Origin of the sequence: Pseudomonas sp. NPDC085632, assembly GCF_044541255.1 — a bacterium.
GTDB lineage: Bacteria > Pseudomonadota > Gammaproteobacteria > Pseudomonadales > Pseudomonadaceae > Aquipseudomonas.
On record NZ_JBITSX010000049.1, the window covers coordinates 1 to 50875 of the forward strand.

At 59.3% G+C, this 50875-nt stretch carries 50 protein-coding genes, 1 pseudogene and 1 riboswitch; of the genes and pseudogenes, 35 read left to right on the forward strand and 16 right to left on the reverse strand.

Annotated elements, in window-relative coordinates:
• From ACIF4X_RS23740 to ACIF4X_RS23755, 4 genes and pseudogenes are all read left to right on the forward strand, one after another.
• Window positions 1–296: pseudogene (locus ACIF4X_RS23740) on the forward strand (succinate--CoA ligase subunit alpha); the annotation flags it as partial.
• Between the two features lie 319 nt (window positions 297–615).
• Window positions 616–1929, forward strand: a complete 1314-nt coding sequence (gene brnQ / locus ACIF4X_RS23745; RefSeq protein ID WP_007919876.1) for a branched-chain amino acid transport system II carrier protein — start codon at window positions 616–618, stop codon at window positions 1927–1929.
• A 177-nt stretch (window positions 1930–2106) separates the two neighbouring features.
• Window positions 2107–2844 (forward strand): DUF599 domain-containing protein, encoded by a 738-nt coding sequence (locus ACIF4X_RS23750; RefSeq protein ID WP_397483975.1) that lies wholly within the window; start codon window positions 2107–2109, stop codon window positions 2842–2844.
• Window positions 2844–3245, forward strand: a complete 402-nt coding sequence (locus tag ACIF4X_RS23755; RefSeq protein WP_397483976.1) for an MAPEG family protein — start codon at window positions 2844–2846, stop codon at window positions 3243–3245. Before ACIF4X_RS23750 ends, ACIF4X_RS23755 begins: the two co-directional genes overlap by 1 nt.
• A gap of 78 nt (window positions 3246–3323) precedes the next feature.
• Here ACIF4X_RS23755 and ACIF4X_RS23760 read toward each other — a convergent pair whose 3' ends face one another.
• On the reverse strand, window positions 3324–3560 hold the full coding sequence (locus tag ACIF4X_RS23760; RefSeq protein ID WP_007959016.1) for a hypothetical protein: 237 nt from the start codon (window positions 3558–3560) through the stop codon (window positions 3324–3326).
• A gap of 158 nt (window positions 3561–3718) precedes the next feature.
• On the opposite strand from ACIF4X_RS23760, the gene ACIF4X_RS23765 reads away from it, so the two are divergent.
• The 4 genes from ACIF4X_RS23765 (at window position 3719) to ACIF4X_RS23780 (ending at window position 7428) form a co-directional block, all read left to right on the forward strand.
• Complete coding sequence (locus ACIF4X_RS23765) at window positions 3719–4195, forward strand: PaaI family thioesterase (protein WP_397483977.1); 477 nt, start codon at window positions 3719–3721, stop codon at window positions 4193–4195.
• Window positions 4192–4644 carry a PaaI family thioesterase gene (locus ACIF4X_RS23770; protein ID WP_007919863.1) on the forward strand — a complete coding sequence of 151 codons (453 nt, stop codon included), beginning with the start codon at window positions 4192–4194 and terminating at the stop codon, window positions 4642–4644. The genes ACIF4X_RS23765 and ACIF4X_RS23770 overlap by 4 nt, the downstream gene beginning before the upstream one ends.
• Window positions 4645–4726: 82 nt before the next feature.
• Window positions 4727–6631 carry a molecular chaperone HtpG gene (gene htpG / locus ACIF4X_RS23775; protein WP_397483978.1) on the forward strand — a complete coding sequence of 635 codons (1905 nt, stop codon included), beginning with the start codon at window positions 4727–4729 and terminating at the stop codon, window positions 6629–6631.
• A 68-nt stretch (window positions 6632–6699) separates the two neighbouring features.
• Window positions 6700–7428, forward strand: coding sequence for a dienelactone hydrolase family protein (locus tag ACIF4X_RS23780; RefSeq protein ID WP_397483979.1), 729 nt, complete (start codon window positions 6700–6702; stop codon window positions 7426–7428).
• A 202-nt stretch (window positions 7429–7630) separates the two neighbouring features.
• Here ACIF4X_RS23780 and ACIF4X_RS23785 read toward each other — a convergent pair whose 3' ends face one another.
• Entirely contained in the window at window positions 7631–8497 is an 867-nt protein-coding gene (locus ACIF4X_RS23785) for a pirin family protein (protein WP_397483980.1), read from the reverse strand.
• A gap of 61 nt (window positions 8498–8558) precedes the next feature.
• Window positions 8559–8975, reverse strand: a complete 417-nt coding sequence (locus tag ACIF4X_RS23790) for an OsmC family protein (protein ID WP_150794410.1) — start codon at window positions 8973–8975, stop codon at window positions 8559–8561.
• 128 nt (window positions 8976–9103) lie between these two features.
• On the opposite strand from ACIF4X_RS23790, the gene ACIF4X_RS23795 reads away from it, so the two are divergent.
• Window positions 9104–10159, forward strand: coding sequence for an amidohydrolase family protein (locus tag ACIF4X_RS23795; protein WP_397483981.1), 1056 nt, complete (start codon window positions 9104–9106; stop codon window positions 10157–10159).
• 130 nt (window positions 10160–10289) lie between these two features.
• Entirely contained in the window at window positions 10290–11915 is a 1626-nt protein-coding gene (locus tag ACIF4X_RS23800) for a methyl-accepting chemotaxis protein (protein WP_397483982.1), read from the forward strand.
• Between the two features lie 258 nt (window positions 11916–12173).
• Here the strand turns inward: ACIF4X_RS23800 and ACIF4X_RS23805 are convergent, their stop codons facing one another.
• Genes ACIF4X_RS23805 through purM form a run of 3 tightly spaced genes read right to left on the reverse strand, consistent with a single transcriptional unit; the run spans window position 12174 to window position 14604 of the window.
• The gene (locus ACIF4X_RS23805; RefSeq protein ID WP_127926356.1) at window positions 12174–12887 is read right to left on the reverse strand and encodes a DUF3108 domain-containing protein; all 714 of its coding nucleotides are present in this window, start codon (window positions 12885–12887) and stop codon (window positions 12174–12176) included.
• A gap of 8 nt (window positions 12888–12895) precedes the next feature.
• The gene (gene purN / locus ACIF4X_RS23810) at window positions 12896–13546 is read right to left on the reverse strand and encodes a phosphoribosylglycinamide formyltransferase (RefSeq protein WP_397483983.1); all 651 of its coding nucleotides are present in this window, start codon (window positions 13544–13546) and stop codon (window positions 12896–12898) included.
• Entirely contained in the window at window positions 13546–14604 is a 1059-nt protein-coding gene (gene purM / locus ACIF4X_RS23815; RefSeq protein WP_008082936.1) for a phosphoribosylformylglycinamidine cyclo-ligase, read from the reverse strand. Before purM ends, purN begins: the two co-directional genes overlap by 1 nt.
• Window positions 14605–14977: 373 nt before the next feature.
• Here purM and ACIF4X_RS23820 point away from each other — a divergent pair, with 373 nt between their 5' ends.
• From ACIF4X_RS23820 to ACIF4X_RS23840, 5 genes are all read left to right on the forward strand, one after another.
• Window positions 14978–16036, forward strand: a complete 1059-nt coding sequence (locus tag ACIF4X_RS23820; protein ID WP_397483984.1) for a DUF2066 domain-containing protein — start codon at window positions 14978–14980, stop codon at window positions 16034–16036.
• A gap of 34 nt (window positions 16037–16070) precedes the next feature.
• Complete coding sequence (locus tag ACIF4X_RS23825; RefSeq protein ID WP_397483985.1) at window positions 16071–17144, forward strand: AI-2E family transporter; 1074 nt, start codon at window positions 16071–16073, stop codon at window positions 17142–17144.
• A gap of 205 nt (window positions 17145–17349) precedes the next feature.
• On the forward strand, window positions 17350–18054 hold the full coding sequence (gene hda, locus ACIF4X_RS23830; protein ID WP_397483986.1) for a DnaA regulatory inactivator Hda: 705 nt from the start codon (window positions 17350–17352) through the stop codon (window positions 18052–18054).
• Between the two features lie 226 nt (window positions 18055–18280).
• Entirely contained in the window at window positions 18281–18898 is a 618-nt protein-coding gene (locus ACIF4X_RS23835; RefSeq protein ID WP_007919826.1) for a C40 family peptidase, read from the forward strand.
• Window positions 18899–19116: 218 nt separating this feature from the next.
• Window positions 19117–19653 (forward strand): C40 family peptidase, encoded by a 537-nt coding sequence (locus ACIF4X_RS23840; RefSeq protein WP_397483987.1) that lies wholly within the window; start codon window positions 19117–19119, stop codon window positions 19651–19653.
• Window positions 19654–19730: 77 nt separating this feature from the next.
• On the opposite strand, the gene ACIF4X_RS23845 is transcribed toward ACIF4X_RS23840, so the two are convergent.
• Together ACIF4X_RS23845 and ACIF4X_RS23850 are read right to left on the reverse strand one after the other, a co-directional pair.
• Entirely contained in the window at window positions 19731–21044 is a 1314-nt protein-coding gene (locus tag ACIF4X_RS23845) for a PQQ-dependent sugar dehydrogenase (RefSeq protein WP_397483988.1), read from the reverse strand.
• A 66-nt stretch (window positions 21045–21110) separates the two neighbouring features.
• Window positions 21111–21695, reverse strand: coding sequence for a hypothetical protein (locus tag ACIF4X_RS23850; protein WP_397483989.1), 585 nt, complete (start codon window positions 21693–21695; stop codon window positions 21111–21113).
• A gap of 163 nt (window positions 21696–21858) precedes the next feature.
• A riboswitch (cobalamin riboswitch) is annotated at window positions 21859–22083 on the forward strand.
• Between the two features lie 79 nt (window positions 22084–22162).
• Between ACIF4X_RS23850 and cobO the strand changes: the two genes are divergently transcribed.
• From cobO to ACIF4X_RS23920, 14 genes are all read left to right on the forward strand, one after another.
• On the forward strand, window positions 22163–22774 hold the full coding sequence (gene cobO / locus ACIF4X_RS23855) for a cob(I)yrinic acid a,c-diamide adenosyltransferase (protein ID WP_003223053.1): 612 nt from the start codon (window positions 22163–22165) through the stop codon (window positions 22772–22774).
• Complete coding sequence (locus ACIF4X_RS23860; protein WP_397483990.1) at window positions 22771–24171, forward strand: cobyrinate a,c-diamide synthase; 1401 nt, start codon at window positions 22771–22773, stop codon at window positions 24169–24171. Before cobO ends, ACIF4X_RS23860 begins: the two co-directional genes overlap by 4 nt.
• Window positions 24168–24818 carry a 5,6-dimethylbenzimidazole synthase gene (gene bluB, locus ACIF4X_RS23865; protein WP_397483991.1) on the forward strand — a complete coding sequence of 217 codons (651 nt, stop codon included), beginning with the start codon at window positions 24168–24170 and terminating at the stop codon, window positions 24816–24818. The genes ACIF4X_RS23860 and bluB overlap by 4 nt, the downstream gene beginning before the upstream one ends.
• On the forward strand, window positions 24815–25723 hold the full coding sequence (cbiB, locus tag ACIF4X_RS23870) for an adenosylcobinamide-phosphate synthase CbiB (protein ID WP_397483992.1): 909 nt from the start codon (window positions 24815–24817) through the stop codon (window positions 25721–25723). The genes bluB and cbiB overlap by 4 nt, the downstream gene beginning before the upstream one ends.
• The gene (gene cobD, locus ACIF4X_RS23875) at window positions 25716–26708 is read left to right on the forward strand and encodes a threonine-phosphate decarboxylase CobD (RefSeq protein ID WP_397483993.1); all 993 of its coding nucleotides are present in this window, start codon (window positions 25716–25718) and stop codon (window positions 26706–26708) included. The genes cbiB and cobD overlap by 8 nt, the downstream gene beginning before the upstream one ends.
• Window positions 26705–28156, forward strand: a complete 1452-nt coding sequence (locus ACIF4X_RS23880; RefSeq protein WP_397483994.1) for a cobyric acid synthase — start codon at window positions 26705–26707, stop codon at window positions 28154–28156. The genes cobD and ACIF4X_RS23880 overlap by 4 nt, the downstream gene beginning before the upstream one ends.
• A 68-nt stretch (window positions 28157–28224) precedes the next feature.
• Window positions 28225–28746, forward strand: coding sequence for a bifunctional adenosylcobinamide kinase/adenosylcobinamide-phosphate guanylyltransferase (gene cobU / locus ACIF4X_RS23885; RefSeq protein ID WP_397483995.1), 522 nt, complete (start codon window positions 28225–28227; stop codon window positions 28744–28746).
• Window positions 28743–29798 carry a nicotinate-nucleotide--dimethylbenzimidazole phosphoribosyltransferase gene (gene cobT, locus ACIF4X_RS23890; protein ID WP_397483996.1) on the forward strand — a complete coding sequence of 352 codons (1056 nt, stop codon included), beginning with the start codon at window positions 28743–28745 and terminating at the stop codon, window positions 29796–29798. The genes cobU and cobT overlap by 4 nt, the downstream gene beginning before the upstream one ends.
• Window positions 29795–30370: an alpha-ribazole phosphatase family protein gene (gene cobC, locus ACIF4X_RS23895; protein ID WP_397483997.1), complete on the forward strand. Its 576-nt coding sequence runs from the start codon at window positions 29795–29797 to the stop codon at window positions 30368–30370. The genes cobT and cobC overlap by 4 nt, the downstream gene beginning before the upstream one ends.
• Window position 30371: 1 nt before the next feature.
• Entirely contained in the window at window positions 30372–31103 is a 732-nt protein-coding gene (locus ACIF4X_RS23900) for an adenosylcobinamide-GDP ribazoletransferase (protein ID WP_397483998.1), read from the forward strand.
• 201 nt (window positions 31104–31304) lie between these two features.
• Window positions 31305–31709 (forward strand): MarR family winged helix-turn-helix transcriptional regulator, encoded by a 405-nt coding sequence (locus ACIF4X_RS23905; protein ID WP_397483999.1) that lies wholly within the window; start codon window positions 31305–31307, stop codon window positions 31707–31709.
• A 53-nt stretch (window positions 31710–31762) separates the two neighbouring features.
• On the forward strand, window positions 31763–32971 hold the full coding sequence (locus ACIF4X_RS23910; RefSeq protein ID WP_397484000.1) for an MFS transporter: 1209 nt from the start codon (window positions 31763–31765) through the stop codon (window positions 32969–32971).
• Window positions 32968–33090, forward strand: a complete 123-nt coding sequence (locus tag ACIF4X_RS23915) for a hypothetical protein (protein WP_301336273.1) — start codon at window positions 32968–32970, stop codon at window positions 33088–33090. The genes ACIF4X_RS23910 and ACIF4X_RS23915 overlap by 4 nt, the downstream gene beginning before the upstream one ends.
• Window positions 33091–33144: 54 nt before the next feature.
• Window positions 33145–33705 carry a glutathione peroxidase gene (locus ACIF4X_RS23920; RefSeq protein ID WP_250604158.1) on the forward strand — a complete coding sequence of 187 codons (561 nt, stop codon included), beginning with the start codon at window positions 33145–33147 and terminating at the stop codon, window positions 33703–33705.
• Window positions 33706–33887: 182 nt separating this feature from the next.
• On the opposite strand, the gene ACIF4X_RS23925 is transcribed toward ACIF4X_RS23920, so the two are convergent.
• From ACIF4X_RS23925 to ACIF4X_RS23935, 3 genes are all read right to left on the reverse strand, one after another.
• On the reverse strand, window positions 33888–35159 hold the full coding sequence (locus ACIF4X_RS23925; RefSeq protein ID WP_397484001.1) for an OmpP1/FadL family transporter: 1272 nt from the start codon (window positions 35157–35159) through the stop codon (window positions 33888–33890).
• Between the two features lie 146 nt (window positions 35160–35305).
• On the reverse strand, window positions 35306–35788 hold the full coding sequence (locus ACIF4X_RS23930) for a hypothetical protein (protein WP_397484002.1): 483 nt from the start codon (window positions 35786–35788) through the stop codon (window positions 35306–35308).
• Between the two features lie 273 nt (window positions 35789–36061).
• Window positions 36062–36286, reverse strand: coding sequence for a hypothetical protein (locus ACIF4X_RS23935; protein WP_003214941.1), 225 nt, complete (start codon window positions 36284–36286; stop codon window positions 36062–36064).
• A gap of 962 nt (window positions 36287–37248) precedes the next feature.
• Between ACIF4X_RS23935 and ACIF4X_RS23940 the strand changes: the two genes are divergently transcribed.
• Window positions 37249–37572: a hypothetical protein gene (locus tag ACIF4X_RS23940; protein ID WP_007919780.1), complete on the forward strand. Its 324-nt coding sequence runs from the start codon at window positions 37249–37251 to the stop codon at window positions 37570–37572.
• A gap of 175 nt (window positions 37573–37747) precedes the next feature.
• Window positions 37748–39112, forward strand: a complete 1365-nt coding sequence (gene rmuC, locus ACIF4X_RS23945; RefSeq protein WP_397484011.1) for a DNA recombination protein RmuC — start codon at window positions 37748–37750, stop codon at window positions 39110–39112.
• A 52-nt stretch (window positions 39113–39164) separates the two neighbouring features.
• Here rmuC and ACIF4X_RS23950 read toward each other — a convergent pair whose 3' ends face one another.
• A complete protein-coding gene (locus ACIF4X_RS23950; protein ID WP_397484003.1) occupies window positions 39165–42638 on the reverse strand; it encodes a NahK/ErcS family hybrid sensor histidine kinase/response regulator in 3474 nt (1157 codons plus the stop codon).
• Window positions 42639–42884: 246 nt separating this feature from the next.
• Window positions 42885–43427, reverse strand: a complete 543-nt coding sequence (locus ACIF4X_RS23955; RefSeq protein ID WP_397484004.1) for a TetR/AcrR family transcriptional regulator — start codon at window positions 43425–43427, stop codon at window positions 42885–42887.
• A 91-nt stretch (window positions 43428–43518) separates the two neighbouring features.
• Between ACIF4X_RS23955 and ACIF4X_RS23960 the strand changes: the two genes are divergently transcribed.
• The 4 genes from ACIF4X_RS23960 (at window position 43519) to ACIF4X_RS23975 (ending at window position 48300) form a co-directional block, all read left to right on the forward strand.
• A complete protein-coding gene (locus tag ACIF4X_RS23960; protein ID WP_397484005.1) occupies window positions 43519–44706 on the forward strand; it encodes an MFS transporter in 1188 nt (395 codons plus the stop codon).
• Between the two features lie 51 nt (window positions 44707–44757).
• Window positions 44758–45069, forward strand: coding sequence for a cupin domain-containing protein (locus ACIF4X_RS23965; RefSeq protein ID WP_397484006.1), 312 nt, complete (start codon window positions 44758–44760; stop codon window positions 45067–45069).
• Window positions 45070–45174: 105 nt separating this feature from the next.
• Window positions 45175–46326 (forward strand): TDT family transporter, encoded by a 1152-nt coding sequence (locus tag ACIF4X_RS23970; protein ID WP_397484007.1) that lies wholly within the window; start codon window positions 45175–45177, stop codon window positions 46324–46326.
• Between the two features lie 99 nt (window positions 46327–46425).
• Complete coding sequence (locus ACIF4X_RS23975; RefSeq protein WP_397484008.1) at window positions 46426–48300, forward strand: MFS transporter; 1875 nt, start codon at window positions 46426–46428, stop codon at window positions 48298–48300.
• Window positions 48301–48422: 122 nt separating this feature from the next.
• On the opposite strand, the gene sugE is transcribed toward ACIF4X_RS23975, so the two are convergent.
• The 3 genes from sugE to rdgC form a co-directional block, all read right to left on the reverse strand.
• Entirely contained in the window at window positions 48423–48737 is a 315-nt protein-coding gene (gene sugE, locus ACIF4X_RS23980) for a quaternary ammonium compound efflux SMR transporter SugE (RefSeq protein ID WP_003223093.1), read from the reverse strand.
• Window positions 48738–48856: 119 nt separating this feature from the next.
• A complete protein-coding gene (locus tag ACIF4X_RS23985; protein WP_397484009.1) occupies window positions 48857–49822 on the reverse strand; it encodes a bile acid:sodium symporter family protein in 966 nt (321 codons plus the stop codon).
• Window positions 49823–49983: 161 nt separating this feature from the next.
• Entirely contained in the window at window positions 49984–50874 is an 891-nt protein-coding gene (rdgC, locus tag ACIF4X_RS23990; RefSeq protein WP_397484010.1) for a recombination-associated protein RdgC, read from the reverse strand.
• Window position 50875 lies beyond the last annotated feature (1 nt).

Consider the following 50875-nt stretch of genomic DNA (forward strand, 5'->3'; position numbering starts at 1 on the left):
AGCCAGACCCGACGCCCGCACCGCTCGCCACGAGCGGCGAGAGCGGCGGTTCGGCTGAAGACGAACCGGCTGCCTACATCAAGGCACACGTGACCACGCCGGTTGTTTCCTACATCGCTGGTGTGACTGCTCCTCCGGGCAAGCGCATGGGCCATGCTGGCGCAATCATCTCTGGCGGCAAAGGCACTGCAGACGAGAAATTCGCTGCGCTGCAAGACGCAGGCGTAAAAACCGTGCGTTCGCTGGCAGACATCGGCAAGGCCCTGGCCGAGCTGACTGGTTGGGCTGTCAAGTAAGCCTCGCGCTTAGCTGACGCTTTACCAGACAAAGGCCACCTTCGGGTGGCCTTTGTCGTTTCTGGCATTCGCTGATTTATAGGCTTTCGCCCAATTACATGCAAAAACGCGACACGGAAACGTCGCGTATCGGATAGTTCGCCCTCTAACAGTGCGTTTGTAAGTCAAATTCGTTAGGCTAGCAGCCATTTTTGCGTCTGCCGCCCACAAGGCATGCAACGCGCTTTAAGGGTCAGTCCCATACGGATCGACAGCATTTCCCTAATTACACAGGGCAATCCCCCTCTAAATTCCGATTCAGTAGTGTGGTATTACCTTAATGAAAGTTTTGAAAGGTCAGGACATCCTGGCACTTGGTTTTATGACGTTTGCCCTGTTCGTCGGGGCTGGCAACATTATTTTCCCGCCGATCGTTGGCTTGCAGGCCGGACCTCACGTCTGGATGGCCGCGTTGGGCTTCCTGATCACCGCAGTGGGTCTGCCGGTGATTACCGTCGTTGCACTGGCCAAGGTCGGTGGGGCGATGGATGCGCTGAGCAGCCCGATCGGCAAGATCGCCGGCGGCATTCTGGCTGCGGCTTGCTATCTGGCGGTCGGCCCGTTGTTCGCCACCCCGCGTACCGCGACCGTTTCGTTTGAAGTGGGTCTGGCGCCGCTGACCGGCGAGAGCCCGTTGGCACTGTTCCTCTACAGTTCGGTGTACTTCCTGCTGGTGTTCTTCATCTCGCTCTACCCTGGGCGTTTGCTGGACACGGTTGGCCGTTTTCTCGCGCCGTTGAAGATCATCGCGCTGGCGGTGCTGGGTATCGCTGCATTCGCCTTGCCGGCGGGTGACATCGGCCACGGCACGCCAGAGTACGTCGCCGCGCCGTTCTCCCAAGGCTTCATCAATGGTTACCTGACCATGGATACCCTCGGGGCGCTGGTGTTCGGCATTGTCATCGTTAACGCGATCCGCTCCCGTGGCGTCGAGTCGCCGGCGCTGATCACCCGTTACGCGATCATCGCTGGCCTGATTGCCGGTGTCGGTCTGGCGCTGGTGTATGTCAGCCTGTTTCGCCTCGGTTCCGGTAGCCACGAAGTAGCAGCGGGCGCGACCAATGGCGCAGCGGTATTGCACGCGTATGTGCAACACACCTTCGGTTCGCTGGGTAGCGGTTTCCTTGCAGTGCTGATCTCGCTGGCGTGTCTGGTAACGGCGGTGGGTCTGACCTGCGCCTGTGCCGAATACTTCAGCCGTGTGCTGCCACTGTCCTACAAAACCCTGGTGATCATTCTCGCAGCGTTCTCGCTGCTGGTATCGAACCTGGGCCTGACCAAGCTGATTGCCTTCTCGATTCCGGTACTGACCGCGATCTATCCGCCGTGCATCGTGTTGGTGGCACTGAGCTTCTGTAAAGACTTCTGGCATGAACACGGCCGTATCCTCGGTCCGGTGATGCTGGTGTCGTTCATCTTCGGCACCATCGACGCGTTGAAAGGTGCCGGTCTGGCCGGCTGGATGCCATCGCAGTTGTCCCACCTGCCGCTGAGTGAGCAGGGTCTGGCATGGCTGGTGCCGTGCGTGATGACGCTGGTGGTTGCGGTTGTTTGTGATCGCATGCTGGGTAAACGCAGCGAAGCGGTTGCCTGATGTTGCGTGACCCGCCATAAGCGGGTCTTCAACGCTTAAACAGAAATGCCCCGTATCAATCGATACGGGGCATTTTTTATGCGCGTCAGGCAGTGTCTTTTTCCCTGAACCAACGTCGAAGCACTGCATCGCTTTTATGTCCTACAGGTCATGTATTTACATTTCACAGGAAAACGAATGTCGTTCATCCAAGCCAACCTGATCCACCTGCTCGCTGCCGTCTGGTTTGTCATCTGCTGGGGCGGGTACACCCGTTATGCTGGCTGGAAGGCCCGCGACACCGCGTGCCTGGCCAGCGTCCTGCATCTGTACCGCGAAGACTGGATGCGCCGCATGTTGCTGCGTGACAACCGCATCGCCGACGCCAGTGTGATCGGTAACCTTGAGCGCAACGCCTCGTTTTTCGCCTCCAGCACTCTGATTATTCTCGCCGGCATTCTCACCGTACTTGGCGCGTCAGAGCGCGCGGTGTCATTGTTGGCGGATATTCCGATGGTGCAACAGGCATCGCAGGGCATGTCGGAAATCAAGTTGCTGTGTCTGGCGATGGTGTTTGTTTATGCGTTTTTCACCTTCAGTTGGTGCATGCGCCAGTACAACTTTGCCGCCGTACTGGTGGGATCGGCGCCAATGATCGGTGAGCGGCAAGTTTCCGAGCAGGAGCGTAAAGCCTTCGCGTTGCGGGCGGCGCGAGTGATTTCGATGGCCGCCAACCAGTTCAACTTCGGCTTGCGTTCCTATTACTTCGGCATGAGCATGCTGGCGTGGTTCGTCAGTCCGTGGCTGTTTATGCTGATGAGCGCCGGCGTGGTCGTGGTCCTGTATCGCCGCGAGTTTCATTCCGACGTTCTCGACGTCATGGTCTATACCCCTACAGAAGCCCCCATTCCCGAGACAAATAAAGAGGTCGCTTGATGAGTATTCCGTTCTGGTGTGTGTTTATCAGTGCGCTATTGATTTATATCGCGCGTATGCCAGTGGGCAAGGCGATGAAAGAGCAGGGTGGTTACAACAATCACCTGCCGCGCCAGCAACAGGCGCAACTGACCGGGTATGGCGCGAGGGCGCTGGCGGCACATCAGAACAGTATCGAAGCATTCATTTTGTTCGCAGTCGGTGTGCTGATGGCGCACACCACGCAAACGGCGGGCTGGCTGATCGATACATTGGCGATCATCTTTGTGATCGCGCGAATCCTTTACTTGTGGTTCTACCTGGCCGATCTGCCCAAGCTGCGCAGTCTGGTCTGGCTAGTTGGCTTAGTCAGCTCGCTGTTGCTGATGATTAGTCCGACTTTTAGAACGGTCTTGCTGTAAGTCTCTTCGGCCGCTAAATGACAGGCAAAAGAAAACCCGCACTTGGCGGGTTTTCTTTTTTCTGCAGCAAAAAGCGAATTATTGCTTTTTGGCAGCTTCTTCTTGAGCAGCGGCGTTCGATTCAGCCTGAGCTTTGGCAGCTTCGGCGTTTTCTTTCGCAGCGTCGTTCACTTTATCCTGAGCTTTGTTCATGTCTTGCTGAGCTTGTTCAGCATGTTGGTTAGCATCTTGAGCTTTGTCCTCGGATTTTTTATCGCAGGCAGCGAGACCGAGGGAAGCGGTCAACATCAAGGCAATAGCTAAAGTCTTACGCATGGGGTGTTTCTCCTTATGGAAAATAACTACTGGCCTTAAGAGCTTGGCGCCGAGGGTTAAGTTCCTCATTTCTTTCAGATATATAAGTTTGTTTTCAAGCGGAACTTTTGCTGTATTGCTTACTACTGGCAAAAGGCTCTAACGAGAGTAATTATCAAATGGCCGAAAACCCCGTTTTTGAGCGCGCGACGCGGTTTCTCTCCGCGCTGCGACACTGTCAGGTACTCGGATTGCGCGTGCACAGCGCGTCCAGCGAAGGGCTGACGGTGATCCTTCCTTACAGCACCAAAATCGTCGGTAATCCACAGACCGGCGTGATCCACGGCGGCGCAATTACTTCGTTGATGGACACCGCCTGCGGAATGTCCACCCTGTGCGTTTTGCCGGAATTCGAGGTCTGCCCGACGCTCGACCTGCGCATCGACTACATGCATGCCGCCGAACCCAATAAAGATGTGTATGGCTTCGCTCAGTGCTACCGGGTGACCACCGACGTGATCTTCGCTCGCGGTTTCGCCTATCAGGACGATCCCGAGCAGCCGATCGCCCATGTGGTCGGTACGTTCATGCGCATGGGCAAGGGCCTCAAAGGCACCAAAGGCTTTGGCGGCGTAATCAAGGGAGAAGGGCAATGAGCGATGACCTCAAACAGCAATTGCTCAAGGCTCACGCGCAGGGCGATTATGCGCCGCTGCTGCAGTTGATCCCCTACGCCGGGCTGATTGGCATCGAGTGTTCGCGAGTCGGCGATGAACTGCTGTTCAAGCTGCCGGCGAACAAAGACAACATTGGTAACCCTTTATTGCCAGCGATCCACGGCGGAGTGATTGCCGGCTTCATGGAGCTGGCAGCGGCCCTGCATCTGTTGATCTTCACCGGTGCACCGGGGGTGCCGAAGATTATCGACTTCTCCCTCGATTACCTGCGCGCCGGGCAGTTTCGCGACACCTGGGCCAAATGTCAGGTGTGTCGCCAGGGTCGGCGGGTGGCCAACGTCGCCATCACCGCCTGGCAAAGTACCGAAAGTGAACCGATTGCCACCGCGCGTGCGCACTTCAAAATCGATGAGCCCTTGAAATCCTGAACAGCGCCCCAAACTCACAAGACAACCCGCCGCCGACCATTTCGGGTCGCGGCCACTGCCATCTGATTGGAGTTTGATGACCATGAGTGTGGAAACTCAAAAGGAAACCCTGGGCTTCCAGACCGAGGTAAAGCAGCTGCTGCACCTCATGATCCATTCGCTGTATTCCAACAAGGAAATTTTCCTTCGCGAATTGATCTCGAACGCCTCTGACGCTGTCGACAAGCTGCGCTTCGAAGCCCTGGCCAAGCCAGAATTGCTCGAAGGTGGCGCTGATCTGAAAATCCGTGTGAGCTTCGACAAGGACGCCAAGACCGTCACCCTCGAAGACAACGGTATCGGCATGAACCGTGACGATGTGATTGCCCATCTGGGGACCATCGCCAAATCGGGCACCGCCGATTTCATGAAAAACCTCTCGGGCGATCAGAAAAAAGATTCGCACCTGATCGGTCAATTCGGTGTGGGCTTCTACTCCGCCTTCATCGTCGCTGACCAGGTTGACGTGTACTCTCGTCGCGCCGGCACCCCAGCCAGCGAAGGCGTGCACTGGTCGTCGAAAGGCGAGGGCGAGTTCGAAGTTGCGAACATCGACAAACCAGAACGCGGCACCCGCATCGTTCTGCACCTGAAAGCTGCAGAAGACGAGTTCGCTGATGGCTGGCGTCTGCGCAACATCATCAAGAAGTACTCCGACCACATCGCTTTGCCGATCGAGCTGCCGAAAGAAGCTGCTGTAGCTGAAGGCGAAGAGGCACCAGCCGTTGAATGGGAAACCGTCAACCGCGCCAGCGCCCTGTGGACTCGCCCTCGCACTGAAGTGAAGGACGAGGAATATCAGGAGTTCTACAAGCACATCGCCCACGACTTTGAAAACCCGCTGGCCTGGAGCCACAACAAAGTCGAAGGCAAGCTCGAGTACAGCTCGCTGCTGTACGTGCCGGCCCGCGCACCGTTCGACCTGTACCAGCGTGAAGCGCCGAAAGGCCTGAAGCTGTACGTGCAACGCGTGTTCGTCATGGATCAGGCCGAGTCGTTCCTGCCGTTGTACCTGCGCTTCATCAAAGGCGTGGTCGACTCCAACGACCTGTCGCTGAACGTGTCGCGTGAAATTCTGCAGAAAGACCCGATCATCGATTCGATGAAAACCGCGCTGACCAAGCGCGTGCTCGACATGCTGGAAAAACTGGCGAAAAACGAGCCTGAGCAATACAAAGGTTTCTGGAAGAACTTCGGTCAGGTCATGAAAGAAGGCCCGGCAGAAGACTTCGCCAACAAAGAGAAAATTGCCGGTCTGCTGCGTTTTGCATCGACCAATGGCGACGACGGCGAGCAGATCGTCGGTCTGGCCGACTACCTGGCACGCGCCAAGGAAGGTCAGGACAAGATTTACTACCTCACCGGCGAAACCTACGCGCAGGTCAAGAACAGCCCGCACCTGGAAGTCTTCCGCAAGAAAGGCATCGAAGTGCTGCTGCTGACCGATCGCATCGACGAGTGGCTGATGAGCTACCTCAGCGAGTTCGACGGCAAGAGCTTTGTCGACGTGGCACGCGGTGACCTCGATCTGGGCAACCTGGACTCGGAAGAGGACAAGAAAGCCGCAGAAGAAGTCGCCAAGTCCAAAGAAGGTCTGGTTGAGCGTCTGAAAGCCGCACTGGGCGATTCCGTGGCTGAAGTCCGCGTATCGCATCGTCTGACCGACTCGCCGGCCATCCTGGCCATCGGCGAGCAGGATCTGGGTCTGCAAATGCGTCAGATCCTCGAAGCCAGCGGGCAGAAAGTGCCGGATTCGAAGCCGATCTTCGAATTCAACCCGAGCCACCCGCTGATCGAGAAACTCGACGGCGAGCAGAGCGAAGAGCGTTTTGGCGACCTGTCGCACATCCTCTTCGATCAGGCAGCCCTGGCTGCCGGCGACAGCTTGAAGGATCCGGCCGCGTATGTGCGCCGTCTGAACAAGCTGCTGGTTGAACTGTCGGTTTAACCAAGTTGCAGAAAAACCCGCTTCGGCGGGTTTTTTCATTCTGGTGTTTAACAAATCAGGAGTCAGAAATGAGCCAAGTCACTGTACGTTCCGTGGTCTATCAGATTGACGGCCAACCTTATGAAGGTCGTCTGGCGTTCGACGCCGAACACAAAGGCGCGCGTCCGGGTTTGTTGATGGCGCCGAACTGGATGGGCGTCAGCGCCGGTGCCGAAGAAATCGCCAAATCGGTGGCAGCCAAGGGCTACGTGGTGTTGATTGCTGACGTTTATGGTCAGGCCGTACGTCCACAGAATGCTGATCAGGCTGGCGCGGCGATGATGCCATTGAAGGATGATCGTGCGTTACTGCGCAAGCGTATGCAGGCGGCGTTCGAGCAGTTGCAGAAGCAGGGCGAAGCGGCGGTTGATACCTCGAAACTGGCGGTGTTCGGTTTCTGCTTTGGCGGTTGCTGTGCGCTGGATCTGGCTCGTACCGGTGCGCCAGTGAAGGCGGCGGTGTCGTTCCATGGCACGCTGGATTCGCCGAACCCGGCGGATGCGCAGAACATCAAAGGCTCGGTGTTGGTGTTGCATGGTGCTTCCGATCCTTTGGTGCCGAAAGAGCAGCTGCCGGCGTTTGAAGACGAGATGAACGCGGCGAATGTCGATTGGCAGTTGCTGAGCTACGGCGGTGCGGTGCACTCGTTTACTGATCCGCATGCGAATGTGCCGGGCAAGATGATGTATGACGCGAAGACCGCCAAGCGCGCGTTCAAGTCGATGCATGATTTGCTGGATGAAGTGTTCAAGGGCTGAAGCCTGAAAAGCAAAAGCCCCTCACCCTAGCCCTCTCCCAAAGGGAGAGGGGACTGATTGGGGGGATGCTGAAGGACTACGCCGACCTGAAAGTGTCTTGGTGAATCCATAATCGCCAAGATTTTTCAGGTCGATGTATGACGCAAGACACCTCGGTCGGCTCCCTCTCCCTCCTGGAGAGGGCTGGGGTGAGGGTAAAGGCTTAACGAGGTAATTCAATCCGCTCAACTTCCCCCGGCACCGTCGGCCAGTCCCCGGCCGTCCATTTACGCCGTGCCTCATCAATCGCCGCCGGATCGCTCGCAACAAAATTCCAGTTGATTCGCCGAGGCCCGTCCAGTGCTGCGCCACCGAACACCACCGCGTGCACATCACTTTCGGCAAACAGACTCATCTCTTCGCCAGCTGGCAATACCACCAGCGCGTGCGGCTCAATCGCTTCGCCATTCAACTGCGCATCCCCACTCAACACGTACACCGCCCGCTCTTCATGCTCGGTCGGAATCAACAGGGTGGTCGCCGTTTGCATCTTCACTTCGGCATATAACGTAGGAGAAAGCACCGGCACCGGCGATTCCAGGCAAAAGCCTGACCCGGCAATCATGCGAATCTGTACGCCAAGGTTATCGCTGACCGGTAAGGTCGCCGCCGGGTGATGGCTGTAGTGCCCCGGGCCTTGCTCATGATCCTTGGGCGACGCCAGCCAGATCTGCAAGCCGTGCATCGTAAAGCTCTGGTCCCACAACGGCTCAGGCGTGCGTTCAACGTGTGCAATCGCGCTGCCGGCGGTCATCCAGCTGACATCGCCGGCACTGACCACCTGATCGGAGCCAAGGCTGTCCTTATGCTGGATCTGTCCTTCAAACAAATACGTCAACGTAGACAGACCGATGTGCGGGTGCTGTCGGATGTTCATGCCTTTGCCTGTCGGATAAACCGTCTCGAGCATGTGATCAAAAAACACGAAAGGCCCGACGCTGCGGCATTTGGCTGACGGCAGCGGGCGCAGAATCGGCTGGCCTTCGACGTCTTCGGCGCGCGGGCGGATGATCAGAGGTTGCGTGTCCATGGTGCATTCCAGGCTGAGCGGGTGATGCCAGAAGCATAACCCGCCGCTGGCATCAGGAGGGTTACTGGCTGTCGAAGCCTTGCGGGGCGTGGGTTTCGATCGTCACGTCGCTGGTGGTCATCAATTTGTGAATCGGGCAGCGATCGGCGACACGCAGCAATTCCTCGCGCTGGGCGTCGGTCAGTACGCCTTTAAGGGTGAGCGTGACGTGCAGGACGTATTTGCCTTTCTGCTCTTCGCTGTTGTCGCGTTTGACGTCGACCCCGACGCCGGTCAGCGGGATGTCTTTCTTCTTCGCGTACATCTTCAGGGTCAGGGCCTTGCAGGCGCCGAGGGCTGCGTCGAAGTAATCGTGCGGCTCGGGTGCCGAGCCTTCGCCGCCGGCCGACTTCGGCACATCGGCAAACAGTTCGTGGTCATCAATCTGTACGGTGTGACGAAAACCTTCAGCGGAGACGGTATTGACGGTAACGGTCATGGGAACCTCACTGGCAGTAGGAAAAGTCGTTCGATCAAAAAAGACCTTGCAGTTATAGAGCATTCCCACCGGCACGCGTTCCACTTTCCTGCGGGATGAACCCTTGTCGTCAGGGCGAGGTCTAGGCTATGCCTACTTGCCGGAGATTACTTGTGTCCCTGTATCGTTTGAGTCTTGCCTGCCTTCTGCTGCTTGCCGGCAACGTCAGCGCCCGCGAATACGCCTACAGCGATGCGCACCTGCATTACGTGGATTTTTTTCAGGAAAGCGCAGGTATGGCGAAACTGCTGACGGCGATGAAGGACGGCTCCGTCGAGCATGTGATGATTTCCGGAATTCCCGTGGCGAAAAAATGGCACGAAGACGAACCCAAGCGTCCGCGTTATTACGCCGGGGATGACGCCGATGCCTATTGGTACAGCGCAACCGACGTGATCGTTGCCGATGCGGTGCAAAAGCTGTCAGCCGAGCAGCGCCCGTACTTTCATCCCTTCCTCTCGGGCTTCAACCCCAACGACAAGAACTCCGCCGCGCACATCCAGCGCATGCTCGAACTGTATCCGGGGCTGTGGCAGGGCATTGGCGAGGTGTTCACTCGGCATGATGACCTCACGGCGCTGACGTCCGGCGACACGCCGCGCGCCAACAACGAGGCGATGACCAAGATCTACCATTTGGCCGCCGAGAACGATCTACCGGTAATGCTGCATTCCAACATCACCTCCAAGCGTGAGAAAAATCCGCTGTACTTGAAGGAAATCGAAGAGCCGCTGCGTAATCACCCGCACACGCGATTCATCTGGGCGCACGCCGGGACCAGCGCTGAAATCCATCGCCATCAAACGCAGCTGAAGTTCCTGCTGCCAACCCTGACGCGCATGCTTGAGGCGTATCCGAATCTGTTCATCGATCTGTCATGGAGCATGCTCACGCCGTATTTGCTGGATGAACAGGGCAAGCCGCGCCCGGAATGGTTGGCACTGGTCGAGAAATACCCCGAGCGCTTCATGCTCGGCTCCGACGTGGTAGGGCGTTTCAACAAGCTCGGTGAGGAAATGCACAGTTTTAAACCGTTCCTTGATGCGCTGCCCGAAGGTGTTGCTAGAAAAGTCGCCAGAGATAACTTCCTAGCGATCTTGCCGCGAACGGAGCTCAAGTCCGGCAAAACCACGCTGAATCGTTAATGCCGACGGTTCGGAGTATTAAGGCCTTTTGATATCACGTTTTGGTCTTACGCAAATTTTCACCGGGCCGATACCTTCTTAAGCAACCAGCTGCAGGGTTGATGCAGCGCTTTTGGAAGGAACCAGAGCAATGAGTATCCGTAGTCTCAATATTGCCCCGCGCGCCAGCGTGGGTTTTGGGCTGTTGGCGCTGATGGTGTTTGCCCTCGGGGCGTTCGCTTTGCTGCAGATGTCGAACATGCGCGCGCAGTCCGACGAGGTCGACAACAATTGGCTGCCCAGCGTGATGGCTGTCGGCGAGATGAGTCAGGACATGCTGCGCCTGCGCGCGCTGACCATGCGCCTGTTGCTCAATCGCGATCCACAGGCGCTGGAGCAGAATGTCGTCAAACTCAATGAGCTGCGTGGGGTGCTGAGTGAGGCTCAGCAGCGTTACGACGTGCTGATCGTGCTGCCCGAAGAGCGCAAGCTGTTTGATCGCTTCAAGGTTGCCGAGCACCAGTATCTGGAGTTTCAGGCGCAGGTCATGCAGTTGTCTGCGCAGAATCGCGTGGAAGAGGCTGCGACCATCCTCAACGGCCAGATGAGTCCGCTGGCCGACGAAATCGCAGTGCTGCTGCGCGAGCTGGTCGAACTGAATAAACACAACGCCAATCTCGCCACTGAAGCGGCGCGACTGGTGTTTATCAATTCGCGGGTGTGGGTCGGGGTGATGATCGGCGTGACCGCGCTGATTACCATCGGCCTGGCCCTGCTGTTGACCCGCAGCATCGTGCTGCCCCTGGCGCAGTCATTGGGCGTGGCCGAAGTGGTCGCCGGTGGCGATCTGACGGGTGATATCAGCATCAGTGGCAAGGACGAACCGGCGCGCTTGTTACAGGCGCTCAAGAGCATGCAGCACAACCTGCGCGACACGATCCGGCAAATATCCGAGTCTTCCAGCCAATTGGCCTCGGCGTCGGAGGAGCTGAGTTGCGTCACGGAAGACGCCACGCGCGGGCTGCATCAGCAGAGTCTGGAAATCGAGCAAGCGGCTACAGCGGTTAATCAGATGACCGCAGCGGTGGAGGAGGTGGCAAGCAATGCCGTGGCCACGTCCGAGGCCTCTCGTGAATCCGACCGCATTGCCCAGCATGGCCGCGAACAGGTGCATCAAACGGTGTTGTCCATCGAATCGCTGGCCGATGACGTAACGGCCAATGCAAGCCAGGTGGAGGATCTGGCGCAAAAGGTCTACAGCATCAGCAAAGTCCTGGAGGTGATTCGTTCGATTGCCGAGCAGACCAATCTTTTGGCGCTGAATGCTGCGATTGAGGCCGCGCGAGCCGGTGATGCCGGGCGTGGGTTTGCGGTTGTAGCGGATGAGGTGCGGGCGTTGGCCCATCGCACGCAGCAGTCAACCCAGGAAATCGAGCAGATGATCGGCGGGATTCAGCAGGGCACCGATTCGGCGGTCAGTTCAATGCAGCAGAGTAATGTGCGGGCGCGTTCGACACTGGAGTTGGCCAAGGCGGCCGGGATTGCACTTGAAGAGATCGCCTCGGCGTTCACGCTGATCAATGAGCGCAATCTGGTGATCGCCAGTGCCTCGGAGGAGCAGGCAGCGGTGGCGCGGGAGGTGGATCGTAATCTGATGAATATTCGTGATCTGGCGATGCAGACCTCGGCTGGGGCCAATCAGACAAGTGCGGCGAGTCAGGAGTTGTCGCGGTTGGCGGTGGATCTGAACAGCATGGTGGCGAAGTTTTCGGTTTGAGGTTCGCCTTCAAAAGCCCCTCACCCTAACCCTCTCCCAAGGGGAGAGGGGACTGACCGTGGGAGATTATCGAGTTACGCCGACCTGATCTTGCTTTGGAGAATCCATAATCGACTCGACTTTTCAGGTCGATGCATGGCACCAGACATCTCGGTCGGCTCCCTCTCCCTCGGGTGAGGGGCGAGCCAGGCACAATCTCCAATCCGGCAGACGAAAAAAAGCCCCGCATTTCGCAGGGCTTTTTGTTGTGGCGGCGGATCAGCTGCCTTTAACGGTTTTACCGTTGACCGTGCCGTCCTGGAGCATGATGTTGTACTCCTTGCCGTCGGTTTCAACTTGTTGCAGGCGAACCAGCAAGTAATCCCAATCCTTGGCGAACCACAGCACGGTGGTGCGCTTGCTTTGCGTCGGGTCGCGTACGCGCTCGACCTTGATCGCATCGATCTTGCCAGCCTTGGTCTCGACTTTTTCCGAGCCCAGCACGCGGAAGTCATAAGTATCGACTTCGCCGTCATCGACCACTTGATAGCTCATGGTCTTTTTGCCAGCAGCCACATCATGTTGCAGCGCCAGTTGATAGGTGGACTTGTCGACCATGCCACGGTTTAACGGGATTTTCACCGCGTCGCCACGGTCGGTGCCGGTGACCATTTTGCTGTTCCAGTCGAAATCCAGATCAGCCTTTTTCGCTTTGCCCAGACCGCCACGTTCAAAGTGGTAGGACTGCGGCAGCAGGGTATCCTTGTCCAGGGTCAGGGTGCTTTCTTCCGTCAGGCTGGCGATCATCATCGAGGCCTTGAAGCTGAGCTTCCAGACGCCGTTGGCTTCCTTGACCAGGCTGCGCTCGGCGGTACCGCTCATGGGCAGTTGCTTCCAGTCGGCGGTGTAGCTGGCGGAGAACGGTTGAAGGTCCGCAGCCTGCGCGAAAGGCAGGGCGAGCAGAGCGCAAGCGAAGAGCAGGGCGCGACGCATAAAATCTCCTAGTGTCGAATCAAGTGGCCGCTGGCCGCGAGTAACTGGCCATCCAGTAAAGCACCTTGTTCACCGAGTGCCAGCCTGCCTTCGGCAAACCAGCGAACTGCCATCGGGTAAATCAGGTGTTCCTGAACGTGGACTCGCTGCGCGAGACTTTGCGGCGTGTCGTGCAACTCTACCGGTAATACTGCCTGTACGACCAGTGGTCCGCCATCGAGTTCCTCGGTGACGAAGTGGACGGAGCAGCCGTGCTCGGTGTCACCGGCTTCCAGCGCGCGCTGATGAGTGTGTAACCCTTTGTATTTGGGCAGCAGCGACGGGTGGATGTTGAGCAGGCGACCTTGGTAGTGGCGAACGAAATCAGCGCTGAGAATGCGCATGAAGCCGGCCAGCACCACCAGTTTCGGATTGAATTCGTCGATCAGTTCGATCAGGGCAGCATCGAAGGCCTCGCGGCCTTCAAATGCCTTGTGATCCAGTGAGCGGGTGGCGATACCCGCATCACTGGCGCGTTGCAGGCCGTAGGCGTCGGCGCGATTGGAAATCACTGCAGCGATGCGGACCGGGCTGTCGCCGGTCCGCGTGCTGTCGATCAGAGCCTGCAAGTTACTGCCGGTGCCGGACAACAGCACCACGACATCACAGGGTGCGGACATTAATGAGCCTTAAGGTTCTGCAGATCAACCTGAGCAGCGCCTTCGGCAGCGGCAGCGATCTGACCGATGACCCAAGGCTGTTCGCCGGCGTCACGCAGGGTGTTCAGGGCTACTTCTACGTGCTCTTGAGCCACGCAGATGACCATGCCGACGCCGCAGTTCAGCACGCGGTGCATCTCGGTTTCGTCAACGTTGCCTTTCTCTTGCAGCCAGTCGAATACGGCAGGGCGAGTCCAGCTAGCCACGTCAACCACGGCCTGAGCGCCTTTTGGCAGAACGCGCGGGATGTTGTCGAGCAGGCCACCACCGGTGATGTGGGCCATGGCTTTGACGGCGCCGGTATCTTTGATCAGCTTGAGCAGCGGCTTCACGTAGATGCGGGTCGGGGCCATCAGCAGGTCGGTCAGCGGTTTGCCGTCGAGCTGGATGTTTTCGATGTCGGCGCCGGACACTTCGATGATCTTGCGGATCAGCGAGTAGCCGTTCGAGTGTGGGCCGGACGATGGCAGTGCGATCAGCGCGTCACCGGTGGCGACTTTCGAGCCGTCGATGATTTCAGCTTTTTCCACGACGCCGACGCAAAAACCGGCCAGGTCGTAGTCTTCGCCTTCGTACATGCCTGGCATTTCAGCGGTTTCGCCGCCAACCAGCGAGCAACCCGACAGTTCGCAGCCAGCGCCGATGCCGGTCACGACCTGAGTCGCGGTCTCGACATTCAGCTTGCCGGTGGCGTAGTAGTCGAGGAAGAACAGTGGCTCGGCGCCGCAGACCACGAGGTCGTTCACGCACATCGCAACCAGGTCGATGCCGATGCTGTCGTGCTTGTTCAGGTTCAACGCCAGACGCAGCTTGGTGCCGACGCCGTCGGTGCCGGAAACCAGCACGGGCTGCTTGTAGCCGGCCGGGATTTCGCAGAGGGCGCCGAAACCGCCCAGGCCGCCCATGACTTCCGGGCGCGCAGTGCGCTTGGCGACGCTCTTGATGCGTTCGACCAATGCTTCACCGGCGTCGATGTCTACACCGGCGTCCTTGTAGCTCAGGGAGGGTTGCTTGCTCATGATCCAGGCCTTTAGGGGAGGGGATTCAGGGGTAACGACCGAGTTCAGCGGGAACTTCGAAATCGACGGGGCGATGGCCTCACGCGAGTTTCGAGGTGCCCGGCTGTTGCCGGTCTGCGAAGGCGCGCGATTTTATCAGGCTTGAGGGGCAGCGGCCATCCTCGCACCGACGGGCAGGACCATATCTCGGGAAATTTTTTGCAATTAAGGCCTGCGGGTGCCTGTATAAGGTGTGGCGATTAACCGTCTATCGTTATCACTGTGCAAAAACTTACCGCCGCCGTGTGAATGTTTTGCAACCGCCAAGTGTCACAGCCTTGCTCAACCGGTTCACGCGGCGTGTTCCAGCCGCTCCTGTCGACGGGAATTCTCCATGCGTTTTTGTAAATTGTTGTTTGTGGGTTGTTTGTCTCTGATCAGCCTGGCGAGTCACGCCGAAAATCTCAAAGGCCTTTATCAAGTGCGCGAGCCGGTCAATGGCCAGGCGCCGGAGGAGCGTGATCGCGCCACGCAAGCGGCGCTCGACACCCTGATATTGCGCCTGACTGGCGATCCGAAAGCCCCACAAAACTCGGGGTTGGCGACGATTCGCAAGGATCCGCAGCAAATTATCAGTCAGTTCGGTTTTGACGCCGGGCCGCCGGAAGTGTTGAAGGTCGATTTCGATCCGTCGACCACCGAGCAGGCGTTGCGGCGTGCCGGGTTGTCGTTGTGGGGCGCCAGTCGCCCGTCGATCCTGAGTTGGTGGCTGAATGATTCGGCCGAAGGTTCGAGTCTGGTCGGTGATGGTCAAGCCGCCGCCGCGCCTTTGCGTACGGCCGCGCAACATCGCGGCTTGCCGTTGCGCTTGCCGCTGGCGGACCTGAGCGAGCAGCTTGTTGCCACGGCGCCAGCGCTGGAAGGCACGGACCCGGCACCGTTACGCGGCGCTTCCGAACGCTACAACGCTGACGCTTTGCTGGCGGTACATGCCCGTGAAGAGGGCGGGCAGTGGCAGGCCAAGTGGCATTTGTGGCTGGGCGATCAGAAAGAGGCGGGCAGTGTGCAGGGCGCCGATCAGGCTGCGGTCGCTGACGCGGTAATGCTGGCAGTGGCTGAGCGTCTGGCGCCACGGTTTGTTGCCAAACCGGGCGCTTCGGGGCAACAGACTCTGGAAGTGCAGGGCATGACCCTTGAGCATTACGCGACGCTGTTGCGGTTACTCGAACCGTTTGGCGTGCGTCTGCAAAGTGTCGATGGCGATCGCATCGTTTATCGGGTCAATGGCAGCGCCGATCAAATGCGTGCGCAATTGTCGCTGGCGAAGTTGCAGGAGTTGCCGGCTGAAGCCCCGGTGCCGGTCGCAGCACCACAACCTGCGGTTGCGGGCGCAGCACCTGTCGTGGCTCCGGCCCCGACACTGGTAGCACCTTCGTTGCGGTTTCGCTGGTAAGTCTTTCCTTATATAGAAGCATCAGGAGTGGTACATGGCCGATACGCGGCGTTGGTTCTGGCTCGGTGGGGTAGTCCTGCTGTGCGCGTTTGTATGGTTGTTGCACCCGATCCTCACGCCGTTTCTGGTGGCGCTGTTGCTGGCTTATCTGTTCGATCCGCTGGTGGATCGCCTGGAAAAACTCGGGCTGTCGCGCACGTGGGGCGTAATCGCGGTATTTGCCTTGTTCACCCTGATCGTTACTGCGCTGATGCTTGTGTTGGTGCCGATGCTCGCCAAGCAGTTGCTGCGTTTGTACGAACTGGCGCCGCAAATGCTCGACTGGCTGCAACACACGGCGTTGCCTTGGGCGCAGGCGAAGCTGGGTCTGTCGGATGGTTTCTGGAAGTTCGACAAGGTCAAGGCGGCGATCAGCGAGCACATGGGCCAGACCACCGACATCGTCAGTGTGGTGCTGAGTCAGGCGACGGCGTCGAGTCTGGCGCTGATTGGCTGGCTGGCGAATCTGGTGCTGATCCCGGTGGTGAGTTTCTACCTGCTGCGGGACTGGGACGTGATGATGGCCAAGATCCGCAGCCTGCTGCCGCGTGATCGGGAAGAGACCATTGTATCGCTGGCCGGTGAATGTCATGAGGTACTGGGCGCGTTTGTTCGCGGTCAGTTGCTGGTGATGGTGGCGCTGGGCGTGATCTACGCAGCGGGCCTGATGATTGTCGGGCTGGAGCTGGGGCTATTGATCGGTCTGATCGCGGGCCTGGCAGCGATCGTGCCGTACATGGGGTTCGTGATTGGTATTGGCGCGGCACTGATTGCCGGGTTGTTCCAGTTCGGTGGTGATCTGTACCCGATGGTCGGGATTGTCGCGGTGTTCATGGTCGGTCAGGCGCTGGAAGGCATGGTGCTGACGCCGCTGTTGGTGGGCGACCGCATCGGTCTGCATCCGGTGGCAGTGATCTTCGCGATTCTGGCGGGCGGCGAGCTGTTCGGTTTCACCGGTGTGTTGCTGGCGTTGCCAGTGGCGGCGGTGATCATGGTGCTGGTGCGTCATGTGCACGACTTGTACAAGGATTCCGACATCTATAGTGGCGTGGACGAGCCGGAGTTGTAATGGGCAGGGCGGCCCGGCGAATAGCCGGGTTGGCCCGTGTCCTGCAGGCGTTGGCGCCAAAGAATCTGTCATAAAACCAGAGCATTAACGCAAACCTTTGATTTTGCTTGGACTCTGTCGCATTGTGCGCTCAGCTTCACGGGTATAAACTTCGCAAACTTTACACAGAGGCCACTAACGGTTCCTTGAGAACTGTTCAGTCAGCATGAAACCGATTCAGCTGCCCCTAGGTGTGCGTCTGCGTGACGACGCCACCTTCATCAACTACTACCCAGGCGCCAATGCCGCTGCACTCGGCTATGTCGAGCGTCTATGCGAAGCCGACGCCGGCTGGACAGAAAGTCTGATCTACCTGTGGGGTAAGCACGGCGTAGGGCGTACGCATCTGCTGCAGGCGGCGTGTCTGCGATTCGAGCAGATGGGGGAGCCGGCGGTGTACTTGCCGTTGGCCGAGTTGATGGATCGCGGTGTCGAAATCCTCGACAACCTCGAACAGTACGAACTGGTATGCCTGGACGACTTGCAGGTGATCGCCGGTAAGACTGACTGGGAAGAGGCGATGTTTCATCTGTTCAACCGTCTGCGTGACAGCGGTCGGCGCCTGCTGATCGCCGCCTCGACCTCTCCGCGTGAACTGCCGGTCAAACTGGCTGACTTGAAATCCCGCCTGACCCTGGCGCTGATTTTCCAGATGCGGCCGCTCTCCGATGAAGACAAATTGCGCGCCTTGCAATTGCGCGCCTCGCGTCGCGGTCTGCACCTGACCGATGAAGTCGGGCATTTTATTTTGACTCGCGGCACCCGCAGTATGAGTGCACTGTTCGACTTGCTTGAACAGCTCGATCAGGCCTCTTTGCAGGCGCAACGCAAGCTGACTATTCCCTTCCTCAAAGAAACCCTCGGCTGGTAGCCATCCCTTTGGTTCTGCGGCTTTCAGCATGTTTCGGCATATTTCAGGCGCCAGAAAATCCGCTTTCCTGCACGGTATGCAGGCCGCGTATCGATTCAAATGGGCTTAAGCGCTTAGATGTAAACGAGAAACCGAGAAGTCACAAAAAGATCGATTGAATTTGCAAATGAGGCTGATAGCGGGCATAGTCTCGGCTTCTTTACAACTATCAGCCACGGTCGTGCCCATGCTAAAGCGCTTCGCACCCCTCGTGCCTCTCGCACTCGTCACCCTGTTGTACGGTTGCGCTGCTCATTCTCCAGTTCAAGAGCAGCCTCAACAGGTTAAAAATTCTGCCACGGCTCAGTCTTCCGTTATTTACCAGGAAGAGCTGGACACCGAAAAAGAACTCAACGAATTCAATGGCAAGAAGCCCTACCAGCTTCCTGTTCTGGCCGACAGCATCCTCGAACGCGGCATGTCCCTGATCGGTACCCGTTACCGTTTCGGTGGTACCTCTGAAGCCGGTTTCGATTGCAGCGGTTTCATCGGCTATCTGTTCCGCGAAGAAGCTGGCATGAACCTGCCGCGCTCGACACGCGAAATGATCAACGTGGATGCACCACTGGTATCGCGCAGCAACCTTGAGCCGGGCGATCTGCTGTTCTTCGCCACCAATGGTCGTCGCGGTCGTGTCAGTCACGCCGGGATCTACCTCGGTGACAACCAGTTCATCCACTCCAGCAGTCGTCGCAGCGGCGGTGTTCGCATCGACAGCCTGGGTGACAGCTACTGGAGCAAGACTTTCATCGAAGCGAAACGTGCATTGGCCAACGCTCCGACGGTCGTTACCGCTCGCAAGTAATCCCCGTTGTCGCTGCGTTCGCGGCGACAATCAGGCTCCCGGCAACGGAGTAGACCTAGACTTTACAAGGTGAAGTTAAAGTCTTACTTGAAGTTTGCCGCGTAGCCGCTAGAATCCTGTATCTAGTTTGATGGCAAACCGCCTGCGTGCTCACGCAGGCGGTTTTGTTTTCTGTCCATCGGCAGAAAAAGCCGCAGCCAGATCAGGATGTTCTGCTTATGACGATGTCGGCCCGCCTCACGTTGATCTTCTTCGCAGCGCTGCTCAGCGCCTGCGCCAGTCGCACGCCGCCACCTGCGCCGGTGGTTCGCGCACCGGTTGTGTTCGGTCCCTCCGAAGCTTTTTCGCCCGCTGCTGAAGACGTGCTGTTTCGTGCGCTCGGCCTGGTCGGCACGCCTTATCGTTGGGGCGGGAACACGCCGGATTCGGGTTTTGATTGCAGCGGTCTGATCGGTTTTGTCTACCGCGACGCGGCGGGCATCTCGTTGCCACGTTCGACGCGCGAGATGATCGTCATGCAGGCGCCGAATGTCGGCAAGGAAGGTTTGCAAACCGGTGACCTGATTTTCTTCGCCACCAATGGCGGCTCGCAGGTCAGTCATGCGGGGATTTACGTTGGCGAAGGGCGCTTTGTGCATGCACCGGCCACGGGCGGGACGGTCAAGCTCGACAGCCTCTCGAAGGCGTATTGGCAGAAGGCTTATCTGAGTGCCAAGCGGGTGTTGCAGCCGGAGCATCTGGCGCATAACCCTTAATAAAGACAACGCAAAACCTAATGTGGGAGCGACGTTGCGACCGTCGCTCCCACATGTGTTATGTGTCAGGCGGTAAGTTATTTGGCAGAAGACACTCGCCACACTTTGTTGCCGACATCATCCGCCACCAGCAAGCCACCTTGCTGATCGATCACCACGCCCACCGGGCGACCCAGCGCATTTTCATCCTTGTCGAGGAACCCGGTCAGCACATCCACCGGTGTGCCACTGGGCTTGCCGCCGGTAAACGGGACAAAAATCACCTTGTAGCCACTGTGCGGCTTGCGGTTCCACGAGCCGTGCTGGCCGATGAAGGCACCTTCCTTGAACTGCGCCGGCAGGTTGTTGCCCGCTGCGAACGTCAGGCCCAATGATGCGGTGTGCGGGCCGACGGCGTAATCGGGAGCGATGGCCTTGGCCACCAGTTGCGGATTCTGCGGCGAAACGCGGACATCAATGTGCTGACCGTAGTAGCTGAACGGCCAGCCATAGAACGCGCCGTCCTTGACCGACGTGATGTAGTCCGGCACCAGATCGCTGCCAATCTCGTCGCGTTCGTTGACCGCCGTCCACAGTGCGCCACTGCTTGGCTCCCACGCCAGGCCATTGGGGTTGCGAATGCCTGAGGCGAAGATCCGATGATTACCGGTCGCCCGGTCAACTTCCCAGATCGCTGCGCGGCCTTCTTCCTTATCCAGACCATTTTCGCCAACGTTGCTGTTCGAGCCGACGGTGACGTACAACTTGCTGCCGTCCTTGCTGGCGATGACGTTTTTGGTCCAGTGGTGATTCAGCGTCCCACCGGGCAAATCGACAACCTTGATTGGCTGTGACTTGATTTCGGTGGCGCCCGGTTCGTAGTTAAAGCGCAGTAGGCGATCGGTGTCGGCCACATACAGATCATTGCCAACCAGCGTCATGCCGAACGGTGAATTGAGGTTCTGCAGGAACACCGTACGTGTCTCGGCCACGCCGTCATGATCGGCGTCACGCAGCAAGGTGATGCGATTCGGACTCGGCACGCCTGCGCCAGCCTTGCCCATGACCTTCTTCATCACCCAGCCGCGAATGCCACTGCTGTCATCCGGCTTCGGCGGGGCGTTGGTTTCCGCTACCAACACATCGCCATTGGGCAGCACATAGAGCCAGCGCGGATGATCGAGGCCTTCGGCGAATGCCGCGACCTGGGTGCCGGCCGCCGCTGTCGGTTTGCCGCCGTCGGGCCAGCCAACCGCCGGGGCGATGTTCACCGTCGGGATCAGGGTCTTGTTCGGTTCGGGCAGCTTCGGTGACGGGCCGGTGCCGTCGGAGACTTGCAGGCTGGAGGATTCACCGCAGGCGGCGAGCCCTCCGGCGAAGGCGATGACAAAAACGAGCTGGGGCTTGCGCATTGCTGATCTTCCCTATGAATGCATTCCTAATCATAGAGGAGGGCGCAAGCCCGATGGTTCAACTGCTCAGCCGCGCGCTTCCTTGAACAGCACGGCGATGCCCGGGTGATAATTGCCCGCCTCGCTGCGCAATTTGCGATAGGCATAGGGGAAATACCAGGCGACCGCGCAGGTGTGTTCCTTTTGCAGGTCGTCGACCATGTCCTGCAGCTCTTCGGGGCTGGCGCTGTGCTGGGCTTTTTGCGGTGCGACGAACAGGCAGCCAAGCTTGAGATCGCTGGCATAGCTGATGCGCTTGGCGTCGTTGGTGATGTCCAGCAGGGCTTGAGTCAGATTGAGGTTGGTAACCTTTGGCCAGCGCTGGGTGGCCTGGATGAAGGCGCGGTCTTCGGCGCCGGCGAGAAACAGATCGGCGCGGGCATTACGCTCGCCTTCTTCATTCTGTTTACGCGTGGCAGTGTCGTTCAGCGTGACCAGCTCGGCCATCCACGCCGCCGCTGTGAGCAATCCGAGATTGGCTTTCTCGTCATGCCAGTAAGGTGTGTCGCTGTCGCCGCGCACGGCGTTGTAACGGTCGATACAGTCAAACCAGCGTTCAAGCACCGGGCGCAGGAATTCCAGGCGCGGGTTGCTGATGATCATGCCTTGCATCGTCATCATCCTTTATTGTTGTGGTGGGCTTTTCGGGAAAAGCATGGCTCTTTGATATCATTTGTATGAGTGTGGCACAAGATTGGCGTCAGATAGTTGATCGACGGCAGTTATTCGCCCGATGGCTTCCTCTTCAATTGACGCTCCACCCCCAACCCTCTAACCTTCGCGGCTTGTTTCAGGTGCTCTGTGACCTGCGTCGACAGAGTGAAACAGGGAAGCCGGTGAGGGTTGTCTTCAAGCGAAGAGCCACCACGATCCCGGCGCTGCCCCCGCAACGGTAAATGAGTGAACACTGCGTCGAATGCCACTGCTCAAGCGGGAAGGCGCGCAGTCAGGCCAACGCCGCTCATGAGCCCGGAGACCGGCCTGATCCATCCAGCGGCATCACGGTGGGCGATGCCAGGCTTTTTGCCGTCTATTCTTGTGCCTGCCCGCCGTTATCCAGCCTCAACGGAGAGCTCCCCATGACTGATTCCCCCGAGCGCGACGAACGCCATCTGGCGCGTATGCAGCGCAAAAAAGCCGTGATTGACGAACGTATCGCCAACTCGCCTGACGAGTGCGGCCTGGTGCTGGTGCTGACCGGCAACGGTAAAGGCAAAAGCAGCTCGGCCTTCGGCATGCTCGCCCGCGCCATGGGCCACGGCATGCAGTGCGGCGTGGTGCAATTCATCAAGGGCCGCAACAGCACCGGCGAAGAATTGTTTTTCCGCCGCTTCCCCGAGCAAGTGCGTTTCCACGTGATGGGCGAAGGCTTTACCTGGGAAACCCAGGATCGTCAGCGCGACATCGCCGCCGCCGAAGCCGCGTGGGCGGTCTCTCGCGAGCTGTTGCGTGATCCTTCGATCGGTCTGGTGGTGCTCGACGAATTGAACATCGCCCTCAAGCACGGCTACCTCGATCTCGATCAAGTGCTCAGCGATTTGCAGGCGCGTCCGCCGATGCAGCACGTGATCGTCACCGGTCGTGCGGCCAAGCCGGAAATGATCGAAATGGGCGACACCGTGACTGAAATGGGCATGCTCAAACACGCCTTCCAGGCGGGCATCAAAGCGCAGAAAGGCGTCGAACTTTGAATCAACCACGTCACTGCCCGGCGGTGCTCATCGCCGCGCCGGCCTCCGGTCAGGGCAAGACCACCGTCACCGCCGCACTGGCCCGTTTGCATCGCAATCAGGGGCGCAAGGTGCGCGTGTTCAAATGCGGCCCGGACTTTCTCGACCCGATGATTCTTGAGCGTGCCAGCGGTGCGCCGGTGTATCAACTGGACATGTGGATGGTCGGCGAGCAGGAAAGTCGTCGTCTGTTGTGGGAAGCCGCCGCCGAGGCGGACCTGATTCTGATCGAAGGCGTGATGGGTCTGTTCGATGGCACGCCGTCCAGCGCCGATCTGGCGCGGCATTTCGGTGTTCCGGTGCTTGGCGTGATTGATGGGACGGCCATGGCGCAGACCTTTGGTGCGTTGGCGCTGGGTCTGGCGAAGTATCAACCGGACCTGCCGTTTGCCGGTGTGCTCGCCAATCGCGTCGGCACCTTGCGTCATGCGCAATTGCTCGAAGGCAGCCTCACGGAAGGTTTGCGTTGGTATGGCGCGTTGTCTCGCGAGACCGGTATCGAATTGCCGAGTCGCCATCTCGGTCTGGTCCAGGCCAGTGAATTGAATGACCTCGATGTACGTCTCGACGCCGCTGCCGACGCTCTCGCCAGCAGTTGCGAGGTAGCGCTGCCACCGGCGGTTGAGTTCGCCGCGCCTGACATCATCGCTGTCGAGCCGCTGCTGAAGGATGTGCGCATTGCCGTTGCGCGCGATGAAGCGTTTGCCTTCACCTATGGCGCGAGTCTCGATCTGCTGCGGGCGATGGGCGCCGAGCTGAGTTTCTTCTCGCCGATCCGCGATACCCAATTGCCTGAAGCGGATAGCCTGTATTTGCCCGGTGGTTATCCGGAATTGCACCACGTGGCGTTGTCGCAAAACACCGCGATGGTTGAGGCGATTCGTGCCCACCACGCGGCGGGTAAACCGCTGCTCGCTGAGTGCGGCGGCATGTTGTATCTGCTCCATTCTTTGACTGACGTCGAAGGCGCTCGCGCTGACCTGGTCGGGTTGCTCAAAGGCGATGCGGTGATGCAGAAGCGTCTGGCGGCGTTGGCGTTGCAAGCGGTGGATTTGCCGGAAGGTTCGTTGCGCGGCCACACTTATCACCACTCCCTGACCACCACCGAATTGACACCGATTGCCCGTGGCTTGAGCCCGAATGGCGGACGTGGCGCTGAAGCGGTTTATCGTGAGGGGCGGATGACGGCCTCTTATGTGCACTTCTATTTCCCGTCGAATCCTTTGGCTATCGCTGCACTATTCGCACCTGACCTTGAGGCCGCCATCGCTGGCAAGCCAGCTCCCACAGTGGGCGGTGAGCTTCCTGAAGCAATGCAATCCCCTGTGGGAGCGAGCTTGCTCGCGAAGAGGCCATGACCGACAACGCATTCTCCGAAACCGAGCGCCAAGCGGTCTACAAAGCCATCGCCGAACGCCGCGACATGCGCCACTTCACTGGCGGCACCGTCAAGCCGGAACTGCTGCGCCGATTACTGGAAGCCGCCCACCAGGCCCCAAGCGTCGGCCTGATGCAGCCGTGGCGTTTCATCCGCATCAGCGACCGGACCCTGCGCAGCCAGATCCAGAATCTGGTGGAAGAAGAACGCGTGCGCACCGCTGAAGCCCTCGGCGAGCGCAGCGACGAGTTCATGAAACTCAAGGTCGAAGGCATCAACGATTGCGCTGAAGTGCTGGTCGCCGCGCTGATGGATGATCGCGAAAAGCATATCTTCGGTCGCCGCACGCTGCCGGAAATGGACATGGCCTCGCTGTCCTGCGCTATCCAGAATTTGTGGCTGGCCTCGCGCGCCGAAGGTTTGGGCATGGGCTGGGTTTCGTTGTTCGAACCGCAAGCACTGGCCGATCTGTTGAGGTTGCCCGACGGCGCCAAGCCGCTGGCTGTTTTATGTCTGGGCCCGGTCAAGGAATTCTATCCGGCGCCGATGCTGGTACTCGAAGGGTGGGCGCAGGCGCGGCCGCTCAATGAGTTGCTGTATGAAAATTATTGGGGAGTGAGTCAATGAGTGTGGCGTTGTTGAGTGTCGCCGCAGTGGCGCTGGATGCGCTGTTGGGTGAACCGAAACGCTGGCATCCGCTGGTGGCGTTCGGCAATTTCGCCGGACGTATCGAGCAACGTTTCAACGCCGGTGGCCGGGGCTGGCGCAGCCATGGCGTCACCGCGTGGGTGATCGCGGTGCTGCCGCTGACCTTGCTCGCCACTGCATTTTCCTGGGCGCCGTATGTGGGCTGGGTCGTCGAAATTCTCGCGTTGTATTGCGCCCTCGGCATGCGCAGCCTCGGCGAGCATGTCGCGCCGGTAGCCGTCGCGTTGCGCGCGGATGATCTGGACGAGGCGCGCAAGCGTGTCGGCTATCTGGTCAGCCGCCAGACGGAGGAACTCGACAGCGCTGCGGTCGCCCGCGCCGCCACTGAGTCGGTGCTGGAAAACGGCAGTGATGCGGTATTTGCCGCGCTGTTCTGGTTTGTCGTGGCTGGCGCACCGGGCGTGGTCCTCTATCGCTTGAGCAACACGCTCGATGCAATGTGGGGCTATCGCAACGAACGCTTCGAGCGCTTTGGTTGGGCGGCGGCGAAAATCGACGACGTGCTGAACTACATTCCTGCGCGTCTGGTGGCATTGACCTACGCGCTGCTGGGTAAAACCCGACTCGCTCTGAAGTGCTGGCGCACACAGGCGCCGCTATGGGACAGCCCCAACGCTGGCCCGGTAATGGCAGCCGGCGCTGGTGCGCTGGGCGTGGAGTTGGGTGGGCCGGCGATCTATCACGGCGAACTGCACGAGCGTCCGCAACTCGGCGAAGGGCCACCGGCCGATGCCGACTCCATCGACCGTGGCTGGCAATTGGTCCAGCGCGGCGTATGGTTATGGCTGCTGATTCTCTGCGTGGGGGCTGAATTCTATGCTTGAGCACGGTGGCCGGCTGCGCAAGGCGGCACTCGATTACGGCATTGCCGAGGCTGACTGGCTCGACCTGTCCAGCGGTCTGGCGCCGTGGCCGTTCCCGATCCCGGAAATCCCGCTGCGCGCCTGGGCGCGCTTGCCGGAAACCGATGACGGTCTGGAGCAAGCCGCGTGCGATTTCTACGGTGCCGCTCAGGTGTTGCCGGTGGCTGGTTCACAGATGGCCATTCAGTTGCTGCCGCGTTTGCGCCGCGCCGGCAAAGTCGGCGTGTTGTCGCCGTGTTATGCCGAACATGCCGAAGCCTGGCGCCGCAGCGGTTACATCGTGCGCGAAGTGCTGGAGCAGGAAGTCGAATTCTTTCTCGACAGCCTCGACGTGCTGGTGGTGGTCAACCCGAACAACCCGACCGGCCTGAGCCTGACCCCGGCACGCCTGCTTGATTGGCATGCGCGGCTCGCCAGGCGTGGTGGTTGGCTGGTGGTCGATGAGGCGTTCATGGACAACACGCCGCCATTGAGTCTGGCGCCGTATGCTCATCAAGTCGGGCTGATTGTGTTGCGTTCGTTCGGCAAGTTTTTCGGTCTGGCCGGGGTGCGTCTGGGCTTTGTGCTGGCCGAGCGCAAGTTACTCAAGCTGCTCGCCGAACAGGTCGGGCCTTGGGCGGTGAACGGGCCGACGCGGGTGCTTGGCCAAGCGTGTCTGCAAGACACCGAAGGGCACACACGCCAACGGATTCGCAGCGATGAAGCCAGTGAGCGTCTGTCGGCGCTGCTGGAACGCTACGGCTTCAAGCCGCAGGGTGGTTGCGCGCTGTTCCAGTGGCTGATCACCGAACACGCCGAGGTGCTGCACGCGTTCATGGCCCGTCGCGGCATTCTTCTGCGCATCTTTACGCAAAACAGCAGTCTGCGCTTTGGCCTGCCCGCCGACGCGACTGAAGAGGCGCGTCTCGAACAGGCTTTAATCGCTTTCGCCAAGGATCACGCATGACCACCCTGATGGTGCAGGGCACCACTTCCGACGCCGGTAAAAGCACACTGGTGACAGCGCTGTGCCGCTGGGCGACGCGCCAAGGCGTAGCGGTCGTACCGTTCAAGCCGCAGAACATGGCGCTCAACAGTGCTGTGACCGCCGACGGCGGTGAGATCGGCCGCGCGCAAGCCGTGCAGGCGCAAGCGGCATTTCTCGATCCGCACACCGACATGAACCCGGTACTGCTCAAGCCCAACAGCGACACCGGCGCGCAAGTGATCATCCATGGTCGCGCGGTGACGTCGATGAATGCCGTGGCGTATCACGACTACAAAGCCATCGCGATGAAAGCGGTGCTCGCGTCCCACGAGCGGCTCAGCGCTGCGTATCCGCTGGTGATGGTCGAAGGCGCGGGTTCGCCGGCGGAGATCAATCTGCGTGCCGGTGACATCGCCAACATGGGTTTTGCCGAGGCGGTGGACTGCCCGGTGCTGCTGATTGCCGACATCAATCGCGGCGGGGTTTTCGCGCATCTGGTCGGCACCCTGGAGCTGCTCTCGCCGAGTGAACAGGCGCGGGTCAAAGGCTTCATCATCAACCGTTTTCGCGGCGACATCGCCTTGCTGCAACCGGGCCTCGACTGGCTGGAACAGCGCACCGGCAAACCGGTAGTGGGCGTGCTGCCCTATGTGATGGATCTGCATCTGGAGGCCGAGGACGGCATCGATCAGCGCCAGACCGACAAGGCCGAACAAGTGCTGAAAGTGGTGGTGCCGGTGCTGCCGCGCATCAGCAATCACACTGACTTTGATCCGCTACGTCTGCATCCGCAGGTTGATCTGCAATTTGTCGGCCCGGGGCAGGCAATTCCTGCCGCCGATCTGATCATTCTGCCGGGGTCGAAGAGTGTGCGTAGCGATCTGGCCTACCTGCGCACCAATGGTTGGGATACGGCGATCTCTCGGCACTTGCGTTATGGCGGCAAACTGCTGGGGATTTGTGGTGGCCTGCAGATGCTCGGTGAGCAGGTGCATGATCCGCTCGGCCTCGAAGGTGCGCCGGGCACGAGTGCCGGTTTGGGCTTGCTGGCGTTTGAAACCACGCTTGAAGCCGAGAAGCAGTTGCGCAACGTGCGCGGACGATTGGCACTGGAAGATGCCGACGTCAGCGGCTATGAAATTCATGCCGGCGTGACCAGCGGACCGGCAATGGAAAACGCTGCGGTGCATCTGGACGACGGTCGTTGTGATGGTGCGCAGAGCGCGGATGGGCAGGTGTTCGGCACCTATCTGCATGGCCTGTTCGAATCGCCGGCGGCGAGTGCGGCGTTGCTGCGCTGGGCCGGGTTAAGCGATGTGCAGGAGGTGGATTATCACGGCTTGCGTGAGCGCGATATCGAGCGCTTGGCGGATCTGGTGGAAAAGCATCTGGATACCGAGCTGTTGCGGCAGCTCTGTGGGATTTAAGGTGAATTCATCGCTAGTCTGCTAACGATGACTGAGGTCGCCACACCGAATATTTACAGGATGAACCCATGCTCCAACTGATCCTCGGCGGCGCCCGCTCCGGCAAAAGCCGCCTCGCGGAAAAACTCGCCAGTGAAAGCAATCTTGCGGTGACCTACATCGCCACCAGCCAACCGCTGGACGGTGAAATGAACGACCGCGTCGCCCATCACCGCGCCCGCCGTCCCGCCGAATGGGCGCTCATCGAAGAGCCGCTGGAACTGGCCCGCGTCCTGCGCGAATTCGCCAGCGCCGAGCGTTGCCTGCTGGTCGATTGCCTGACCCTGTGGCTGACCAATCTGCTGATGCTCGACGACGCTGAACGCCTCGCCGCCGAGCGCCAAGCCCTGCTCGACTGCCTGGCGTCCTTGCCGGGTGAAATCATTTTTGTCAGCAACGAGACCGGAATGGGTGTCGTGCCGCTGGGCGAATTGACTCGCCGCTACGTCGATGAAGCCGGTTGGCTGCATCAAGCTCTGGCCGAGCGCTGTCAGCGTGTTGTCCTGACCGTCGCCGGCCTGCCCCTGACTCTGAAAGGACCTGCGTTATGACTCAATCCTGGTGGCTGAACCCGTGCAAACCGGTCGACATTCATGTCGTTGAACAAGCGGCGGCGCGGCAGCAGCAACTGACCAAACCGGCGGGTTCGCTCGGTCGACTGGAATCGGTAGCGGTGCAACTGGCCGGTCTGCAAGGCCAGGTCAAACCGACGCTTGCGCAGGTGTGGATCGCGATTTTTGCCGGCGATCACGGCGTGGTGGCTGAAGGTGTTTCGGCGTTCCCGCAAGAAGTCACCGGGCAGATGTTGCTCAACTTTGTCAGCGGTGGCGCGGCGATCAGCGTGCTGGCGCGTCAGCTCGGCGCGCAGCTGGAAGTGGTCGATCTGGGTACGGTGAATCCATCGCTGAACCTGCCGGGTGTGCGCCATTTGAACATCGGCGCGGGCACGGCGAACTTCGTGCAGGGCGCGGCGATGACTCAGGTCCAGGGCGAGCGGGCATTGCAGGCCGGTCGCGACAGTCTGCTGCGAGCGAAAGCGGCGGGTGCGCAGTTGTTCATCGGTGGCGAAATGGGCATTGGCAACACCACGGCGGCGAGTGCCCTGGCCTGCGCCTTGCTCGATTGCCCGGTGGTACACCTGACGGGTCCCGGCACTGGATTGAATGCCGAAGGTGTGAGCCACAAGGCGCAAGTGATCGAACGTGCATTGGCGTTGCATGCAGCGCAGCGTGGCGATGCGTTGCAGACGCTGTTCAATCTGGGAGGTTTTGAAATCGCCGCGCTGGTCGGTGCGTATCTGGCAGCGGCGCAGGAAGGCGTTGCGGTCTTGGTCGACGGCTTCATTTGTACGGTCGCCGCGTTGGTCGCCGTGCGCTTGAATCCGGCCTGTCGCGAGTGGCTGTTGTTCGGTCACCGTGGCGCCGAGCCAGGCCATCGCCATGTGCTGGAAACCCTGCAGGCTGAGCCGTTGCTGGAACTCGGTCTGCGTCTGGGCGAGGGCAGTGGCGCTGCGCTGGCGGTGCCATTGTTGCGTCTGGCCTGCGATCTGCACGGGCAGATGGCGACATTCGCCGAAGCTGCGGTGGCGGATCGTCCGGCATGACATTGCATCTGGATCTGCTGCGCCACGGTGAGACTGAACTGGGCGGTGGGCTGCGTGGCAGTCTCGACGATGCGCTGACCGAAAAGGGCTGGGCGCAGATGCGTGCGGCGGTGGTCGAGGGCGGGCTGTGGGATCGGATCGTCAGTTCTCCGTTGCAACGTTGCGCGCGGTTTGCCGCAGAGCTGGGTGAGCAACTGAACCTGTCAGTGCATCTGGACAAGGATCTGCAGGAACTGCATTTCGGTGCGTGGGAAGGGCAGAGCGCGGCCGCGTTGATGGAGACCGATGCTGAAGCGCTGGGGTTGTTCTGGGCCGATCCGTATTCCTTTACGCCACCACAAGGTGAGCCGGTCAGCGAGTTTTCCTCCCGAGTGTTGGCGGCCGTTGCACGCCTGCACAGCGCCTACGCTGGTGAGCGGGTTCTGCTGATCAGTCACGGCGGGGTGATGCGCTTGTTGCTGGCGCAAGCACGAGGGTTGCCGCGCGAACAACTGCTCAATGTCGAGGTTGCTCATGGTGCACTGTTTGCGCTGACGATCGAGGCCGACGGTTCACTCAAGGAAGGTCGCTGACATGTTGCCGCTGTGGATCGCCCTGCAATTTCTCAGCAGCCTGCCGATCCGCTTGCCGGGGATGCCCGAGCCGGAACAGCTTGGCCGTTCGCTGCTGTTTTATCCGCTGGTGGGGCTGCTGTTCGGGGGGATCCTGTGGGCGTTGAATCTCGCTTTGAGCGGCGCGCCGTTGTTGCTGCATGCAGCGTTGCTGTTGACGGTTTGGGTGCTGCTCAGCGGTGCGCTTCACCTTGATGGTCTGGCCGACAGCGCCGATGCCTGGCTCGGTGGTTTTGGTGATCGCGAGCGTACGCTGTTGATCATGAAAGATCCGCGCAGCGGACCGATTGCGGTGGTGACGCTGGTGTTGGTGTTGCTGCTGAAGTTTGCCGCGTTGCTGGCACTGATCGAACAACAGCAAAGTCTTGCGTTGGTCATCGTGCCATTGCTCGGGCGGGCGGCGTTGTTGGGGTTGTTTCTGACCACGCCGTATGTGCGTGCCGGTGGGTTGGGGCAAGCGTTGGCGGACCATTTGCCGCGCAAGGCCGGATGGTGGGTGTTGGGCGCAAGTGCGCTGGCGTGCTTGCTGATCACCGGTTTTAGCGCGGTTGTCGCGTTGCTGATCGCTGTCGGTGTGTTGATCTGGTTGCGGCAGGTGATGCTGCGGCGGTTGGGTGGGACGACCGGCGATACGGCGGGGGCGTTGCTGGAATTGCTGGAGATGATGGTGTTGGTTGGATTGGTTTTGGTCTGAGAGATTGTCGCTGGATGTGCTGGCCCTATCGCTGGCAAGCCAGCTCCCACAGGTTTTGCAGTGGATCGTAGATTTTGTGCGCGCTATTGAACCCTGTGGGAGCTGGCTTGCCAGCGATAGCGATTTGTCAGGCAATACAAATGTTATGGGTAAACTCATCTGTAACTTGATTTAACATAGTCGCGGGTATATACACGCATCATGCTTCCTTCTCAGTGTTTGTGCACCAACCTGCGTCGCGCCGCTCGTGGCGTCAGCAGGCATTACGACGGCGCTCTCGACGGCTTCGGGATCAACGTTGCCCAGTATTCTTTGCTGTGCAACTTGCAGCGTCTCGATCAACCCAGCATCTCGGAACTCGCTGAGGCGATGGGTCTGGATCGCAGCACCCTCGGACGCAATCTGCGCGTGCTGGAAGGCGAGGGGCTGGTGGCAATGGCCGAGGGCGAAGACATGCGTAACCGCATCGTCAAGCTCACCGAAACCGGTGTGCAGCGTCTGGCAGCCGCACTGCCGGCCTGGGAAGCGGCGCAACAACGGTTGATCGACCGGCTCGGCGCTGAAAAGCGTGAAACCTTGCTCAGATTGCTGGATGAACTGGCCTGAGGCCGGTTTTTTCCAAACTAAAGCGGGTATATACCCGCAAGCGGAGAATAACAATGACATCGATGTGGCGTACGTGCGGTTGGGTATTGGTGGGGAGTGCGCTGATCCTGGCGTTGTCATTGGGCGTGCGGCACGGCTTCGGGTTGTTTCTGTCACCGATGAGTGCGCAGTTCGGTTGGGGGCGCGAAGTGTTCGCCTTTGCCATTGCTCTGCAGAATCTGATCTGGGGTCTGGCGCAGCCCTTCACCGGCGCACTGGCTGACCGTTTCGGCGCGGCAAAGGTGGTACTCGTCGGTGGGATCCTCTACGCGGCGGGCCTGGTGTGCATGGGCCTGTCTGATTCGGCGGTGACGTTGTCACTGAGTGCCGGTCTGCTGATCGGTATTGGTCTTTCGGGCACTTCGTTTTCGGTCATTCTTGGTGTCGTGGGTCGTGCTGTGCCGCCAGAGAAACGCAGCATGGGCATGGGTATCGCCAGCGCCGCCGGTTCGTTCGGCCAATTCGCCATGTTGCCGGGCACGCTGGGCCTGATCGGCTGGCTCGGCTGGTCGGCCGCGCTGCTGGTACTGGGCCTGCTGGTGGCGCTGATCGTGCCGCTGGTGAGCATGCTCAAGGACAAGCCGCTGCCGGTGCTCGGCCATGAACAAACCTTATCCGAGGCCCTCCGCGAAGCCTGTTCGCATTCGGGTTTCTGGTTGTTGGCGTTCGGCTTTTTTGTCTGCGGTTTTCAGGTGGTGTTCATCGGTGTGCACTTGCCAGCGTATCTGGTCGATCAGCATCTGCCCGCCAGTGTCGGCACCACGGTGCTGGCGTTGATCGGGCTGTTCAATATTTTCGGCACTTACACCGCTGGTTGGCTGGGTGGGCGCATGTCCAAACCGCGTCTGCTGACGGCGTTGTACCTGTTGCGCGCGGTGGTGATTGCGCTGTTTCTGTGGCTGCCGGTAACGACCACGTCGGCCTACCTGTTTGGCATGGCAATGGGTTTCCTGTGGCTGTCGACGGTGCCATTGACCAACGGTACGGTGGCGACCTTGTTTGGCGTGCGCAATCTGTCCATGCTCGGTGGCATTGTGTTCCTGTTTCATCAGCTCGGCTCATTCCTGGGCGGCTGGCTGGGCGGGGTGGTGTATGACCGAACCGGAAGTTATGACTTGATCTGGCAAGTGGCAATTCTCTTGAGTCTGCTGGCTGCCGCGCTGAACTGGCCGGTGCGCGAACGACCGGTCGCCCGCCTGCAAGCCGCTGCGAGCGCCGCATGAGTCGACTCTGGCCGCGTATTGTCATCACCGCACTCGGCGCCGCTTTGCTGGCGCTGGTGTGGTGGGGCTGGCATCAGGGCGGTCTGGCACTGATGCAGTTGGGCATGAGCATTTGCTAGAACGTAGCGTGGCGAGTAACGTCGAAGTCTGACGACTGCTCAAGGATGTTCGACATGCTGATGCGCTGGTGTGCTGTTCCCGCGTTGCTGATGGCGTTGACTGGTTTGGCTCAGGCCGCCGACTGTCCCGAATTGCTGCAAGGCTCGCTGCCCAAGTTGCGAGCCAAGGAATCCATTGACCTGTGCAAGCAGTACGCCGACAAGCCGCTGGTGGTGGTCAACACTGCCAGCTTCTGCGGTTTTGCCCCGCAGTTCGAAGGCCTTGAAGCGCTGCATAAGCGCTACGAGGGGCAAGGGCTGCAAATGCTTGGTGTCCCTTCCAATGACTTCAAGCAAGAGTCCAAGGACAGCGCCGAAACCGCCAAGGTCTGTTACGCCAATTACGGCGTGACGTTCGCCATGACCGAGCCGCAGAAAGTCCGTGGCGATGACGCGACGCATCTGTTTCAGGTGCTGGCGGCACAGAGCAGCGCACCGAAGTGGAATTTCTACAAATATGTGGTCGATCGCCAAGGCAAGGTGATCGCCAATTTCTCCAGCCTGACCAAACCCGATGATCCGGAGTTTATCGCCGCGATCGAAAAGGCGATTGCCTCGAAACCGCTGAAACCCTGATTTGTAGGAGCTGCGGCACGCTGCGATCTTTTGATTTTAAAAAAACAGATCAAAAGATCGCAGCCTCGTTGCACTCGACAGCTCCTACGGGTCGCACAAAATTCAGGCATTAAAAAGCCCCGCTTTCTGTAAAGAGAGCGGGGCTTTTTTGTGGGCGAAGGGCTTAGCCTCGCCGTGCAGCATCAGAAGCGGTAGGTCGCGCCGACACCGAAGCCGTTTGCCGAGTTTTCATACTTGGCGTCGTAGGTCTGGCCGCGATCGTTTTCGTTGCGGATCTTGACCGACTCTTCCTTCAGGTACGAGTAAGCAACGTCGATGGTCAGGTCTTCGGTCGGGCTCCAGCCAGCACCGATGCTGAAGATAGTCCGGTCACCGGTAGGAATGCGCGGCGAACGGTCGACGTTGTTGGTCGGCGACTGGTCGAAGGTCAAACCGGTACGCAGTACCCATTCCTTGTTCAACTGGTACGAAGTACCCAAGGCGTATGCCCAGGAGTCGTGCCAGTTCTGGTCTTCGGTGATTTCACCGAACTGACCGGCCAGCAATGGCTGCACACCGGAGTTCTTGACGGTGATTTTTTCCAGCTGGCTCCAGCGGGTCCAGGTCGAACCGGCGTAAACGTTCCAGCGATCGTTGATTGCCTGGGTGACCGAGAAGTCGATGGACTCAGGGGTGGTGATCTTCAGCGAAGCGTCGTACTTCTGGTTGGCGCCCAGACCAATTGCACCCAGCACACCGTAATTGACCTTGGTGTTGCCTTCGAGCTTGTAGTCGACTTTCGAGTGGTAAGTCAGACCCAGGCGAGTGGTGTCAGTGGCTTGTACCAGCACACCGATGTTGTAGCCCAGCGCGGTGTCGTCACCCTTGATCTTGACCTTGCCATCCGGCGCGGCCTGAGTGACCGACAGATTGGATTCCAGCGTGCCGTCGATGCGGTTGATGGTCGGACCGAAACCGATCGATACCTTGTCGTTGAAGGCGTAGCTGACGGTTGGCTGGAAAGTGATCACTTGTACTTCGGATTTGCTGCCGAAGTAACGGCCGGCAAAGCCTTTTTCGTAGTCGGTAATCAGACCGAACGGCACATAGACGCCGAGGCCGAATGCCCAATGATCATCGATCGGTTTGACGTAGAAGCCCATAGGTACGGAGGTGAAGGGCACCATGTCGCCTTTGTTGCTGCCGCCGTTAGGGCTGGAGCTGGCATCGCTGATATCGGTTTTTGCATCGAGGAATGCAACGCCGCCAGTAACTTGTTCGCGCTTGAGGCGCGACATGCCGGCAGGGTTGCCATAAACAGTGCTTGCGTCGTCGGCAGAAGAAGATCGCCCAGCGTAACCAGTGCCCATCCCGCTGATGCTGTGTTCGTTGATGGCAAAGCCAGCTGCGAAGATCTGGGTGGATGCCATGGTAACGGCGAGGCTAAGGGTGGTTTTGAGCATGACTTTTTTCATTATTAGAACTCCTGGTGATCACCGGGGCGAAAATTACCAAGATTTTCGTCCCAGCGCTATAGTCCGTATGCCTTGAGTTAGAGCGGTTTTGTAGGACAATCCGACCAGATTCGCGACCTGTTGGCAGATCTTCTGAAACCCGGCGGTCAGCAAGCGACCTGATTCACCGTTGAAACACAGGTGTGCCAGGCATAAGTGAAGTCGCGCAGACGACCCTGGGGTTGAAAGGTCTGGCGCCAGATACGCGCCATTCCCAGCAAATCGTTGGAATCGGGGAGAGTGGGGTTGTGTTCTTCCACCAGCAGCCAGGCAATCGCCGTGGCGTAACGCAGATTGACCGTCAGCTCCAGGTGTGGACCGCTCAGGAAAGCATGTTGACTGGCGAGGCCGCGCACCAGGCTGGCGCGTTCCGGGTCGAGCGCCAGGTAATCATCCCAAAGGGCCTGATGGCGATGCTCGGCGATGCGGTAGAGGCCGTGCCCGCGGCGGTCATGCAGGGCGGAACCCAAGGCTGACTGGCTGGCGGCGATGCCCAGCAGCAAAGATTCGGCAGTCGCGCTGTGACGTCCCAGGTAGATCAGCGTAGGACGGATCACGTAGCGGCACAGTTCGCTGGCAGCGATACCCATAAAACCCTCGGTTCTTGTTATTAATGGCGAGTCCTGAAGGGGGCTTGGCAGCTGTGGATCGGTTCAGGCTCGCCGCAAGCGGATCACGCCGCTTGAGTTGAAGTGTAGTGTCATATTCGCGACGTAAAGGCCTGTTTTTAAAATATTTCCCTCTGCGGGGAATATCCGTTATATCCGATGGTGCTTAGCCGCTGAGGGGTAAAAGCGAAACATCGGGCAATAAAAAGCCCCGCATTATGTGCGGGGCTTTTGCTTTTGCAGCCTTTTCGGCTTTCAGGCAACCAGTGCCTGACGGGTACGATCGATCACGGCCTGCAGCGGTTCAGCGCTGGAGTACTGATCGGGGTATAGACGCTCGCTGTGGCGGGCGATACCGTGTTCGTTGACCAGTGTGAAGCTGAAGCAGCCTTTGCGAGCGGCCATGATCAGGCAGTTCATTGGTGCAAAAGCGTTGGTTAGGGTGCGAATGGCATCCTGAGTATGGATTTGAGTAGACATAGTTATTAGGTGTTCCTACAAATGACACGGATAAGAACCGTGCAACGTTAAAACGTTCCAGTAACGTCGACCACCATTGGTCGAACGAAGAACCCGACTGGAACAAAGCAGCCAGTTTGAAGCGCTGATAAGTTGGCGCGCTTGGGCTGGCAGGTAGGTACTTAGGAGGGCAGGCATCACAACGAGGGCAAAGGTTCTGGGCCCGGGGTGAAGATCCTGATCAATTTGCAGGTTGGTTCGGTCAGAGTAAGTGTTCTTCGCAACACCCTTCGCATCATTCGAAGGCAGTGTCGTCGCAAGATTTACCTGGAAACCATCGAGGGGTCGTTCCCGCTTTTTCGGTAGGGCTTCTTGGGAGAAGGCTGACCGTGGGGATGTGTTCGACCGGAATTGACTTTCAGCTTGGTACTAACGCCGCGGATACTAACGGATCGAAACGGGTAAAGCAAACTTCGTGTAGAAAAACATTGCAGCCACAGATTGAGTCTGCTTGGGCTGTTGAGTGACTTGCCCGTAATTGGCGCATTTTTTGACCGTCGGTCAGTGAAGATATCTTCATCAAGACGCGCGCCAGACTGGTTTATCCCCAGACCGACTGCCAAAACGACCCGGAAAAGCGCAGCGATATAACCAGGTAACAGGTACTTGTGCACATTAGTTGCGCAGGCTGTAACGGCGCTGTCATACCAATCCTGACCCCGGTGGCTGCCTGCAACGAAAGTTTAAGTCAATGAAAAACATCGCTTTTTTTTGTTGGTGAAAAAATCGTCAGTTTGACTGCGAGCCCCATTCCATAAGGCTTTGCGAGGGTTGGAGGACGGTTGTCCACTGAGTTATCCACAGCTTCTGTGGATTGTCCCGAGCGCTTGCTCTAGGACGGGCGTGCCGGGTTGTTTTTCGACTTTACCTGTAAGAAAAAGAGAGTAGAGTGGCGCGCCTTCCGATTCGTCCCACAGTGCTTTATGAAGTTTCGCTCAGTATCAGACTCTGTTACCTCACAGCCTTCTCCTGTTACCCCGCCCAAGCGATTTTCCGTTCGCGTTGCCGAATGGCTGCTCGACAGCCCGCGCCTGAGCGACAGTCACAATGCCAAACACCTCGCTGGCCGCCTGCTCAAACAACCGGCGCGTGATGGCGTGGTGGTTGCGCAAAGCCGTCTCGGCCAATTGATGTGCCGCGAATGCGGGAATGCACGGGACCGTCGCATCGGTCAGGATCTGCTACGCCAGGCCGCCCGCGCTGGTGATCGTCGCGCGCAGCAGGAACTCGGTCTGCTCGAAGACTGAGCTGTCCAAGACCTGACACCTTGGTTAACCTTCAGGCTTTATAAGATCGGCGGGAGTGGCTATGGCGATGGACTTGACCAGCGTATTGCTGGGGCTTGCAGCGGCGGGATTGCCACTGCTGGCGCTGGCCTGGCAACTGCAACGCCGGGCGAGCAATGGGCAGGCCGAAGTGGCCCTGCTCGAAGAGCGACTGGCCATGGCGCAACTGGCACAGGACGGGCTCAACGCGCAGCTTGATGCCAGTCGCGACGAAGTCGCCGATCTCGGTCAGGCCAATGCCGCGAAGCAGGCTGATCTCGCCGCCTTGCGCCGCGAAGTCGAGTTGCTGCAAATCGAGCGCGACGACGCCCGCGATGCCTCTCACGCCTGGAACCTCGAACGTGCGAACAAGGAAGCTGAGCTGCGCCGCCTCGACGCACAGGCCGCCTCACTGAACGCCGAACTGCGCGAGCAACAGGAAAGCCACCAGCAACGCCTCAACGACCTGCAAGGCTCACGCGATGAACTGCGTGCGCAGTTTGCCGAACTCGCCGGGAAGATCTTCGATGAGCGCGAGCAGCGCTTTGCCGAGACCAGTCAACAACGTCTTGGGCAGTTGCTCGATCCGCTCAAGGAGCGCATCCAATCCTTCGAGAAACGTGTGGAAGAAAGTTATCAGGCCGAGGCCCGCGAGCGTTTCTCGCTGGCCAAGGAGCTGGAGCGCTTGCAGGCGCTCAACCTGCGTCTGAGCGACGAAGCCACTAACCTGACCCGTGCCCTGAAAGGCCAGAAAACCCAAGGCAACTGGGGCGAGCTGATTCTAGAGCGTGTGCTTGAGCACGCCGGCCTGGAGAAGGGCCGCGAGTACCAGACCCAGGTCAACCTCAAAGGCCCGGATGGCGAGCGCTTCCAGCCTGACGTGATCATTTACCTGCCGGGCGACAAGCAAGTGGTGGTGGACTCGAAGGTGAGTCTCACCGCCTATCAGCAATACGTTGCTGCCGACGACGACTCCCTCGGGCAGATCGCGATCAAGCAGCACGTCCTGTCGTTGCGCAATCACGTCAAAGGCCTGGCCGGCAAGGATTACAAACGTCTGGAAGGCCTGCACAGCCTCGATTTCGTTTTGCTGTTCGTGCCGATCGAAGCGGCGTTTTCGGCGGCGTTGCAGGCTGAGCCAGCACTGTTTCAGGAAGCCTTCGACCGCAACATTGTCATCGTCAGTCCGACGACGTTGCTGGCGACTTTGCGCGTGATCGACAGTCTGTGGAAGCAGGAGCGCCAGAGTCAGAACGCTCGGGAAATCGCCGAGCGCGCCGGGTGGCTGTACGACAAGTTCGTGCTCTTTATTCAGGATCTCGACGAGGTCGGCAATCGACTGCAACAGCTGGATAAAGCCTACAGCTCAGCGCGTAACAAGCTGACAGAAGGGCGCGGCAACCTGGTCAGTCGCAGCGAGCAGCTCAAATTGCTCGGTGCGCGGGCGAGCAAGAGCTTGCCGGCGGACTTGCTGGAGCGGGCGATGACCGATGTCGATGGGCTCGTCGAACTTCCTGAATAAAGATCAAAAGATCGTCCGAACGCGGCCCGAGCCTCCGGACGATCTTTTGCTTCTACAGCGGCAAATACCGACTCAACAACGCCCGCAACGCCGCCGGCTTCACCGGTTTCGGCAAATAATCCAGCCCCGCCGCATGCACCTGCGCAACCATCTCCGGTCGCCCGTCAGCACTGATCACCACCCCCGGCACCGGTTCACCGAGGCGCGTGCGCAACCACGCCATCAACTCGGTGCCGGTATCGCCGTGATCGAGGTGATAGTCGACCAGCGCCAGTTGTGGTCGCACGCCGTCACTCAGCAGCGCCGCACATTCCTCACGATTACGCGCCGTCCACACCTGACAGCCCCAGCGGCTCAACAAGCTATTCATGCCGATCAGAATGCTGTCTTCATTGTCGATGCACAGCACCTGCGCACCGTTCAGTAACTTGCCGTTCAGTTCGACGACGGCACTCTTCGGCACCGCTTGTGAGCAAGCCAGCGGCACGCGGACGCTGAACACACTGCCGCGTCCTGGCCACGAACGCACACGCAAGGTATGCCCGAGTACGCGGCACAAACCATCGGCAATCGCCAAACCCAGCCCGAGGCCTTTTTCGGCGCGGGTCTGATGGCTGTCGAGGCGTTTGAATTCCTCGAAAATCACCTGCTGTTTATCTTCCGGAATCCCCGGCCCGCGATCCCACACTTCCAGACACAGTTCGCCGCCGCCGCGTCGGCGCACGCCCAGCAACACCGGACCCTTGGCATAGCGGAATGCGTTGGTGAGAAAGTTCTGCAGAATCCGTCGCAGCAATTTGATGTCGCTGTCGATGCGCAAATGACTGCCACGCACACGGAAGGTCAAACCTTGTTCCTGTGCCAGCGCCTTGAACTCGGCGCCGAGAATGTCGAACAGCTCATTGACAGCGAAAGGCTTGCGGTCGGGGTTGATCTTGCCGTTTTCCAGTCGGGAGATATCCAGCAGATCGCTGATCAGATCCTCGGCCGAGCGCAACGAGCTGTCGAGGTGCTGCACCAGTTTCTGCGCCTCGCTGCTCAAGCCATCGTCCTGATGAGAGAGGGCGGCAGAGAACAGTCGGGCAGCGTTCAGTGGTTGCATCAAGTCATGGCTGACTGCCGCGAGGAAGCGGGTTTTCGACTGGTTGGCCGCCTCGGCAGTGCCCTTGGCTTCGGTCAACGCGACGTTGAGTTGCGACAGTTCCTGGGTGCGTTCGCTGACCCGTTGCTCCAGGCCTTCGTTAGCTTCGGTCAGCGCTTGTTCGGCTTCGCGGAACGCGGTGATGTCGGTGAAACTCATGACGAAGCCGCCGCCCGGCATCGGGTTGCCGATCAACTCGATCACCCGGCCGTTGGGGAACAGCCGCTCAGACGTATGCGCACGGCCCTGACGCATCCAGTGCAAACGGCGGGCAACGTGCACTTCCGCTTCACCGGGGCCGCACAGACCGCGTTCGGCGTTGTAGCGAATGATGTCGGCAATCGGCCGGCCGACGCTGATCAAGCCGTCGGGGTAGTTGAACAGTTCCAGATAGCGCCGGTTCCACGCCACCAGTTTCAGCGACTGGTCGACCACGCTGATGCCTTGGGTAATGTTCTCGATCGCACCTTGCAGCAGGGCGCGGTTGAACTGCAGCACTTCCGAGGCTTCGTCGGCGATTCGGACTACATCCTCCAGTTGCATTTCCCGACCTTCGATGGCGGCTTTTACCACGGCGCGCGTCGAAGAAGCGCCAAGCACACCGGCCAACAAACGCTCGGTATGGGCGATCCATTCGCCGTCGGCATTCTGGTTCGGGTTGAAGCCTTTACCCTGGCGATAGGCGAAGCGGATGAAGCTTTGGCGCGCACGTTCTTCACCGACAAAGCGCGCGGCCAGTTGCAGCAAGTCGTCGATCTGCACCGCCAGCATCGAGCGTGCACTCGGCCGTGCGCTGATCTCCTGTCCGATGAAGCGCCCGGCCTGCCAATGCTCCGACACGCGCGTACGCGACAGCACCGAAACCCAGGCAAACAAGGTGAAGTTACCGGCCAGCGACAACACCACACCTTGGGTCAGTGGGGTAATCGGCAGGTTCAGCGGATTACTGTGCAACCACGCCAGCCCCGGAAAACTGCTCAGCGACCAGCCAAGGCTGTGCGCGGCAATCGGCAGGATCAACGTGTAGAACCACAAGAAAGTACCGGCGGCCAGACCTGCGAAAACACCGCGACGGTTGGCCTGTTTCCAGTACAGCGCGCCGAGCATCGCTGGCGCCAGTTGGGTCACGGCAGCGAAAGCGATCTGGCCGATGGTCGCCAGGCTCGCGGTCGAGCCAAGCAGGCGATAGCTGACATACGCCAGCAACAGGATCACCACGATACTCACGCGCCGCACCGACAGCATCCACTGACGGAACACTTCAAACGGGCGCTCGGCGTTATTGCGGCGCAGCAACCACGGCAACAGCATATCGTTGGAGACCATGGTCGACAGCGCCACACTGGCAACAATCACCATGCCGGTTGCCGCTGACGCGCCGCCGATGAATGCCAGCATCGCCAGCGCCGGATGGGCCTGAGCCAGTGGCAGGCTGATCACGAAGGAATCGGGCAGCACGTCGCTGGGCAGCAGCATCTGACCGGCTAAAGCGATCGGGACTACAAACAAAGCAGCCAGTGCGAGGTACGCCGGAAACACCCATTTGGCCAGACGCAGATCCTGCGGATCAATGTTCTCCACCACCGTGACGTGGAACTGCCGGGGCAGGCAGATGATCGCCATCATCGCCACACCGGTCTGCACCACCATCGACGGCCAGTTGATGGTTTCTTTCCAGTATTCCTCAAGCCGCGGGGCGAGCATGGCCTGGTTGAACAAGTCATCGAAACCGTCATACAGGCCATAGGTGACGAAGGCGCCGACGGCGAGAAACGCGAACAGTTTGACCAGCGATTCGAAGGCAATCGCCAGCACCATGCCACGGTGGTGTTCGGTGGCATCGAGGTTGCGCGTACCGAAAACGATGGTGAACAGCGCCAGCACCAGCGACACGATCAGCGCGGTGTCCTGCGCGCGGGTGCCCATGGCGTCGGCACCGGCACCGATCAACAGGTTCACGCCGAGGACAATGCCTTTGAGTTGCAGGGCGATATAAGGAAGGACACCAACCAGACAGATCAGCGCGACAACCACGGCCAGCGATTGCGATTTGCCGTAACGCGCGGCGATAAAGTCAGCGATGGAGGTGATGTTCTCCTGTTTGCTGATCATCACCATTTTCTGCAGAACCCACGGCGCGCCCACCAACAGCAGGATCGGCCCGAGGTAAATCGGCAGGAATGACCACAGTTGTTCCGCCGCCTGACCGACTGCGCCAAAGAACGTCCAACTGGTGCAGTAAACCGCCAGCGACAGGCTGTACACCCAGGCACGCATACGCGGCGGCAACGGCGCGCTGCGGCGGTCGCCGTAGAAGGCGATGGCGAACATGATGGCCATATAGGCCAGGGCGACGGCGGCGATCAGCCCGGTGGACAGCGACATGCAACACTCCCGACAAAAGACTCCCCGGCACTCCTGCCCGGGCGGACAGTCTCGCATGCGCGGGGCGGTTAGTCAGTGTCGACCAAGGTCGTGGCGTGGCGGGGTGTCGCAGGTTTGGAACCGGGTGGTTTTTGTGGTGACCGGTCGGGCCTCATCGCTGGCAAGCCAGCTCCCACATTATTCACGGCGCCACAAAATCAGGGTTCACTGGAGATCTTTGTGGGAGCTGGCTTGCCAGCGATGGCGTCAGTCCTGACGCAGTGCAATATCAATCAGCCGATGCAGCTCATCCACCTCCAGCGCCGCCGCCGAAAACAGAATCCGGAACACCACCGGCGCAACCACCAGATTGATCAACCGATCAACAGTCGGTGCCACTTCATCCGGGTGCCGCTCAATGATCGTCTGCAACTGCGCGCCAATGATCGTTACGCAATACCCCGGCGTCGCGCTCGCCTGCACGTCGCGCATCATATTGCGCCCGGGCTCGGAACTCATCTCGTCGAGATACTGCTCGGCCCACGCACGGATATCGCTGCGCAAACTGCCGGTTTGCGCCGGTTCACTGTCCGGGCGCATGCGGGCGAGGGCCACGTCGGCAAGCAGCGCCGCCAGATCACCCCAGCGCCGGTAAATCGTCGACGGCGTAACTCCCGCACGCGCGGCGATTTGCGGGACAGTCACGGTCGAACGCTCCTGTTCCTGCAGGAGCGCGCGGACTGCCGAATGAATTGCATCTTGCACCCGGGCACTGCGGCCGCCGGGGCGTAAACCTTCTTTAATAGCCATGGGGCAGACCTTAACACAAAGAATTTGCTTTAAGCGCGAGGCAGTAGCACACTCCGCAAAAGCAAAAAATTAGCTTTTGCGGAGTGTGCACATGACCAGTCTTGCTTCCAATCGATCCAGCCTGTGGTTTCTGGCGATCACCTTACTCAGTTTTCTCGCCGCCTCCACTGCGCCGACGCCGTTGTATCACTTGTATCAAGATCAACTGCACTTCTCGGCAGCGGTGCTGACGCTGATCTTTGGCGTTTATGCGCTCAGTCTGTTGGCCGCGCTATTAACCGTCGGCTCGCTGTCCGATCACCTGGGACGCAAACCGGTGATCTTCACCGCCGTGCTGCTCAATGCGTTGGCGATGCTTGTGTTTATCTACGCTGACAGCGTGGCGTGGCTGATCAGTGCGCGCGTACTGCAAGGGTTTGCCACCGGCATGGCCACGGCTGTTTTGAGCGCGACCCTGCTCGACACCGACCGTCAGCAAGGACCGTTGATCAACAGTGTGGCGCCGTTGCTGGGCATGGCATTGGGCGGCATGGGCTGCGGTTTGTTGGCCGAATTTGCGCCTGCGCCGTTGCAACTGACCTATTGGCTGCTGCTCGCCCTGTTTGTATTGCAGGGCGTTTATGTCTGGCGCCTGCCGGAAAGTGTCACGCCGCAAGCGGGGGCGTGGGCATCGTTGCGGCCGACATTGCACGTGCCGAATCAAGCGCGCTCAACCTTGTGGCAAGTCCTGCCTTTGAACACCGCAACCTGGGCGCTCGGCGGTTTTTATGCATCGTTGGCGCCATCGCTGGTGCGCACCGCCACCGGTTCGGCGTCCAATCTGATCGGCGGCGCAACCGTGGCAGCCTTGACGGTGACCGGTGCATTGATGATTTTCACGCTGCGCAATCGTCCCGCGATTCGAGCGTTGCAGTTGGGCGCGAGCCTGTTGCCGATCGGTCTGGTGTTGATTCTGCTGGGGGTGCACAGCGCCAGTCTGTCGCTGTTTTTCCTCGGCACGCTGGTGGCCGGTTGCGGCTTCGGTTCAGGCTTTCTCGGCGCCGTGCGCAGTTTGGTGCCGCTGGCCTTGCCCCATGAACGGGCGGGGTTGATGGCGGCCTATTACGTGCTCAGTTATCTGGCGTTCTGCCTACCAGCGTTGCTCGCCGGGCACTTGTCGCGCAGCTACGGTTTGCTGGCGACCACCGATGGTTACGGGACGATTTTGATCGTGTTGGCTGTTGGCGCGCTGTTGTTGAGCCTGCGCCCATCGGCAGCCAAAGTGTGCCGCGCTCCATAAACGGTGCGCTTTCGGTTAGCCTTGCCCAGCCTTCTTCTCACGGATCGACTCATGAAGATTATTCGCAGCAAGACCTTCACCGCCGAGCGCGCCTGGGACGCGCTGGACATCGCCAACATGAACGGCATCACCACGCGCCTGCACTGGACGGATCAGCCGTATAAATGGCACGTCAACGACGGCGAGGAAGTGTTCGTGGTGCTCGATGGCCAAGTGCGGATGCATTACCGCGAGCAGGGCGAAGAAAAGCAGGTGCAGCTCGATGTCGGTGACATCTTCTACGCGAGCGTTGGCACCGAGCACGTCGCCCATCCGCAAGGCGCAGCGCGGATTTTGGTAATCGAAAGCGAAGGCAGCGTCTGATTGCTTATTGGTAAAACAGATAACAGTTAGAGATATTACCCGTTATATAGATATTCGATTCGGTTCTACCATGGACTCAACCTCACCAGAGGACAGGAGTTCATGATGATTTGCCCCAACAGCGCCAAACCCGGTATCAAGCCGTTCCGTCAGCTTCAGCATCCGCGCGAAGTGATCCGCCAGTTCACCCCCAACTGGTTTGCCGCCACCATGGGCACCGGTGTGCTGGCGTTGGCGCTGGCGCAACTGCCCTTGGCCATTCCAGGCCTGCACGCCATCGCCGAAGGTTTGTGGTTGTTCAACATTCTGTTGTTCAGCCTGTTTACCGTCGCTTACGCCGCGCGCTGGATCTTGTTCTTCGATGAAGCGCGACGGATCTTCGGCCACTCCACGGTATCGATGTTCTTCGGCACCATTCCCATGGGCCTGGCGACGATTATCAACGGCTTTCTGCTGTTCGGCCTGCCGCGCTGGGGGGATGGAGTGATTCATCTCGTCGAAGTGCTGTGGTGGATCGACGTAGCCCTGTCGCTGGCCTGCGGCGTGTTGATTCCGTACATGATGTTTACCCGTCAGGAACACAGCATCGATCAGATGACCGCCGTTTGGTTGCTGCCGGTGGTGGCAGCAGAAGTGGCAGCGGCCAGCGGTGGCTTGCTCGCACCGCATCTCACCGAAGATCAGTCGCAACTGGTGGTACTGACGACAAGCTACGTACTCTGGGCCTTTTCCCTCCCGGTGGCATTCAGCATTCTGACCATCCTGTTGCTTCGCATGGCCCTGCACAAACTGCCCCACGAAAACATGGCCGCTTCGAGCTGGCTGGCCCTAGGCCCGATCGGCACCGGCGCGCTGGGCATGTTGCTGCTCGGCGGTGATGCGCCAGCGATCTTCGCGGCGAACGGTCTGCCGGGCATTGGTGAAATCGCTTCGGGCCTGGGTCTGGTGGCCGGAATTACGCTGTGGGGCTTTGGTCTGTGGTGGATGCTGATGGCGCTGCTGATCACCGTGCGTTACTTGCGCGACGGCATCCCGTTCAACCTCGGCTGGTGGGGATTCACCTTCCCGTTGGGCGTGTATTCGCTGGCAACCCTGAAACTTGCAAGCACCCTGAACCTGACGTTTTTCAGCGTTGTCGGTACGGTGTTGGTGATGTTGCTGACGTTGATGTGGCTGATTGTCGGCAAACGCACCGTGCAAGGTGCCTGGCGTGGCGAGCTGTTTGTCTCGCCGTGCATCGCAGGTTTGAAGAAATAACCGGAAAAGTTTAGGTAAGGTGTGGCCTGGATCGCGCTTCGAGATTCCAATAAGCAGTACCCAGGCCTCGCTACCTTCAACATCAGGGAAACACGGAAGATGAGTCACCCCTCACAGTTCAACCTGCTGCGCACCCGGCGCTTCTTGCCGTTTTTCATCACGCAGTCCCTCGGCGCGTTCAACGACAACGTGTTCAAGCAGTCGCTGATCCTCGCCATTCTCTATCGGCTGACCATCGAGGGTGACCGTTCGATCTGGGTCAACCTGTGTGCGTTGTTGTTTATCCTGCCGTTTTTTCTGTTCTCGGCATTGGCCGGGCAGTTTGGCGAAAAATTCGCCAAGGACGCGCTGATCCGTCTGATCAAACTCGCGGAAATCGCGATCATGGCCGTAGGATCGGTCGGTTTCCTGTTCGATCATTTGTCGCTGATGCTGGTGGCGCTGTTTGCCATGGGCACTCATTCGGCGCTATTCGGGCCGGTGAAGTATTCGATTCTGCCGCAGGCGCTGCGCGAGGATGAGCTGGTGGGTGGTAACGGCCTGGTGGAGATGGGCACGTTTCTGGCGATTCTCGCCGGAACGATCGGCGCCGGGGTCATCATGTCTTCGACCCATTACGCGCCGCTGGTCTCTACAGCCATTGTCGGTATCGCCGTGCTGGGTTATCTGGCCAGCCGCAGTATTCCTCGTGCCGCAGCCGCGTCGCCGGAAATGCGCCTGAACTGGAACATCTTCAGTCAATCCTGGGCCACCCTGAAACTCGGTTTGGGCCAGACCCCGGCGGTGTCGCGTTCGATTGTCGGTAACTCGTGGTTCTGGTTTGTCGGGGCGATTTACCTGACGCAGATTCCGGCCTATGCCAAAGAGTGGATGCACGGTGATGAAACTGTTGTAACGCTGATTCTCACTGTGTTCTCGGTCGGTATTGCACTTGGCTCGATGCTTTGCGAGAAGCTGTCCGGGCGCAAGGTCGAGATCGGCCTGGTGCCGTTCGGCTCGTTTGGCCTGACCGTGTTCGGTCTGCTGCTGTGGTGGCATTCCGGTGGAATCCCCGACAGCATCACCGGCCATAGCTGGATTGAAGTGCTGGGCTTCGTGCATACCTGGGCGGTGTTGGTCGACATACTCGGCCTCGGTATTTTCGGTGGTTTCTACATCGTCCCGCTGTATGCCTTGATCCAGTCGCGCACCGCCGAGAACGAGCGCGCACGGGTGATTGCTGCGAACAACATTCTCAACGCACTGTTTATGGTGGTGTCGGCCATTGTCTCGATTGTGTTGTTGAGTGTGGCCAAACTGTCGATCCCGCAGTTGTTCCTGGTGGTGTCGTTGCTGAACATCGGCGTCAACGCCTACATCTTCAAAATCGTCCCCGAGTTCAGCATGCGCTTCATGATCTGGCTGCTCAGCCATTCCATGTACCGCGTCGAACATCGAAACCTCGAAGCGATTCCCGACGAGGGCGCGGCATTGCTGGTGTGCAACCACGTGTCGTTCGTCGATGCCTTGCTGATTGGTGGTGCAGTGCGTCGGCCGATTCGCTTTGTCATGTACTACAAGATCTACAACTTGCCGGTGCTGAACTTTATCTTCCGTACAGCGGGAGCTATTCCTATCGCCGGGCGTCAGGAAGATATTCAGATCTACGAAAAGGCCTTCACCCGTATTGCTCAATATCTGAAGGACGGCGAACTGGTGTGCATTTTCCCTGAGGGAAAATTGACTGCCGATGGCGAAATGAACGAATTCCGGGGCGGGCTGACGCGGATTCTCGAGGAGACGCCGGTGCCGGTGATTCCGTTGGCGTTGCAGGGGTTGTGGGGGAGTTTCTTCAGTCGCGATCCGAACAAGGGCCTGTTTCACCGGTTGTGGTCGCGGGTCACGCTGGTGGCGGGTGCGCCGGTGGGCGTTGAAGTGGCAGAGCCGGCAAAGTTGCAGGCGTTGGTTGGGGAGTTGCGCGGGGCTGTTAGATAACCGCTGATTGAGCAGGCCTCATCGCTGGCAAGCCAGCTCCCACAGAGCTCTACAGTGAACATATCATTTATGTACACCACCGAACCTGTGGGAGCTGGCTTGCCAGCGATGGGGCCAGTGGCTTAAGCGCTGACCTTGAGGCCAATCAACCCGGTAATGATCAACGCCACACTGGCCAGCCGAATCAACGCCATCGACTCGCCAAACAGGATGATCCCGGCAATCACCGTGCCCACGGCACCGACGCCGGTCCAGATCGCATAGGCTGTACCCAACGGCAATTCCTTCATTGCAAGGCCCAGCAGGCCAAGGCTGATGGCCATGGCAGCAACGGTCAGTACGGTGGGCAGCGGGCGGGTGAAGCCGTCGGTGTATTTCAGGCCGACGGCCCAGCCGACTTCGAACAGGCCGGCGAAAAACAGAATGATCCAGGACATGAGAGACCTCCATCGATTGACGGGGTCGTCCCCAGATTAATGACTCGATCGAGCCGCAGGGTCGTCCCCGCGTTGCGCGCTAGTTTGACCAGCATTAACCCGGGGATCAAGTTTGCAGGTCAGTCCGCCGTTTGCTGCGCCAGAGTCTCGCGATCTTCCTTTTCACTCATGCGCCGGAAGTACGTCGACAGCAGTGCGCCGGAAATATTGTGCCAGACGCTGAACAGTGCGCTCGGAACCGCCGCCAAGGGCGAAAAATGCGCACTGGCCAACGCGGCGCCCAACCCCGAATTCTGCATGCCCACTTCCAGTGCCAGCGACTTGCGTTGGGCCAGCGGCAACTTGAACAGGCGCCCGGTGAAGTAGCCCAGCAAATAACCGAAGCTGTTGTGCAGCATCACTACGGCCATGATCAGCAGGCCGGATTCGGCGATTTTCGCCTGGCTGGCGGCCACTACGGCGGTGACGATGATCACGATGCTGACCACCGACACCAGCGGCAACACATCGACGGCGTGACGAACCTTGTCGCCAAGCAAACGCTGGGCAACCACGCCAAGAATGATCGGTAGCAATACCACTTGCAGGATCGACCAGAACAGCTCCATGAACGACACCGGCAGCCAAGCCGAAGCCAGCAGCCAGATCAACGCCGGGGTCAGCAGCGGGGCGAGGAGGGTGGTGACGGCGGCGATTGCCACCGACAACGCCAGATCGCCGCGAGCCAGCCAGGTCATCACGTTGGACGAAGTACCGCTCGGGCAGCAACCGACCAGAATCACCCCGACGGCGATTTCCGGCGGCAAGTGAAAGACCTGGCAAAGCAACCACGCCATACCGGGCATGATCACGAAATGTGCAACCACGCCCAGCGCCACGCGCCACGGATGGCGGGCGACGGCAGCGAAGTCGTCAAGTTTGAGGGTCAGGCCCATGCCGAACATCACCAGCCCGAGCAGCGGCACGATCGCGCCTTTGAGACCGAGGAACCACGCCGGTTGCAGGAACGCAATCACCGCGAAAATCAGAACCCAGTAAGCGAAGGTATTGCCGACGAAGCGGCTGAGTGCAGCCAGTGCGCGCATGGCTTGATCCTTATTATTTTTTACACCAAAAAACACTGTGGGAGCAGGCTTGCCAGCGATGGCGGCGTGTCAGACTCCACATAAGCCATCTGTAACACCGCTATCGCTGGCAAGCCAGCTCCCACATTTGAACCGGTCCCTTCATCAGGAACTGGTTGGCTTTAGATCCCCTGCGGAGTCTCTTCCCCACCCAAAGCTTCCACCAGCGCCGGCAGGAAGTCGCCAAAGGTCAGCATCATCAGGGTGAAGCTGGCATCCAGTTGTCCCAATGCCTCATCACCACCGTCCTGCTCCGCCTGATCCTGCAACAGATCTTCGAACTTCAGACGCTTGACGGTCATCTTGTCATCGAGCATGAACGACAGCTTGTCCTGCCAGGCCAGCGAAAGCTGCGTGACGACTTTACCAGTGCTCAGGTGCAGCTGGATTTCTTCGCTGGTCAGGTCCTGACGCTTGCAACGGACGATACCGCCATCTTCGTGGGTATCGCGCAGTTCGCATTCGTCCAGAACATAGAAGTCGTCGGCAGCTTTCTGCGTGGTGACCCATTCGGTCATGGTCGCGGTTGGCGACATTTTCACGGTCAGCGGACGGACGGGCAGGGTGCCGATCACTTCACGCAGGGTCGACAGCAGGTCTTCGGCGCGTTTCGGGCTGGCCGAGTTGACCAGAATCAGACCCTGTTTCGGCGCGATGGCGGCGAAGGTCGACGAGCGACGGATAAAGGCGCGCGGCAGGAACGCCTGGATGATTTCATCCTTGATCTGATCGCGTTCCTTTTTATAGACCTTGCGCATCTGTTCGGCTTCGATCTCTTCGACCTTTTCCTTGACCGCGTCACGCACGACGCTGCCCGGCAGAATACGTTCTTCTTTACGCGCGGAAATCAGCAGGAAGTCACCGCTGACGTGCACCAGTGGAGCATCTTCGCCTTTGCCGAACGGCGCGACGAAACCGTAGGTGGTCAACTCCTGGCTTGCACATGGACGCGCCAGTTTGGTGGCCAGTGCAGTTACCAGCGCCTCGGCATCGACAGGCACTACATGCCACAGT

Excerpts from the sequence above, each read along its gene's own strand:
- ACIF4X_RS23880 (WP_397483994.1), top strand. The coding sequence starts at position 26,705 with ATGACCACCCTGATGGTGCAGGGCACCACTTCCGACGCCGGTAAAAGC.
- ACIF4X_RS23795 (WP_397483981.1), top strand. The coding sequence starts at position 9,104 with ATGCCTACTTGCCGGAGATTACTTGTGTCCCTGTATCGTTTGAGTCTT.
- ACIF4X_RS23750 (WP_397483975.1), top strand. The coding sequence starts at position 2,107 with ATGTCGTTCATCCAAGCCAACCTGATCCACCTGCTCGCTGCCGTCTGG.
- cobT (WP_397483996.1), top strand. The coding sequence starts at position 28,743 with ATGACTCAATCCTGGTGGCTGAACCCGTGCAAACCGGTCGACATTCAT.
- ACIF4X_RS23850 (WP_397483989.1), bottom strand. The coding sequence starts at position 21,695 with ATGCAAGGCATGATCATCAGCAACCCGCGCCTGGAATTCCTGCGCCCG.
- ACIF4X_RS23910 (WP_397484000.1), top strand. The coding sequence starts at position 31,763 with ATGACATCGATGTGGCGTACGTGCGGTTGGGTATTGGTGGGGAGTGCG.
- cbiB (WP_397483992.1), top strand. The coding sequence starts at position 24,815 with ATGAGTGTGGCGTTGTTGAGTGTCGCCGCAGTGGCGCTGGATGCGCTG.
- ACIF4X_RS23985 (WP_397484009.1), bottom strand. The coding sequence starts at position 49,822 with ATGCGCGCACTGGCTGCACTCAGCCGCTTCGTCGGCAATACCTTCGCT.
- ACIF4X_RS23960 (WP_397484005.1), top strand. The coding sequence starts at position 43,519 with ATGACCAGTCTTGCTTCCAATCGATCCAGCCTGTGGTTTCTGGCGATC.
- cobO (WP_003223053.1), top strand. The coding sequence starts at position 22,163 with ATGACTGATTCCCCCGAGCGCGACGAACGCCATCTGGCGCGTATGCAG.
- ACIF4X_RS23780 (WP_397483979.1), top strand. The coding sequence starts at position 6,700 with ATGAGCCAAGTCACTGTACGTTCCGTGGTCTATCAGATTGACGGCCAA.
- ACIF4X_RS23770 (WP_007919863.1), top strand. The coding sequence starts at position 4,192 with ATGAGCGATGACCTCAAACAGCAATTGCTCAAGGCTCACGCGCAGGGC.
- sugE (WP_003223093.1), bottom strand. The coding sequence starts at position 48,737 with ATGTCCTGGATCATTCTGTTTTTCGCCGGCCTGTTCGAAGTCGGCTGG.
- purN (WP_397483983.1), bottom strand. The coding sequence starts at position 13,546 with ATGTCCGCACCCTGTGATGTCGTGGTGCTGTTGTCCGGCACCGGCAGT.
- ACIF4X_RS23920 (WP_250604158.1), top strand. The coding sequence starts at position 33,145 with ATGCTGATGCGCTGGTGTGCTGTTCCCGCGTTGCTGATGGCGTTGACT.
- ACIF4X_RS23905 (WP_397483999.1), top strand. The coding sequence starts at position 31,305 with ATGCTTCCTTCTCAGTGTTTGTGCACCAACCTGCGTCGCGCCGCTCGT.
- ACIF4X_RS23835 (WP_007919826.1), top strand. The coding sequence starts at position 18,281 with ATGCTAAAGCGCTTCGCACCCCTCGTGCCTCTCGCACTCGTCACCCTG.
- cobU (WP_397483995.1), top strand. The coding sequence starts at position 28,225 with ATGCTCCAACTGATCCTCGGCGGCGCCCGCTCCGGCAAAAGCCGCCTC.
- ACIF4X_RS23840 (WP_397483987.1), top strand. The coding sequence starts at position 19,117 with ATGACGATGTCGGCCCGCCTCACGTTGATCTTCTTCGCAGCGCTGCTC.
- ACIF4X_RS23845 (WP_397483988.1), bottom strand. The coding sequence starts at position 21,044 with ATGCGCAAGCCCCAGCTCGTTTTTGTCATCGCCTTCGCCGGAGGGCTC.
- ACIF4X_RS23925 (WP_397484001.1), bottom strand. The coding sequence starts at position 35,159 with ATGAAAAAAGTCATGCTCAAAACCACCCTTAGCCTCGCCGTTACCATG.
- ACIF4X_RS23935 (WP_003214941.1), bottom strand. The coding sequence starts at position 36,286 with ATGTCTACTCAAATCCATACTCAGGATGCCATTCGCACCCTAACCAAC.
- ACIF4X_RS23800 (WP_397483982.1), top strand. The coding sequence starts at position 10,290 with ATGAGTATCCGTAGTCTCAATATTGCCCCGCGCGCCAGCGTGGGTTTT.
- ACIF4X_RS23820 (WP_397483984.1), top strand. The coding sequence starts at position 14,978 with ATGCGTTTTTGTAAATTGTTGTTTGTGGGTTGTTTGTCTCTGATCAGC.
- purM (WP_008082936.1), bottom strand. The coding sequence starts at position 14,604 with ATGAGCAAGCAACCCTCCCTGAGCTACAAGGACGCCGGTGTAGACATC.
- htpG (WP_397483978.1), top strand. The coding sequence starts at position 4,727 with ATGAGTGTGGAAACTCAAAAGGAAACCCTGGGCTTCCAGACCGAGGTA.
- ACIF4X_RS23915 (WP_301336273.1), top strand. The coding sequence starts at position 32,968 with ATGAGTCGACTCTGGCCGCGTATTGTCATCACCGCACTCGGCGCCGCT.
- ACIF4X_RS23755 (WP_397483976.1), top strand. The coding sequence starts at position 2,844 with ATGAGTATTCCGTTCTGGTGTGTGTTTATCAGTGCGCTATTGATTTAT.
- ACIF4X_RS23970 (WP_397484007.1), top strand. The coding sequence starts at position 45,175 with ATGATTTGCCCCAACAGCGCCAAACCCGGTATCAAGCCGTTCCGTCAG.
- ACIF4X_RS23900 (WP_397483998.1), top strand. The coding sequence starts at position 30,372 with ATGTTGCCGCTGTGGATCGCCCTGCAATTTCTCAGCAGCCTGCCGATC.
- ACIF4X_RS23790 (WP_150794410.1), bottom strand. The coding sequence starts at position 8,975 with ATGACCGTTACCGTCAATACCGTCTCCGCTGAAGGTTTTCGTCACACC.
- ACIF4X_RS23760 (WP_007959016.1), bottom strand. The coding sequence starts at position 3,560 with ATGCGTAAGACTTTAGCTATTGCCTTGATGTTGACCGCTTCCCTCGGT.
- ACIF4X_RS23805 (WP_127926356.1), bottom strand. The coding sequence starts at position 12,887 with ATGCGTCGCGCCCTGCTCTTCGCTTGCGCTCTGCTCGCCCTGCCTTTC.
- ACIF4X_RS23825 (WP_397483985.1), top strand. The coding sequence starts at position 16,071 with ATGGCCGATACGCGGCGTTGGTTCTGGCTCGGTGGGGTAGTCCTGCTG.
- ACIF4X_RS23950 (WP_397484003.1), bottom strand. The coding sequence starts at position 42,638 with ATGTCGCTGTCCACCGGGCTGATCGCCGCCGTCGCCCTGGCCTATATG.
- bluB (WP_397483991.1), top strand. The coding sequence starts at position 24,168 with ATGACCGACAACGCATTCTCCGAAACCGAGCGCCAAGCGGTCTACAAA.
- ACIF4X_RS23940 (WP_007919780.1), top strand. The coding sequence starts at position 37,249 with ATGAAGTTTCGCTCAGTATCAGACTCTGTTACCTCACAGCCTTCTCCT.
- cobC (WP_397483997.1), top strand. The coding sequence starts at position 29,795 with ATGACATTGCATCTGGATCTGCTGCGCCACGGTGAGACTGAACTGGGC.
- ACIF4X_RS23765 (WP_397483977.1), top strand. The coding sequence starts at position 3,719 with ATGGCCGAAAACCCCGTTTTTGAGCGCGCGACGCGGTTTCTCTCCGCG.
- ACIF4X_RS23965 (WP_397484006.1), top strand. The coding sequence starts at position 44,758 with ATGAAGATTATTCGCAGCAAGACCTTCACCGCCGAGCGCGCCTGGGAC.
- cobD (WP_397483993.1), top strand. The coding sequence starts at position 25,716 with ATGCTTGAGCACGGTGGCCGGCTGCGCAAGGCGGCACTCGATTACGGC.
- ACIF4X_RS23930 (WP_397484002.1), bottom strand. The coding sequence starts at position 35,788 with ATGGGTATCGCTGCCAGCGAACTGTGCCGCTACGTGATCCGTCCTACG.
- ACIF4X_RS23955 (WP_397484004.1), bottom strand. The coding sequence starts at position 43,427 with ATGGCTATTAAAGAAGGTTTACGCCCCGGCGGCCGCAGTGCCCGGGTG.
- brnQ (WP_007919876.1), top strand. The coding sequence starts at position 616 with ATGAAAGTTTTGAAAGGTCAGGACATCCTGGCACTTGGTTTTATGACG.
- ACIF4X_RS23975 (WP_397484008.1), top strand. The coding sequence starts at position 46,426 with ATGAGTCACCCCTCACAGTTCAACCTGCTGCGCACCCGGCGCTTCTTG.
- hda (WP_397483986.1), top strand. The coding sequence starts at position 17,350 with ATGAAACCGATTCAGCTGCCCCTAGGTGTGCGTCTGCGTGACGACGCC.
- ACIF4X_RS23785 (WP_397483980.1), bottom strand. The coding sequence starts at position 8,497 with ATGGACACGCAACCTCTGATCATCCGCCCGCGCGCCGAAGACGTCGAA.